This is a genomic window from Candidatus Stoquefichus massiliensis AP9 (assembly GCF_000455285.1).
Taxonomy (GTDB): Bacteria; Bacillota_I; Bacilli_A; order Erysipelotrichales; family Coprobacillaceae; genus Stoquefichus; species Stoquefichus massiliensis.
The window spans coordinates 25,277-79,946 of sequence record NZ_HG005296.1 but is presented as its reverse complement, the minus strand read 5'-3'; the positions used below and the strand labels follow the sequence as shown (position 1 = coordinate 79,946).

Here is a 54,670-nt window from a genome sequence, read left to right as displayed (position 1 = left end):
TAGTTCTGTTTTTTGACATATATAAAAAAACAAATATATGCTCATTCAACAGGGATTATAGGACAAAGTTATTTTTATAACACATCTAATTCAGATATGGGCGTGCCAACGTACAATTATAAATGGACAAAAATTGTCTTGAACACTTCCGTTTTTAATGCTCAATCTAGTTTTGATCAAAGAGGAACAATTGCACACGAATTTGGTCATTGCATGGGGTTAGCATATTCTACAGATCCAAATAGAGTAATGACTCAACTAGGTAATGGGGATAGTAGAAGAAAAGTTGCTAAAGCAACATACATAGATTTAGCTACTATTAATCATTTATATGGATAAGGAGGATGTTATATATGAGAAAAAAAACAGTAGTACCTATTATTTTAGTGGCATTTGTCTTGACATTGGTTGGATGTAATCATGAAACGACAGTTACTCAAGATATTGTAGATAAAACAGTAGCTGTGAATAGTTTTCATCCAAAAGACTATTCAAATAAAATTGAAATATCTTCGACATTAGATTTTGCAAAAATCTATCAAAATGTAGATGAACTATATGAAGATTCTCAAAATGTTGTCTATGGAAAAGTTAAAGAAATTGCATATATTGACGATTCTGGAGCAGCAATAACGAGTTATAAATTTTTAATAGAAAAATCATATAAAGGTTCTTTGAAAGAAAATGATATGATTTCTGTCTTGGCAGTTGGTGGATATGTTCGTCTAGAAAAGTTTATAGAAGTTTTTGGTGATGGAAAGTTTGAGGATTATTCTGAGTCAAAGCGTAATCAAACGGTTATAGAAGAGAATGTTATGGGTGCACCTTTACCTCAAGAAAATGAAAAATATCTGTTATTTTTATCTGATCCGATTAAAGATGAATCACCATTACCTGATGGTGCATATTCTGAAATAGGTGCTTTTATGGGAAGATATTATGATAAAGAAAATGCACGAAATGGAAATACATTAAGCAGATATGTACCTAAAGATGAACTAGATTTTTATGGTGGAGGAAATGAAAATTATTCTTTATCTGAATTTGAAAATATTTTACAAAAGAAATAGGAACTCATTGAGTTCCTATTTGACGTGTGTCACGCATGGTATAAGACTAGGTGGTGAAAGTCCATTGTGTGGATTTCATACTACCAACCGCTAGCTAAAGACAAGGTATTCATCGTAAGGTGTGAACGGAAGGAAGTCGGAGGTGGTGTAAAGATAGTGGGTACATGGGATGAAAGTATTATGTCTTACCGTGGGAGACTTTGGGGACATGATGAAAATGTAATATGGTGTAAAAGTTTATCCTAGGGAGTCAGCAGAAGTCATAGTAGTGATGATGATAACTGTAATGGTTATCTAGCGAAGGAAAGAACATAGGGATGTGAACTGGAAATGGAAGATAGTAAGGACAAACTATAGAAATCTACAAAGATTAGGAATAAATAAATACAAAGAATGGGAATGAGCAAATACAAGAAAAAGCTACTGGTATATAGCCAATAGCTTCATACTCTCCAGAACACTAACCAACGACAGATTGATTATAAGTGCGCTAGACTATTACAACTCTATAAACTTATGAAACGCCGTGTAGAAAACCCTACGCACGGTGTTGTAAAAGAGGCGAAAGATTTTCATTCTTAGCCTCTATTCAATTACCAAATAATAATTTGAACTTTAAAAGATGGAGGTGTATCTTGAATATTGATTTCACCATTTAATGATTCTACAATTTCTTGAATACTTCTTATACCTATACCATAGCCATCATGTTTTGTTGATAAATAATAATCTTTTTGAGATGGCTGATAGAGTATAGGATTTTCTATATAAAGAATAAAATGATCGTCTTTTAAATGAGATTGAATTGTTATTGTGGGAGAAGTTTCTAATGAAGCACATGCTTCAATAGCATTCTCTAAGAGATTACCTAATATTGAACCAAGCATCCAATCAGGTATATTGAGTTGATTAGGTAATGCAATTGTATAATCTAAAGTCATATTCTTTTGTTGAGCAATTGTATCATAATATGTTAATACTGCATTAAATACATGATTATTACAATATTCATGAAGTGTATAATTTTGTGATTGTTGAATCAGTTGCTGAATATAAGATGAGAGATGTTCATAATTTTGTTTATTAAGATCATCTTGAATAATAATTAAATGATGTCGGTAATCATGTCTTAACTGCTTTGTATGACGAATATTTTCTTGAATATCCTGATAATGAGTATGCAGGAGTGTAAATTGTTTTTGCATAAAATAGAGATGATTATCAAGGAGTGTTTTATCATGAACTTGTTGAAAACTTTCTTTTATATAGATATAAGAGAGTGTTATCAGTATATAGATCATAGCTATTTCTACTTGATATAATGTACATACGGGTTCATATAGTGGAAAAAGGACATTCGCAAATAAGGCAGTAGAAAATACACAAATATGACTTAACCAAAGTTTCTCTGTATAAGTATGACAATCAATAAATGCAAAAGCCGTTACTATTATCCAACCCATTAAAAAGCATTTATATCCATCAATAATAAAAGAATAGATATTCATAAATATTTGATTTTGATAAAAGAAATATGGACAAATCATAACACCTAAAACAAATAATAAAGTGATAATCATAAATATGTGTTTAATCTTTTGATTAAAATGACATAAATGACAATGAATCTGAATAAGACATCCAATCATTATAAAATAACATATATCTTCTATCCGATAACTCATGAAAGAAAAACCAAAAAGATGATAGAGAGGATAGGCAAGATAAAGACCAGAACATAAAGCAAAACCACTTAATAAAAAATACATATAACGATTCTCATGATTCTGAAAAGAAAGTATAAATGTCAGTAAACTGACTACCAATGCAATAGTACAAATCATATAACGAAACATTTGTCTTGTATTCAATATATGCATTATATCATCTTGTAATCCAAATAAGAAAGGATAAACAATCCCACTATAATAATGCTCCTCATCAGCAACCTGAATCGTTATATCAATACTTTCACTTGCCTGAAACATAATCACTCCAGAATGAACATGACCATGATAAGGTTCTAATTGACCAGTTTTCCATAATAAATCATGATTAATATAAATAGAACTCGCACTATAAATCTCAGGAACTTCCATTGCATAATATTGTTTTTCTTTTGGCAGCATTACTTTTAAATGATATGTTGCCTTTCCATGAGGAAGATCTTGAGTAAAACCTAAATCACGATATTCACCAATATAAATAATCTTATCAGATTTTATTTGTGAAATATCATTTGGATCAATGAATTTTTGTTCATAGATTTCCCATCCATAAGTTAACATATTTGTAGATTGAAAATTATGAGATAAATCTAAAACACCATCAACTCCTACTGGGGAATCAAAAGTATATTTATTATCAAATTGATATTGAAAAAAGAAAAGAAGAATAGCTGCTGTTATTGAAGTAACAATAATCAATATTTTATTTCTTTTCATAAGATTTCCTCTTTTTTATTGTCCAAAATCCAAAAAGAATACCTAATGTAAAAAAAATATAGAGTGGAACATTAAGTGATGGTTGAATTTTAACATCTTTTCCAGAAACAGTTTTTTGTGCTGTTTCTTTTTGTACAGAAGTTACTTTTTGATTGACAATAGATTTTTTATCGTAGGATTTTTGTTTATGATTGGTTAAGGAAGTTATTCTTTTTTGAACTGTGGAAGGAAGAGTTAATAAAGAAGATTTAGTAAAGTGATCTTGAGAAATACTCTCAGTATTCTCTATATTAAGATGATCTATAGAAGGAAGTTTTTCATTAGGTAAAATAGGTTCAGTAGAATCATCAGGCAACTTACCAGGTAAAAATGATTCAAGAGAATCATTGTCAGGTAATTTATCATCAGGAGCAATAGTTCCATGAGAGTCATCATCTGGTTTTTCATCAGGAATAACAACCTCGACATAGTTCTCGCGTTTTCCTCCATTACGATCCCCGTTTAGTTCATTTCTAACTTGTAATTCACCATTTTTTTCATAAATACGCGATATGAGTGAGTAATGTTCATAAGAAGGATGATCATATGATATTTGAATACGGTAAGCTTTATTTGTATTTAATAAGTCATCAAGATGAGAAATTACTAGTCGATCAGAAGTGACTTCAACAGAAGAATGTTGTGTTATATTATACCATGTTTCATCCAAAGAATACTGTGCATTTTCACAAGCCCATACATTGATAAGAGACACATCAAGATGATGCAATTTGGTACCTAAATCATCTTGATATGAAAAGGTTATTTGAGAAGGCGTTATTGTTTCAGAAATTAAACCAAGCTGGTATTGATTTATAACACGAATTCCTTGTTTTAAAGAACGTAGATTTTGATAACGTTCAGGATGAGGAATTGATCCTGTAAGGAAGTATATACCAGGTGTTGTTAAATCAATTGAAGAGGTATTCCAAATCATTGGTTCTTGAATGATTTCATTTGTTATAGTTATTATTGTGACTTCTTTTGGAAGATTAAGTTCACTGGATTCACCAATTATATAGGTAATAGGATTAAATGCACTGATATCTTTAATTTCTATAAGTTCATCAGCATAAGAAGAATGAATAGGAATAAAAGAAAAAATAAATAATAAGGAAATTAATTTTTTCATAAGTCTTTCTCCAATAAATAATGTAAATATGTTTCTTTGAATTTTTTTGCATAAGTTCTACCAATGGTTAATTGTGTACCATTTTTTAATTCAATTGTTTGTCCTTTAAAAGCCTGTATAAACTTTAAATGAATAGCATAACTCTTATGGATTCTTATGATATGTTTATCATTAATAAGTTCTAATAACTTATTTAAAGTTATATAGATAGGATATTCTTTTAATGCATGTAAAGTTGTCATATTATGTAAAACCTCAATATACTGAATATCATGAACATAAACCTTTTCCATTGAAGGAAGCGTAATATATCTAAATGATTGCATCAAATAATCCTTGCATCGATCTAAAGCTATACATAATTGATCATATTGAATAGGTTTCACAAGGTAGTGGTGACAACCAATGTTATAACTATCAGGATAATGCTCAGTAGATACTGTAATAAAAATAATAGCACAATCTATATTTTCATTTCTTAACTTCTTTGCGATATCAATACCTGATAAAGGCATATAAATATCCAATAAAACAATCTGAAATGATTTTACATGAATATCATTCATAAAATCAGAACCATTATCATATTCAATAATTTCAAAATCTAGTTGATGTTCAACTTGATATTGTTTCACTTGTGAAACAATATCTTTTCTATCTTCTTGTTGGTCATCCACAACCGCTAAAACCATAAAATCACCACCTATCAAAATTATAACATAATTAATCAAATAAATGACGTTGTTTATCCTAAAAAATTGTTGTTCATCCTAAGCACATTGGTTTGTAACTTTGTGTTTGATAGAATATAAATAAGATGAATGGAGGCAAGGAAAATGAAAAACATATTCAAACAAATACTTGTTATAATAATAACAATGGTAATAAGTATATCAACTATCAATATAATACCTGTCAATGCGGATGGTATCGATGTTGAAATCAATGCTACCAACTTTCCAGATGAAGCGTTCAGAACATGGCTTCAACAGAAAAGCTACGGTGTAGACGGGAAGATTACACAGGCAGAGATTGTGAAAATCAAAACAATACGTGTGATGAATAAGTCTAACATTCAAGATTTAACAGGGATTGAACACTTTACGGCTCTGACTGAATTGAATTGCCCTAACACAGGGATAACGAGTTTGGATGTCAGCAAGAATACGGCTCTGACCACCTTGTATTGCAATGACACAGGGATAACGAGTTTGGATGTCAGTAAGAATACTGCTCTGACTAAATTGGATTGCTCTAACACAGAGATAATGAGCTTGGATGTCAGCAACAATACGTCTCTGACTTCCTTGTCTTGCTATAAGACAGGGATAACGAGCTTGGATGTCAGCAAGAATACGGTTCTGACTTACTTGCATTGCACTAACACAGGGATAGGGATCTTGGATGTCAGCAAGAATACGGTTCTGAGTTCCTTGCATTGCTATAACACAGGGATAACGAGCCTGGATGTCAGCAAGAATACGGCTCTGACTACCTTGTATTGCAGTAGCACACCACTTGCCTATCTGAATATAGGTCAAAACAACAATTTAACTACAGTGGACGCAAGTAGTCTTAAAACTGTGGAATTAGAAATGACAGAAGATACCTTTAACATGACAGAGAAATTTGCCGGTATTGATAAAAGTAAGATTACCGTTACAAGTGGTGCAGATTATGACAGTACAACTGGTGTTATGAGTCATTACAAAGCAGGAACACCGATTACTTATATCTATGACTGTGGTACATCATCTGGTGGGACAAACCAGGAAATCAGTGTAACCTTAAACCTTACGGACACAAGAACAGACAGTACCATTTCCATTACAGACGATTTAAGCAAGACCTATGACAAAACCGCTGTCAGTGCTACCCCAACCGTCAGCAAGACAGGAAGCACAGGGGATGTCAGCTATAAGTGGGAGCGTAAAAAGAATGCTTCTGAATGGGAAACGATTGCTTCTGCCCCAACGGACGCAGGAACATACCGTGTCACAGCCACAGTAGCGTCAGACAGTAATTACAAAGGCGCAACTTCTCAACCAAAGGAATTTACCATTTCACAGGCAAGTAGTAGAATTACCATTACTGTCGATTTAAGTAAGCCCTATGATAAAACCCCTGTAGGAGGTTTTCCAGCTTATACTAATATCGGAAGTACAGGAGCAGTTACCTACAGGTGGGAGCGTAAAAAGAATGCTTCTGAATGGGAAACGATTTCTTCTGCCCCAACGGACGCAGGAACATACCAAGTGACAGCTACAGTAGCGTCAGACAGCAATTACAAAGGTGCGACTTCCGACCCAAAGGAATTTACTATTTCACAGGCAGACAATAGCTGGACAGATAATTTAGCTATCACTGGTTGGACATACGGTGCAACTGCCAATGAGCCTACAGCTACCGCCACATTTGGCAGTGTGTCTTATATCTACAGTGACAAAGAAGATGGTACATATACAGATACCGTACCGACCAACGCAGGGACATGGTATGTAAAAGCGAAGGTGGAAGAAACGGATAATTACAAGGCATTAACAAGTGATGCTGTTTCCTTTGAGATTACAAAAGCACAAGCTCCTGCTATTGTCCTGCCGGACAATCTAAGCGGTGTGTATGATGCCAAGCTGTCTACGGTAGATTTACCGACTGGCTGGACATGGGTTGATGGAAATCAAATACTTAAAGTACATAATTCTGGCTATAAGGCAAGACTTGAAGTAGATGACAGTAATTATAATTATACAATCATGGATGGGTATCATAGTGAAAATCATTATGTTGAAAAAACATTGAGTGTTACAGTAGCTCAGGCTACTAATAGTTGGATAGATGAACCTGTTATTAATGACTGGATTTATGGCGAAACTGCAAATACACCAACAGCAACTGCTCAATATGGTGAAGTTAAATATGCTTATAGTGATTCTGAGAATGGAATATTTACTGATACTACTCCAACTAATGCAGGCACTTGGTATATCAAGGTAAGTGTATCAGCAACTGATGATTATACTGGATTGAATCAAATTGTAGAGTTTAAGATTAAACAGGCAGAGAATAGTTGGATAAATAATCTTACTATTGCTGACTGGACTTATGGAAATACTGTAAATGATCCAACATCAGATGCTAAATTTGGAACATCTACTTATACATATAGTGATTCTGAAAGTGGAATATTCATAAGTACTGTTCCAAGAGATGCAGGAACTTGGTATGTTAAAGCAAGCGTTGCTGAAACAAATAATTATAAAGGTCTTGAGGCAGTGAAGAAATTTAGAATTAATAAAGCAACTGCACCTGCTATTTCATTACCTAGTGGTTTAAATGGAGTGTATGGAAATAAGCTTGCTACTGTGGTATTACCAGATGAATGGATATGGGTTGATGGAAATCAAACACTTAAAGTCCATAATTCTGGCTATAAGGCACGACTTCGAGTAGATGATCGTAATTATAATTACACAATCATGGACGGTTATAATAGTAAAGAGCATTATGTTGAAAAAACATTGAGTGTTACAGTAGCTCAGGCTACTAATGGTTGGATAGATGAACCTGTTATTAATGACTGGATTTATGGCGAAACTGCAAATACACCAACAGCAACTGCTCAATATGGTGAAGTTAAATATACATATAGTGATTCTGAAAGTGGAACATTTATTGATTCTGTTCCAACAAATACAGGAACTTGGTATGTCAAAGCAAGTATTTCAGCAACTGATGATTATACTGGATTGAATCAAATTGTAGAGTTTAAGATTAAACAGGCAGAGAATAGTTGGATAGATGCACCTATTATTAATGATTGGACTTATGGAGAAACTGCAAATACACCAACAGCAACTGCTCAATATGGTGAAGTTAAATATGCTTACAGTGATTCTAGGGAAGGAAGGTTTACTGATACTGTTCCAACAAATGCAGGTACTTGGTATGTTAAAGCAAGCGTTGCTGAGACAAATAATTATAAAGGTCTCGAGGCAGTAAAGGAATTTAGAATTAATAAAGCAACTGCACCTGCTATTTCATTACCTAGTGGTTTAAATGGAGTGTATGGAAATAAGCTTGCTACTGTGGTATTACCAGATGAATGGATATGGGTTGATGGAAATCAAACACTTAAAGTCCATAATTCTGGCTATAAGGCACGACTTCGAGTAGATGATCGTAATTATAATTACACAATCATGGACGGTTATAATAGTAAAGAGCATTATGTTGAAAAAACATTGAGTGTTACAGTAGCTCAGGCTACTAATGGTTGGATAGATGAACCTGTTATTAATGATTGGATTTATGGCGAAACTGCAAATACACCAACAGCAAGCGCTCAATATGGTGAAGTTAAATATACATATAGTGATTCTGAAAGTGGAACATTTATTGATTCTGTTCCAACAAATGCAGGAACTTGGTATGTCAAAGCAAGTATTTCAGAAACTGATGATTATACTGGTTTAAATAAAGTAATTAAGTTTGAAATTAATAAGGCAACACCAGATTATACAATACCACAGGATTTAAAGGCAACTTATGGAGATAGTTTAAAAGATGTTACAGTGCCTAAGGGATTTAGCTGGAATGATGAGACATTAAGTGTTGGAAATGTAGGAGTCAATACTTTTACAGCAATTTATACACCTAATGATGATAATTATAAAACTATTACGAATATATTTGTGAATGTTACAGTTAGTAAAGCAAGTAATGAACAAACAAAGCCATTATCATTAGATAATTGGACATTTGGGGATACACCTTCATTAGCATCTGTAGGATTTAAATATGGACAGCCGAGATTAATGTACAGCCATAAAATAAATGGAACATATGTAGAAGATGTTCCAACAAGAGCAGGAGCATATTATGTAAAGGCTGTTGTTGATGGTACTGATAATTATAGTGGTGTTGAGACAACTCCTGTTGTATTTGTTATTGAACAAAGAAATGTTGAAGAGAATAGTCAGTTCAAGATACCTGATATTAATAGTGATAGCAATCTTAATCATTTAACACTTAAAGATGGGGAGAAGGTTTTGGTAGAAGGAACAGACTATGATATTAAAAAAGTACAAAATGGAGATAAAGTAACTGTGACAATTCAGTTTAAAGGAAATTATAACGGTATAGTTACTAAGAATTATACTGTAGAGAATGATTCTTCTCATAATCAAGTAAATCAGTCATCTGATGCAAATAAGGAGACTGATGTTAAAACTGATGATAAATCAATGATGGGAGTATGGTCTATATTCATGATTATATCTATGGGATTTGTTATATGTTTAAAAAAGAGAAAAGATTAGATATATAGAATAAGTACTGATCAAATGAAAAAAGAGAACTATTTCATAATATGAGTTTACTCAATTATCAAAATAGTTTTCTTTTTTCTATGAAGGACAGACGATTAACTCTTCTGATATGTTATCATAAGTCATATATTTTTTGATTGTTGCTAAAAATAAATTGGATGTCATTCTTTAATCTTATTATTTGTATCGAAAACAGGAAATGAATGATGTTATATGCATAATTGACTTCCTGTTTTTATGTATAGTTCATTTAGTTCTATTAAAAATATAAGTTATGCAATAATTTTTAAAACATCTTCTTCTGTTTGTATGTCAGATAATGAATCAGTTAATAATTCTAACTGTTTATCTTCACTTTTTTCAATCTGCTCCTCAGTCTTTTCAGATAAGATTATTCGTTTTTTAACAATTTTATTAATGTTTTTGTTATTCCACGATCTTTCTCAATCTTCTGACTTTCTGCTCTAAATTCTCTCATTGCTGTACACATACTTATTTCCTCCTTTTCTTCTTTTTCTATGTAGCCAATCAGTTCTTTCGCTCTTATGATTGTTAAAACGACTATTGATTCTTCCTTGCTTAATAATATATCTGCTATACTGTCTATATCCTTATCCCAGGCATAGAATCTCTGCAGTGCCATGACAATCTTCTGATTGCTTGTGCATCTTAGTTTTGCATAATCCATTTCCTTCATATCCATAATGTTCCCATTCCAGTCATTCACCTTATCATTGATCACTTTAGGAATATACATGCGATCCTTAAGCGTTCTTGGCTTTATCCAGTAGCTTTCACCAGTATAGATGATAATCGTTACAACTGGTATAAAATGCAGATATTATCTTTTATTAACATCAAATAAGTTGAACTGCTGATTGTAGGTTGCATGATCATAGGTGAGGACACGCTTGCACATGGAATCGTCAATTCTCTGCTGATGTTCAATCGCAATGAGAACAGATATTCTATCAATCTCAGTCAGCATGATGTTGTCTCTTCTTCTTTCAACAGACTCGATGACATTTCTGTCATGGAGAACTGTTGAGCCGTCACTGTCCCACTGATGAAGCATATCCGGCTTAATGATTTCTTTGCCGTTAAAAAGGACAAGATTGGCAAAATCAGCAAATACTTCAGGCTTCTTATAGATTTTTATAGTTAGAGAAACAAAACATATTTATGAGGTATATCCTAAGGGTATTATACAATTATTGCTTAAAGAAAACAATTATCAATGATAAAAATACCCTTCTATTATATATATACGCAAAAAATTTCCATTTTTCTTCTTTTATTTGAAAAAAATAAATTTTCTTGCATTTCGCTAAAATATGAAAATATATCTAATATATTGTTAAGAATTTTGCTTATCTATGTTTAAATATAAATAGTTAGCAATTATTTCTTACATAGAACATATATGTTATATGTATGTTTTATAAGATTCTTTAAATATATGATATAATAGAAACATGTGAATTAAGAGGTGAATAGTCATGCGTGAAATAGATTGCTTGATTCAAGATATACAAAGGTTACAATATGATGATATTGATGAAATGTATAAAAAGTGTTTGCGGTTAAAGGAAATAGCATTAGAACAAGGGGATGATTATACATTATGTTTAGCGAGTAACTATATGATTGATTATTATTATTCATGTAAGACACAACAGGAGACTGTTAAGTTAGCCAATGAAGTGTTAGCAATGAATATAGAAAAAGGTTATCCTGATTTATTAATGCAGGTTTATAATTTATATGCTATAGCGATTTGTAATAATGATTATTCATTAGCAACAGGATATTATTTAAAAGGATTGAAGATTGCTGAAGAATTAAATGATTATTTAATGATAGCAAAGTTTAATTGTAACCTTGGTGATGTTTTTGTTCATTTAGAAAGGCCAGATTTAGCTGAACCCTATTTTTTGAAATCATTTCAACAATTACAAAATTTTTCATGTGATTCTATTGAGTATAAAGGAATACGTTTTGTGTTATGTTATTTAATGATTACTTATTGTGAAAAGGGAGAATTACAGAAAGCTGTATCATTAATGAAAGATAATCAATTTATATTTGAAAATCAAAAAGATGATCCCTTAAATCAATTATGGATAGCTTTAAAAGCAGTGATTTGTTATGAATATGACCAAAAGGATTTAGCTTTAGAATATATAGATAGTCTTTTAAACCATAATATTCATGGTTTTAGAGCAAATGAAGTGATTGATCTTATTTATCATATGTTATTAAAGATTACATTTGAAATAAAAGATAAAGAACGTATATTACGTATTTATCATTTATTAGAAAAAAATGATTTTGGTAAAACTGGAATAAGATTTCAAATAGAAATGTTAGAAATGAGAATCCAATATTGCCAAATATTTCAGATAGATGATAAACTTCCTGATTTATACGCACAATATTATTGTTTAATGCAACAAAATAAAAAAGAAAATACTGATTTTTGTTTAAATAGTGTTTTATATAAAATAGAATTATTTAAAGAAAAAGAAGAAAAGAAAGATATAGCCAAATTAGCACAACTTGATGAATTAACAAGAATATATAATCGTAGATATTTTCATTATAAATATAGTGAAGTTAAAAATAAATGTCATTTATTAGGAGTTATTATATTTGATTTAGATCATTTTAAACAGCATAATGATCAATTAGGACATTTAAATGGTGATATGATATTAAGAGATTTTGCAAAAACATTACAACAGGATAATGAAAATATCATTGGTTGTCGATTTGGTGGAGATGAGTTTATATGTATTTGCATAGATTGTGATGAAAAAGCAATTATTAGTTTTATTGAAAAAGTTTATAGTTCATTTGAAACATTAGATCATCAAGGAATTACTATTTCATGTGGTTATTATAATACATTTAATCAATGTTTATCTAAAGAAGTATTGATAGACAATGCAGATTATTATTTATATTTTGTGAAAAAGAATGGGAAAAATGGCTATTATGGATATTCAATACAATAAAGAGACGAAATTCAATGAGTCTTTTTATTTTTACTTTTATAGAGTTTTGTAAAAAATATCGAATGATTATGAAAGTTAGTAAATTAAAATAAATGTTTGTATTATGTACAAGCCAAATACATTTGTCTTTTTATTGGATTAAGATAGTTGTTGTATAAGTGTTGATAGATAGGGAGGAAAGATATATGAATCAAACATTACAACAATTAAAATCAAGATTAAGTACAAAGAAAACTGGAATCATGGCAATACTTGATCCTGATTCGAAAGAATACCAGGGAGTCTTAAATGAGTTTTTACCAAAAATTCAACAAATGTTAAATGATGCAAAGAAGGATCTAAGAGATATTTCTCAAAATGCAGATTTAGTAAAAAAAGAAATGCAAAGTATGTATAAAGTCATAAAATGTCAAGAGAAAGAAATCAAAGAATATAATGATAAAATAAAAGAATATGAAAAAATCATTAAAATGGCTAACGTAGATTTAAATCAGAATATTCAAGCAAAAGATCAATATGATAAAGATATGAAAACAATGGAATTAAACTGGTGTATACCTTTTGCAGGTTTCTTTATTATGATAAATGATAAAAAATCTGGTAAATATGATAGATATATTGCAGAAAGAAATCATATTCAATATGTCATAAATGAGATAGAAAATAAAATAAGTACAAATAAAGATCAATTGTCTAATATATCAGATTTATCTATTCATCTTATTCAGAAATATGACATCAATATGAAAAAATTAAATCAGCATAGAAAAAAGGTTTCTAATAGTATTAATCAGGTATTATATCTTTCTATATTGGAGGAAAGATTAAATATGTTAAGAATTAATGGAAATACGGCTTCGCATGTTCTTGAATTATTAGATAAAGAACCAGATATGATTCATTTTGATGATGATATTTATATGGATATTATAAAAGCGTATTATGAACATCCTGATTCATTTAAAGATTATATAATAAAAGGAGAAAAGGAATTCTTGTAAACTGTCATGGAAACGACAGTTTTTTTAATAAGAAAAAATGAAAAAGAAATGGGTAATAATGTAGAATTTTGTCTTTTTGCTTTAAATAAAGTTATAAAATTTAATCAATGAATACTCTGAAATGGTAAAGGGAGGTGTGTATTTGTATTTTATACAAGCAAACACATCCTTCCTTTTTTATTTGATTAATATAGGGCTTAGGAGGTGAGAATACTTCGTTAATGAGTCATCAAACATCAAAATAAAGGAGGAAAGAAAGATGAAAGTGAACGATTTTATTGCTAAAGCAAAAGAGATTGAAAAGATGAAAACAAAGTATCAGTTAGGTAAGTTTATGAATTCTAAGACAAGTGATGGAACTTATTTAGTTGATTGCAGCGGATTAGTAAAAGGTATTTTATGGGGTTATCCTGAGAAGGGGAAATATGGAAATAATGATATTCCAGATATTAATGCAAATACAATGATTAAAAAGTGTTCTCAGGTAACAACTGATTTTAAAAAATTAAAACCAGGATGGCTTGTATGGATGGAAGGTCATATTGGTATTTATGTTGGTGATGGTGTTGTGATTGAATCATCACCTAAATGGAAGGGCTGTGTTCAAAAGTCTTACCCTAGGGGTTGTGCAGTCGCTAATACAAAGAAATTAAATGAAAGGACATGGACTCAGTGTGGATGTTTTGATAAATACATAAAATACTAGGAGGTTAAGTGATGAAATATGAAATAACAGAGAGTCAAATTCAATGGAATGATGGTATTAAAAAGTATGAAGTCAAATATGATGGCTTACCTGATAAAACAATTCCTTTGGTAGTTGAAGCAAAAGAAAGCTTATTACAGGAAATAGAGTTAGATGATATGCTTATGAATTTAAATAACTCTACAGATTTATTGTATATTGCATTTTGTGCTTTAAATGGTAAAGACATGCAAGGAGATCTTGATGGTTTACAGGCTTCATTGCTGAAATTATGTGGTAAGAGTAAAGCAACAATGACAACATTTAAAGATCAGTCGAAAGAAATTACAAGACAAATTTTAGATAGCTATAAATGGATGAAAAAAGGAATGACTTCTCAGGCGTTGGTTGTCTTTGATTCAACAGCACAATATGCTGCACAAATGGCAAAAACATCAAAGGAATTATCAAATGAGTTTGATCATTTAGCTGAAGAAACGGTCATTGTACTTAAAAAAGTCGAAACAGAACATGCATCTGAAACAAAGCATAAGGCAGAACTTGAAGAAGAGTTAGTCAAGATGAATGCTGAAAAAGCGAAAACAGAATCATTAGCAAAGAGTTTAACAGAAGAAGTAGAAACAATAAATGTTGAATATAATCAAGAAAAAGAAGCACTTAAAGCGGCTGAAAGTAGAGAATTAACAATGGGTATTGTTTCTGCTATTACAGGTGCTTTATCATTAGGAATTTCTGCTGGTATTAGTGCAGCTACAAAAAACAATCATGTCGATACAAGTCAAGAAGAATTAGCAAAAATAGAAAAAGAAAAAGCAGAAAAAGAAAAGAAAAAAGAAGAAACAACAAAACAAAAAGAAGAAGCAAAGAAAAAAATAGATGAAATTAATGATCAAATCAAAACATTAAAAAATAAAAAAGAAGCAAAAGAAACACAGTTAACAGAAAAAAAAGAACTTCTTTCAAAAGAAACAAATGAAGAATTAAAAGAAAAACAACAAAAAGATATTGAAACATTAGAAAAAGAAATAGAAAACATTACAAAACAAATTCAAGAACAAGAAAAACAAATTGAAGAACAAAATACAAAAGTCACTCAATATGAATCAGTATTAACAGGTATAGCTGCATCATTACAATCACTCACAGAAAGTATGAAGGAAGCCAAAAATGCAGCTCGTAGTGCTAGCGAAGCACATGCTAATAAAGTTAATAGTTTATTAGATAAGAAACTTCAATTAGAAAAACAAAAAAGAGAATCATTAGCTGATATAGAAAAATTTGCTATTCTGGTGCAATTAAATAAAGACAAAGTTATTACAACAGATACAGCTATAGAAATGCTTTTAACAGCAATCAGATGTTTAAAGAAAGTTTCAGCATCATTATTAACAGCAGCATTATTCTGGGAATCACTAAGTCAATATTGTGAAAAATTATCACAATCAACAATTTCAAAACTCATTGAAAGTGTTTCACAACTTTCAAAAGAAGAACGTATAGAATTTTTTACAGATTCAGATTTTATTGCCGTTATTGTGAGATATGCAACCCAATGGGCAGCAATGTATTATGTCAGTGATGATTATTTAACACAAGCTAATATTGCTTATAATAAAGCTCATGATAATTTTGAAAAAATGCCTGATGCAAAAGAAGCAGTGCGAATAGCCCAAGAAAAATCAAAGATTGTATTGTCTAATATTCAAAAACAAATGCGCGATTCAGATGCCACAGTTATAGAAATAGAAAAACAAAAAAAGATAGTACAGGAAAACAAAAATGAATCAGTTCTATAATGCATTCGTAAAACAGTTATTATTTCAGAAAAATGTTCATGGTCAGGATGTAAAACATGAATTCTTAGAAAAAGTTAAACAAATGTTAGACAATGCTAAGAAAGAAATGAAAGATGTTTCTTTAGATGCAATATCTTTTAAAAACAAAATGAATGATATCTATGTGAATATTGAATTAAGAAGAAAAGAGGCTGATGTTCTGCAAAAGTTCATCAATGACATGCATACAAAAATAAGGGATTGTGAAAATGAAATTGAGAAAATGAAAATAAGAGAATTAGATTTATTAGAAAACATGAGTATGGATAAAAAGGAAAGATCTCAATTAAAGAGTTTAGCGATTCAAAGAGATTTTTTAAATTCTGATTTAGAAAATGCTAAACAAAAAAGATTGGATGCAGATCAAAAATTATCAATTATGCATGCATATATTCATGAATATACACAAAATTTTAAAGAACAACATCAAGTAATTTCGAATTGTGTGAACAAACTGTTGTATCTTATGATTTTAGAAAAAAGATTGGAATTATCAATTATAGATGAAAATAATGTATCAAAGGTATTTGATGTCATAGATAAACAACCCCATGTCATTTGTTTTGATGATGATATTTATATGGATATTATTATTAAATATAATGAATATCCTAATTTATTGAAAGATTACATTGCTAAAGCAGAAAGTTTCTTTTAAAACTGTCACTTTGTGACAGTTTTCATCATATTATTCATTCTTTTGAAGAAAAGAGAGGATTTACAATGATTATAAAAATATTAACAAGTACAAAAATGAAAAGAGATATTATAACTATTCAATGTCATCCTAAAAATAAGAATCTTGCTAGACATATGTGTCATTTTTTAAAACAAAAATATGGAACATTGAAAGTCTTTGATGATGAACACAATTACTATCATATGTTTATATGGGATATATGTTATATAGATGAATTAAGAAGAACAATATCTGTTTATACAGATAAAGATGTCTATTATATTACGAAATCATTAAAACAATTGATGGTGAATTTATCAAAAAAGAAATTTATCCAAGTTAGTGCACATACAATTGTCAATACATTACATATTGATCATTATTATATTAGTACAGATAGTCGAAGAATTATAGTTTTGGATAATGGCTGCGAGATTGTTGTTAATAGGCATTATAAAGATATTATAGATCGTTATATATTTGTAAAAGATGATGAGTAAATGTAAGAAGAACAGTGCTTTCACAAATAAAAAAGGGGATTGATATAATGATGGTAGAAATCGATTTCTAATATAAGAGGAGGAAAGAAATAGTGGATAAAGAAGGAACGCAATCTAAAAATCAAGCATTGTATGGAGCAAAGAGTTTAGAATATGTATTAATTCAATTAGGGATGGAAAAAGAGAAAGATGAGAAGGTCATGGAATGGGCTGCAGAGATGAGTTTGAATGATGGATTAGAATGTAATATTGTTGCATTAACTAATAAATTAACAAATAAAATGAATAAACATTTTTCAGATCAATATAGTGTGAAGTTATATACGGATTTAGATGATACAAAGATGTATAAAGAGTTGGTTGATTTAACTTTACAAAAGACTGAACCTAGTAAAATGAAAAAAAAGATAGATCAACTTAATAAGTTAAATGTTATTCATGAGAAATGTTCATTAGATCATTTAAAAGAAGGAGATATTGGTATTGGTGTATTTGTTAATGCATTAACATTAACACTAAGACAAATATTGAATCCATTAGAATATTTATTTCATTATAAAAATCAAGGAAAATTGAGTCAAGTCAATCATTATATGATGATAAAAAAGGAAAAACATGGCATTTATGTTTATGATCCTCATTGTCATGATTATAAATCTTATCAATTATCAAATAATCAAGTAACAACTGATGAGTGTTATTTATTTAGTGGAATAGCAGTCATTGTTTCTAAAGAAGGTGTATAAGTATGGAAGAAAGAGGAAGAAAGGGAACATTAAAAGATGATTTTATACAAGACGGGCCAACTTGTGGTGTTTACAGTTTGGCTTATGCATTAGACAAGTTAGGATTTAAAGATAAGATAGATCACAATGTTCTTAGTGAATGGGCCAAGCTCGTTGCTTTTGAAGGTCATATCGATGCAGGGTGTAATCCCATTGCATTAACAAGCCTTGCACTTAAGATAACTTCTGGAATATTTGCTGTTCAATTTTATGCAGATATTAAAAGTTTAATTGCATGTGCAGCATCGGAGACTAAACTAGTAACATCTTTAACTGCTTTAGATGAAGTGGCTAATGAATGTTTAGGTGCTCATTATACAAAAGCAGATTATGATTATCATAATCTCCATGATGGTGAAGTGGGTATAGGAATATTTGCAGTAGAGTCATCTTCCAAAAAATGTGTTAAGGTAGCATTTTTAGACCAATTCAAGACGGATCCGGCAAGATTACACTATATGATGATTCAAAAACTAGGAACAGAATACTATGTGTATGATTCTAATGTTGGTCCAAATAATCCTATAGCAATAGAAAATGGAAAAGTATCATCTACTTCTCCATATACTTATAGTGGACTCGCAATTGTTTTATCAAGAAGAGGGGGAAAATAAAGAGATGAAAATTAATGAATTATTTATACAAAAAGGACCTACAAGTGGTGTTTATAGTTTTGCTTATGCATTGAAGAAGTTAGGAATTATTGATTGCATATCACATGAAGAGTTGAAAACATGGGCTGAAGATGTCTCTTTTGTTGATGGAGATGGACATTATGGTATTAAAAATGGGTGTGATCCTGTTTTATTAACAAAAATGATTCTTGATTTGATGAAGAAAAAATATACTGATCAGTTAAAATCAGTTCAATTATATTTTAATATAGATCAATGTTTAGAAGCATGTAAAGCAAGTAATGCACAACTTTCCGATGATGAAAAAGAAAGAGTTAGTATTTTGTTAAAAAAATTACAGGCAGAAATGAATATGTTTGTTGGTGAAAATTATGTTAAAGCGAATTATAATCTTGAAGATTTAAATGATAAGAAAGTTTGTATTGGGTTATATATGAGTTTTGATCATCGTAAAGTAGATTCAATGAGTTTATTCTTAAGACAGCTTCTTAAAAATCCAGCACAATTCCAATATATGATGTGTTTTAAAGAAAATAATGTAGTGAATTTCTATGATCCAGTATGGGGTTATAATAACTTAGAAGAACATTCTGGAAAGTTATTTCAATATACAGGGATTGCGATTGTATTAGAAAGACAATAAGATGAAAGATAAAAATATGATAAAGTCAATGTTTATCTTTAGTTCCAAGTATAATGAATTACAACACCTTCAATATATCTATGAACAGATTAAAGATAAAGATTTTGCAGAAAGAGTATTATATCATCAAAAATGGTATATCTATAAAGCAAATAGAAGTAAATTTTACTACTATGTTATAAGCTTTTTAAATATATTAATTCCTTTGATTACTTCACTCTTACATGCATTAGATTTAAACAGTAAGAATATTCAATCATTATTAATTGTCTTACCTTTGGTTGTCAGTTTCTTAGGAAGTATGCTTATCCTATTCAGATTCTTTGATATATGGACGACATCTCGAAAGACGGCTACTCAAATTAATATATTTCTAGATAAATATCTTGATGATCAAAAAAATCCACTTTTTGAATCACATAAGAAAAAATTACATAATGAATTTGAGGCAATTATTAATAAAGAAAGCAAACAATGGCAACAAAATCTGAACAAGGCAAACAATCAAGAGAAAAACGAAGATGTGGTAAAATAACCACATCTTCACTATATAAAACAAGGTCAGAATCATTTAAATTCTGACCTTTTCATTCATTATTTCTTAGAACTATATATTCTATGAAACGAATTATAGCATAAATATGTGCTTTTTCAAACCCTTTTGTTTAAAATTGAGTGTTTTCATAGAATTATGAAATATGAATGATATCTACTTCATCACTTACTTTATTTTATAACAAATAATTCTTGATGTGAACTTTAAAAACATAATTTATAGTTCATTAATTATATTTTAATAGATTTATAAAATGTGATTTAGCGGTCTTTACCATGACATATGAATAGCCAAATTGTTAAAGAAATAGATTATGTCATGTTTATACATCTATCAAGAAGATTTGATGATGATAATAATGGATATAGTCTTGATTATGTGCTGACTCATGAAACATCATTATCTAAATATTTAAAGCAGTATGGAATAACATTTCAATATGATGATTATATAAAGATGTATATTCATGATAAAGAAGTTGTTATTGAAGATGATTATTCTGGTAGAAATTTAAAACAAAGATTAGGATATACATTTAAAGATTATGCATTGAGTGGATTTGCCTTTTGTGAGAATATGACAAATAATGAGTATTATGAAATTGCAATTGGTGGACCTGAATTCTTTGGATATCTATATCCTTATTTTGATGATGATACAATGATTGATCAGTTTATCAATAAGAGCATATTCTATCAGTTTATTTATTTAGTTCCTATTGATGAAGTAGAATTTGATGGTTATGAAGAATTAGATAATAAAGATAAACAATATCATATGATTATCAAAACATTACAAAGACTTTATTTCTATAAATATGAACCTGATTTTGTTAATGAAATGAGTGTTATTATTAAATCAAAAAATAATATATCTGAAAAATATCTTATCAATAAAACTATGTTATAAAGGGCACTAAGTAAACCAACTTAGTGTCCTTTTTGCTTATTATGTTTTATATAAAAATCATATTAAAAGGTAAGTATTAAGAGCATTTACTTTTTTGAAAAGAGAGTCAGAACTTTTCAAAATTATTGATGTGTATGTCATGATAATGAATGTATAAATATATTGTGATAGATATCAGTATTAAACATGTTTTGACAAAATCATTCATATACAAATGTATTGATTCATAGTATAATTATTTTAGAAATCTAGGAAACGGACAAGAGGTGATGACAGTGAATTATTTAAATACGGGAAATTCTAGTATTGAATTTAAGCAGACAATTGATAATCCCAATTATGTTGATAAATCAATGTTAATCAATGGCATATCTCATAACATTAGAATAAGAGATAATAAATATATATGTATTACAAGACCTAGGCGATTTGGAAAAACAATCAATGCGAATATGTTAGCAGCTTATTATACAAAAGGATATGATAGTCATGAATTGTTTGATGATTTAAAGGTTGCTAAGACAGAAAATTATGAAAAGCATATGAATAAGTATAATGTGATTTATATTGATTTTAGTATCTTACCCGATCCATGTGATAGCTATCAACAATATATTTCATGGATTAAAAGTGCTTTAATTAATGATTTACAGGTAATGTATTATATTGATCATATTGATAATGCACCAATAAGTCATACTTTAATCCAGACAAATGATTCTTTCATCTTTGTTTTAGATGAATGGGATTCTATCTTTTATAAAGACTTTATGAGTGAAAAAGATAAGATGAACTATCTTCAATTCTTGAAAGGTTTATTAAAAGATCAGGCCTATGTTGATTTGGTCTATATGACAGGAGTTCTACCAATTGCTAAATATTCGAGTGGTTCTGAATTAAATATGTTTGATGAATTCAATTTTATGAATGATAATATCTATGATCAATATTTTGGATTTACAGAGGAAGAAGTAAAAAAACTTTGTCAAATACATTCAAAACCAACTTATGAAGAATTGCAGTACTGGTATAATGGATATTATTTAAGTAATGGAAATCATTTGTTTAATCCACGTTCAGTTAATAAGGCACTCATGAGAGGCATATGTCAGAATTATTGGACAGAAACAGGACCAATGAATGAAATTGCAGATTGCATTGAACATAATGTGGATGAAGTGAGAGAAGATATAGTCAATCTTGTTGCTGGTAATGCAATAGAAGTTCAGTTAGATGGTTATAGTGTTACACAATTACAATTAGATACACGAGATGAAATCTTATCAGCTATGGTTGTGTTTGGCTTCTTATCATATTATGATGGCTATTTGACAATTCCTAACTATGAATTGATGCAAAAGTATAACCGAGTGCTATCAAGAGAAAGTATGGGAGGAGTTAAGAAGATTGTTGATCAGTCTAAAGCGATGCTAGAGGCAACAATCAATCAGGACGAGGAAAAGGTTGCAGAGATATTAGAATCAGTCCATGATCAAGAAATTCCCTTCTTAAACTATAATGATGAAAATAGTTTATCTTGTGTTATTACACTATGTTACCTGTATGCAAGAAATGATTATGATATCACAAGAGAAGACAGAAGTGGAAAGGGTTATGTAGATTATTTATTCATACCAAAGAAAAAGCATAAACCAGCCATAGTATTAGAATTAAAATACAATAAAAGTGTAAAAGAAGCACTTGAACAGATTAAAAAAAAGAACTATATTGATAAAGTGAAAGATTATCAGGAAATCTTATTAGTAGGTATCAATTATGATGGGAAAAAGCACCATGAATGTATGATTGAAAAGATGACGAAGTAGGAAGTCTATTTCCTGCTTTTTCTTTATATTTAAAAATGATATAATGAGGGTACTTGAAAGGAGAGATATGATGCGTTTAGAAGAATTAATTAATAAAAATTATAATCATTTAAATGATAATGATTTATATATTTGGCAGTATATCTCTGCTCATCGTAAAGAATGTGAAAAGTTATCTATAGATGATTTAGCTTCTCGCTGTCATGTTTCTAGAACAACTATCATGCGTTTTGCACAAAGGTTAGGACTGAAAGGATATACTGAATTAAAAGTTTATTTAAGAATAGATAATCAAAAATATCAACAAAAGCAAACGGGTTTAGATTTAGTCTATCATACATATCGTAAATATATGGATACAATCAAAGAAAAAGATTTAACAAGGGTTATTGAACTTATCGCTCAATCTGAAAATGCATATGTTTATGGAACTGGAAGCATTCAAAATAATGTTGCTTCTGAAATCAAGAGATCTTTTTTAGAAGTAGGGAAGTTATTCTTTGCGATTAGATCTATGAATGAAACATATGCATTTGAAAGTATGATGACAAGTCATGATGTGATTATTATGATTTCTTATTCAGGAGAAAATAAAGAATTATTGGAGTTTGCGAAAAAATTAAAAACAAAAAGTGTTCCTATTATAGCAATTACAGCAACTAAAGATAATACATTATCACATATTGCGACTGAATCATTTTATGTTGATGTACCTAATATTTTAAATCCAATTGGTCCTCGTCATGAAGGATTGGTTAATTATTTTATTTTGATTGATTTTATTCTTGTGAAATATATCGATTATCATGAAAGGAAGTTAAGTAATGACATTAGAAGAACTCGTGAATTCTCATTATGAGCAGTTAAATGAAAATGATCTTTATATCTGGCAGTATATTTATCATCATAAACGTGAATGTCAAAAAATGTCTATTCAGGAACTTGCAAAAACGTGTAATGTTTCTCATACCAGTATTATTCGTTTCACTAAAAAGATAGGATTAGATGGTTATAGTGAATTAAAGGTTTACTTGAAATGGAGTCTAAATAAGCAATTTGATTTCGATAGTCAGATTATGCATAAGGTTACCAATGAATTAAAAGATACATTGGATATGATGGAAAATAAAGATCTTGACCATGTTCTTAAATTAATTGATGAATCAAGAAGAATATATATTTACAGTACTGGTGAAGTGCAATACCATGCTGCACAAGAATTTAATCGTGAATTTGCTTATCGTCATAAGATTATGCATGTGATCGAGGGAAGAACAGAATTAGATACAGTTTTGAATAATGCTTCACGAGATGATTTGTTTATTTTGATTTCATTATCTGGTGACAATGAAATGATTGTTATGCTTTCAAAAGTGTTAAAAAGAATGAAAATAAAGACAGTTGGAATCGGGATTGATAATAAAAATCTTTTATCTCAAAATGTTAATGAATACATTGGTTTTAAAACAAGTTATTTTCATACTGGTTTTCAAGATAAGAGTTATTGTTGTACAGGTCACTTCTTTTTAATTGTCAATATGTTATTTTTACGTTATTTGGAGTATTGTTCATTAAAGAGTGAAGAGATAATGGAATATATATGATATTTTTGTTATAATACTACTATATACAAGGAGGAATTATAAAAATGAAAAAAGTTGTAAAAACAGATAAGGCACCAGGTGCAATTGGTCCATATAGTCAAGGTGTTGATTTAGGAAACATTATTTTCTTTTCAGGGCAAATCCCATTAAATCCAAAAACTGGTGAAATGCCTGAAGGAATTGAAGCACAAACAAGACAATCATTAGAAAATGTTAAAGGTTTGTTAGAAAGTCAAGGACTTAGTTTTGCAGATGTTGTGAAAACAACAGTATTTTTAGACAATATGGATGACTTTGCAACAGTGAATGGTATTTATGCAGAATATTTTGTAGAGCCATATCCTGCGAGAAGTGCAGTAGAAGTTGCAAAACTTCCTAAAGGTGCACTTATTGAAGTCGAAGTTATTGTATCTAAGTCATAATGTTATTGTATTAGTTGAACGTTATGATGTTTATTTAAGGGTGTACTATGCTGATGGACATAGTGAAATAATCATTGAGAATATTCAAAGTTATATCATCAAAAATAAAGGTAAAATAGGCTATAAAAAGCCTATTTTAATCAATAGTCAATGGTTATATCCAACAATTAATCAAAAAAATGGTTATTGTTGTTGGATAGATTTGGAACAATTAGATGATTATAATGAATATTATATGAATCTACTTAAACAAAAATTAATTTATAAAAAAGCAGTTGCTATGTATCTTAAGCATAAAGAAAATAGTATGTTAAAAGATGGTTGAATTTCAACCATCTTTTAAAGTACGATTAATGCAAACAATCCCATTGCTAAACAATATACAGAAAAATAATTCATTTTATGTTTATTTAAAATACTAAATAATAATTGTAATGCTAAATAAGTCACAATACCACTAATTATAAAAGCAATCAAATATGGTAACCAAAGTGTAGACAAAGCAGGGGTTGCAAAATCTTTTATTTTAAGAATAATTGCCCCTAAACTTACTGGCATAAACATAAAGAAAGAAAAATCTCTTGCTGTCTTTTGCTCTAATCCACCTAACATACCACCTGTAATGGTTGAACCACTACGAGAAATACCTGGTAATAGAGCAACTAATTGAAAACATCCCATACGTAAAGCATCCCATAAGTTTAATTTTCTTTTTGTTCTTTTTCCTTTATAGCCATATTTATGAATAAGCATTAAAAAGACAGCAGTTATGAGTAGCGTACACCCAACTAGTTTGACATTAGAAAAAGCTTCTTCAATATAATCATTCAATAAAACACCACCAATGGCTGCAGGGATAGTTGCCACTATCAACAACATACAATAGCGAAAATCAGGTAGTACAGCATCTCTTTTCTCAGCTTTAAAAATATAGCTAAAGAAAGAAACAAACAGTCTTGCGATATCTTTACGGTAGTAAAACATAATCGCTAATAATGATCCAGTATTAACAAGAACTTCAAAAGTAATATCAGTTTTAGGAAAATTCCACCCAAAGTGTTCAAAGATATTTTTAAATATAACCAAATGTCCACTACTTGAAATAGGAATAGGTTCACTAAAGCCCTGTATTGCTCCTAAAATTCCATAAACAAGAATATTCTGTAATAACTCCATAAGATAACTCCTCTCATATTAATGCTTATAAAAGATATCATTTCTTAAAACTATTATATACGAAATTTATGAAAAAACCTAGAAAGATTTATATTTAATCATTTTTAAGGAATACTAAACATAAAATAGAAAACAGGGGGTTAAATATGTTTTTAGTTAATTTTGTATATGATGATGAGGAGTTACTTGAACCCTATGAATGGCAAGATGATGATTGTTATGAAGAGTTTTATTATTTACCAATTTATCGTGTGACTTTAGAACAATTACATGATTTTATTTATGCACAAATGTCTTTATCAAATAAAGAGGATAGTTGCTTTATAGTGGGTGATGGACATTATAGTGTTGTTATTGAGATAAAGGATCAAAGAATATCACGGAGAGGAACTGTATCTTATGTACAAAGAGATATGATTAATCATATTGTGATGTCATTAGGGTTTACTTATTTTGATTATCGTATTATAGAGGAAGCGTATGAAAAGGAGTTTGGTTTAACAAGAGAAGAGAGAATGAAGAAAATTTGTATAGAAGAAGTGATTGATGAAATATTTGTTGTTCACTATGAGTTGTTTTTAGAATTATGTGATCAATTAAATATTAAAGAAGAAGGACCTAGTGAACAATATTTAGCATTAAAACATAAAATTGATAAAGGCTATTCTTCATTGCATGAACTCTTATATAAAGAGTTAATTCAAAAAAGATAAGATATATAGAAATGAATTATATTCTATGTTATGATGTGAACAAAGAGGTGAATCATCATGGGGATCTGGATGCCATAACACTAAGCAGGACTTAAGTGTTATAAGTCCTGCTAATCAACAATTAAGATTAGGAGGACAAGAAAATGTCATATTTTCAATATCATAACAAATCAATATATTATCAAATTTTAGGCAGTGGACAGCCACTTATGTTTTTACATGGAGATACAGCATCATCAAAAATGTTTGAATTACTATTACCACTCTATCAGGATGATTTTCAAATGATTATGATAGATTTTCTAGGCAATGGCCAATCTGAAAGGGTTGAGCAATTTCCAATAGAATTATGGTATGATCAGGCATTGCAAACCATTGCATTAATAGAACATTTGGATTATCAAAATGTTCATTTAATTGGAACAAGTGGTGGTGCATGGTCAGCAATGAATGCTGCTTTAGAAAGACCAGATTTATTTGGAGCAGTGATTGCAGATAGTTTTGATGGAAGAAAGTTACATGATTATTTTTCTGAGGAATTAATACATGAACGTCAATTTGCAGTGAATGATCCTTTGGCTTGTCAATTTTATCAATGGTGTCAAGGAGATGATTGGCGTGATGTTGTTGAAGCGAACACACAATCATTATTGCAATTGGCTAAACTGCAAAAGCCGTTGTTTCATAAAAAACTGAGTTGCTTTAAAAATTCGTTATTGTTAACTGGAAGTTTTGAAGATAAAATGCTTAGATCTGATTTATATGAAGAATATCAGAAAATGATAAAAATCGTTGGACATGGTCAAATCTACATGTTCAAAATAGGAGAGCATCCTGCATTGTTATCACAAGCAGAGGAATTTGCTATGGTTGTTAAAAACTTTATCAAGTAAGAAAAAAGAAGATTTCATTGAAATCTTCTTATCTTTTTTTAATAGTAATACCAATTTTTCTTTCAACTTTAGCCAATTTCTTTCTAGCAATAGGTCTTGCTTTATTAGCACCTGCTTCTAAAATATCATCTAAATAACTTCCTGTTGTGATTTCTTTATAACGTGCTTGTATTTTTTCAAGTTCAGTACCTACAACTTCGGCAAGATCAGTTTTAAATTCACCATATCCTTTTCCATCATATTGTTTTACTAAATCATCAATAGAACGATTAGAAAGAATAGAATAGATTTCTAGTAAGTTAGATATACCTGGTTTGTTTTCTGGATCATAGTGAATATGTGCATCGCTATCAGTAACAGCGGATTTGATTTTCTTTTTAGAAATATTGATATCATCTAAAATATAAATCGTTCCTTTTCCAGCTTCATCAGACTTAGACATTTTCTTTGTTGGATTCTGTAAATCCATGATTCTTCCACCAACCTTAGCTATTAATGGTTCAGGTAGTTTAAATGTTTCGCTATAACGAGAATTGAATTTTTCAGCAATATCTCTACATAACTCAACATGCTGTCTTTGATCTTCTCCAACTGGCACATAGTCAGGATCATACATTAAGATATCAGCATTCATTAACGAAGGATAATTAAATATACCAGCTCCAATAACCTCGTTTTTAGCAACTTTATCTTTATATTGAGTCATACGTGATAATTCACCCATTGTTACCATACACCCTAAATACCAACCAAGTTGAGCATGTTCTAAAACATCAGATTGTAAAAATAAAGTCACTTTTTCTGGATCTAATCCAGCTGCAATATATAAAGCAATTAAATCTTTTGTGTTTTTTCTTAATTCAGCTGGTTCCTGATAAATGGTCATAGAATGAAGATTCGCAATAAAGATAAACATTTCATATTCATCCTGATAAGAAACAAAAGGTTTAATAGCTCCAATATAGTTTCCTAAAGTCACACGACCAGTTGGTTTAATTCCACTTAACATTCTTTTCATATCAATTTCCTCCTTAAATATAAAAACGCCCTCTAAAAGGACGTTATAAACGCGGTACCACCTTTATTCATATCATTTGATATGCTCTTTCATCTTAACGCGATTAACGATAAATGACTCATGCCATCTATAACTCCAGAATCCCAATTCATCTATAATAATGACTTGTTTCCATCAACCACAAGTTTTCTATCTGCATCTGTTATAAACTACTTCATTCCTTCTTTGTCTTAATGACATTATAGAATTGTTTCTATCAAAAATCAATAGAATATCAAAAAAGAATTTCATAAATGTAGAAAATGATGTATAATAGTAAGGCAAGGAGATGATGTTATGATTAGAATATATACCGCACCAAGCTGTGCCTCATGCCGAAAGGTCAAAGCCTGGCTAAAAGACCATCAAATTCCTTATGTAGAAAAGAATATTTTTTCAACATTATTAAGAGAAGCAGAATTAAGAGAACTTCTTGAAAGAAGTGAGAATGGTACTGATGATATTATTTCTAAAAGATCCAAGATCATTAAAGAAAATAAGGTTGATATTGACGATATGTCAGTGAATCAGTTGATTCATTTTATACAAGAAAATCCATCTATATTGAAAAGACCTATTATTATAGATGAAAGAAGATTTCAAGTTGGTTATAATGCAGAAGAAATTAGAGCTTTTATTCCTCGTGAATTAAGAAGACTTCAAGAATGTGATAATAGTGACTTCTGTCCACAATTTACTGATATAAAGAAAGAATATTATAAAGATCAAACAAAGGAATGCCCTGAAAAGTGTGATTAAGTCGTTAAAAGTGAAAATTTATTGTTTTACTCAATGGAGCTATATATGATAAGTTAATGTCATAATGGCTTTTTTTGTTAGAATAAATGTCCAGTCTCTAAACTTGTAGGTGTGAGTAGGAATTCGACTTCAATTCGATTGAGAAATTAAAGAATCTAGGATATAGTAAAAGAGGATATTGGAAAATAAATAAAAAGGTTAATAATCAATAGAAATGTTAGACAAAGAAATCATTCATACTATATGAAAATTGAACTATGGTGATAGTATAGGTAACACTTATATATCACTGTCGTTCTTTTTTTATGAGAGTATCATTTTAGAATGAAAAGTTCTTGACCTGATTTTCTTTTGTTTGTATATTCTATTAGGAAATAAATGTTAAAATTTAATAATTATTTCCTAATAGTTAGGAAATAAAGATAACAGAGAATAATAAAGAAAATTGTTATAATGAGTAGGAAAGTGAGGTATATATATGCTCAACAAAAGACAGGAACGCATTATATCTATCTTTTATGAGAATAAAGAATGGATTACAGGTAAGGAACTTGCAAGACTTATGAGTGTTTCAGATAGGACTATACGTTCAGATATTGATGCCATTAATAAACATTTTAAAGAGGAGTTGATTTTGTCTAATATTCGAACAGGTTATTTTCTTGATTTAGATAAATATAATCAAATCTATGTGGATGCTCAAGTTGATATTCCTCAAACACCAGCTCAAAGATGTACATATTTAATCCAACAATTGTTAATTCATGAAGATGGTGTGAATTTAACATTTTTACAAGAAGATATCTTTGTAAGTGGTTATTCGATTGAAAATGATATAAAGAAAGTCCGTAAGACATTAGAAAGATATCCTCATCTTAAACTTGTTCGTTCTAAGAATTATATCTATTTAAAAGGTGATGAAATAGAAAAAAGAAAATTATATAAAGAGTTATTATCTAATGAAACACAAGGTAATTTCTTGAATTTAAATAAATTAGCAATGTTTTATAAAGATTTTGATTTAATCAATGCGACAGATATACTTGTTGATGTATTAAAAGAAAATCAATATATCATTAAAGATACAATGTTTCCTATGCTCATTTTACATATTGGTATTAGTATTGAAAGAATGCTAAATTGTCGTTTTTATACAACAGAAAGAAAAAATGAAAAATTATTAAAGAGTATTGAATACAAAATTGCTAAAGAATATTTTGAAAGATTGAAACAAGATATTCCTATAGAAATTCATGAAGATGAAACATGTTTATTAGCTTTGCTATTTTCTAATAAGAGTGGACAATATCAACCTGATTATTTAGAAATAGAAGAGACTCATATTGATATGGATCAATTACTAGAAGAAGTCGTCACACCAATAGAAAAGAAATTACATGTACAATTTCATGAAGATGATGATTTTATGGCAGGGTTAAAGATGCATTTACAAGGACTTATAGATAGATATAAACATCATGTTAATGCTGATAATCTTTTTATTCATGATATTAAAAGAAATTATCCATTAGTCTTTGAGATGGGTGTCTCAGTAGGAAAAGCTTTAGAAGAAAGATTAAATATACAAATTAATGAATCAGAAATGGGTTTTATTGCATTACATTTTGGAGCAGCTTATGAAAGATTAAATAGAAATAGTAAATTTAAGGCAGTCATGATTATTCCTTATGATCAAAACTTTTCATCTTTAGGTCAAAAAAAGATTGAATCAACATTTGGAGAAAGACTTGAAATAGTAGAAACTTTGTCATTATTTGAAGAAGCCAAAGTCTTAGCTTTAAATCCCGATCTTTTAATCACAACAACACCTCTTTCTCATGAATTAGATATCTTAACAATTCAAGTTAGTATGTTTATTAATAATGAAGATGAATCAATGATTTTTCAGGCTTTATCAAAATTAGAAAAGAAAAGATTTCAAATTGTTTTTAATCAGAAGATTACACAATTAATAGATCCTAAATATTTTTATATGGATTTAGATAAAAAAACTTCACATGATGTTATTGAATATTTATGTGATCAGCTTTATGAAGGTGGAGTCGTCAATAAGTTTTTTAAAAAAGGTGTTCTCAAAAGAGAGGATATGTCGCCAACATCATTTGCTTATTCATTTGCAACACCACACTCATTTGGAGACTATGTGAATACACCAACATTATCTGTTGCAATCCTTAAAAATCCTATTGATTGGGGTTCATTTAAAGTGAAATTAGTGATATTGCTTGCAATCAATGAAGAAGATCATGATATTTTAAAAATGTTCTTTGATTGGTTGAGTCAAGCTATTGGTGAAGCTGGACATTTTTCAGATTTATTGGAATCAAAAAATTATAATGAATTTATTTGTAAAATCACAAAGGAGAAAACGCATGAAAAAACCTACAATTAATTATGCAGCATTAAATAATACAAGAATCATAGAATCAAATCCGACAACAGTAAATAACTTTAAACGCTTATTTGCTTATGTGATTGACTGGTACGCAGCAAGTATGCTGGCAGGAATTCCTGTTGTTTTCATTTATTCAATCTTTTTTCAAGATTTAGAAATTACTCAAAATATTACTTTATTACCTATGCCTTATAGTATTTTAGCAGGAATACTTGCGATTACTGTTTATCTTGCTTATTTTATCATTGTTCCACTCAAGATCTATCCAGGACAAACTTTTGCTAAAAAGATTATGAATATTAAAGTTGTAAAAAATGATGACAATGATGTTGATCTTAAAACTTTACTGAAACGTGAAGTCATTGGCGTTATGATTGTTGAAGGATATATTGCAGCAAGTTCTAGTTATTTTCATCAGATCATTAATATTTTGGTTGGTAAAGATTTGAATCATATTTATGTTTATCTATTTGGTATTATCACAGCGGTTTCTATGTTGTGGGCATGTGCATCACCACAAAGAAAGATGTTTCATGATTATATTGCAAAAACAAAATTAGTTATAACAGGAGAAGATTAAATATTTCCTATATGTTAGGAAAACTTTTTAGAAAAATAAGATATTGTTGATTGTTATAATGTAGACAGATTTGAAAAGGAGGAAAAAATATGTTTAACAAATTAGAAAGCGTATTAATGCCAATTGCTGATAAACTTGGTAAAAATAGAGTGTTAATCGCTATTCGTGATGGTTTCTTAATCACGACTCCATTATTGATTGTTGGATCAATCTTCTTGTTAATTGCTAACTTCCCAATTCCAGGCTGGGAAGATATGATGACAAGTGTATTTGGAGAAAACTGGGGAACTTGGTTTACAAATGTTTCAAGAGCAACATTTAATATGACTGGTCTACTGACTTGCGTTGGGACTGGTTATGCATTTGCAAGAGAATTAAAAGGAGATAAAATTCAAGGAGCAGTTGTTTCGTTAGTTGCTTTTGTTATTCTGACAAACACAAGAATTGGATCAATTCCAGGTGTCAGCTTGCTAAAAGGTAGTGATGCTGCTGAAAACGGAATTGATGGATTAGCATTTAGATATATTGGTGCTGATGGAATTTTTATGGGACTTGTGTGTGCTCTTATTTCTGTTTTAATCTTTACATGGGTTTATAAAAAGGGATGGACGATTAAGATGCCTAAAGGGGTACCTCCAGCAGTATGTGATTCATTTGCTGCATTAATACCAAGTGCATTCGTTATGACAATATTCTTCTTAGTACGTATTTTATTTGGTTTGACTTCGTTTGGAACAGCACATCAATTTGTATTGGAAATCTTACAAATACCACTTAAAGGATTAGGAGATACATTAGCTGCAAATGCTATTTATTCATTTGCATGTACATTCTTATGGTTTTTTGGTATTAATGGACCTGCAGTAGCAAACTCTGTATATTTTATTGGAAATGTCTTAACAATTGAACAACAAGTTGCATTTGAAGCAGGAAAAGCATTACCACATATCTTTACAAATCCATTCTCTAATTTCTTCTGTAATTTTGGAGGTGGAGGTTCTACTCTATCTTTGGTTATTGTGATGTTAGGATTTTGTAAATCTCAGCGTATTAAACAATTAGGAAAATTAAGTATTGTTCCAGGAATATTTGGTATCAATGAACCTATTATCTTTGGTTTACCAATTGTTTTAAATCCAATTATTGCTATACCATTTATCTTAGTACCAATGATGAACTTAGTTTTATCTTACTTAGCAACACTTTGGGAAATCATTCCAAGAACAACAGGAGTGAATCTACCATGGACAACGCCAATTGGTTTCTCTGGATGGTTATCAACAGGTTCGCCAATTGCTGCAATCTGGCAAATCTTCTTATTAGTCTTAGGCTGTCTTGTTTATTTCCCATTTATTAAGGCGTTAGATAAACAATATTTAAAAGAGGAATTAGAAGCAGAAGATGAGGATGATGAAGATATTTCATTTGATGATTTAGATCTTTCTGATTTATAATGACGGACATTTTGTCCGTTTTTCTATTTTCTTTTTATCATAAATACTGTTTTATTGAGGTGGAACTGTAAACATATCAATGGATTTATGATTGACTTAAGTTAAGAGTCAGTATGATATATTTCATGAATTAATTATTGTAAAATGATAATTTTTGGCGTTTCTTGAGGTTGCTAATTGTGATATAATGATGACATGAAAATTAATAAATATTTTTCTTATGTATCAAGAGAACTGTCGAAAAGGAGATTTCTTATGCTTAAAAAAGGTGATCTTATAAGAGTGATTGCGCCATCAATGAGTGCTGTACAATTAGGCGATTCAATGATTCTAGCAAGAGAAAAGTTAGAATCTTTAGGTTTTTTTGTGGATTATGGAAAACATTTTTATGAAAGCAATGAATTTCTAACAACCAGTATTCAAAATAGAAAAGAAGATTTAGAAAATGCATTTTTAGATTCTCATGTAAAAGTGATAATAACTGCAACAGGTGGTTTCCAAGTGAATCAAATTCTACCTTATCTTGATTATCATCTTATCAAAGAAAATCCTACAATTCTTTGTGGATATTCAGATATAACTGCTCTCCTCAATGCAATATATACAAAAACAGGAATGATAACATATTTAGGTTTGCATTATTCAAGTTTTGCTATGCAAAAGGGGTTTGAATATTCTTTAGAATCATTTCAAAAGGTTCTGATGGAAAATGACTGTACACTTAAAGCTTCAAAAGAATGGTCAGATGAAGCGTGGTATTTGGATCAAAATCATCGCCATTTTTATAAAAATAATGGCTGGAAAGTCTATCATGGAAAAAATGTTGAAGGGATTCTTATTGGAGGTAATTTAAATACATTTCAGCTTTTACAAGGAACAGAATATATGCCATCATTAGAAAATAAAATTATTTTAATTGAAGAGGATTGTGAAGTTGCAAAAGAATATAGTTTATTTGAATTTGATAGAAACTTAGAATCTTTAACACAATGTATAGGCTTTGATAAAGTGAAAGCATTATTAATAGGGAGAATGCAAAAAGGAAGTTTCATTACAGATGATAAATTATTAAAAATTTTAGAGTCTAAACAAGTTTTAAAACATATACCAATTATGTATAATATGGATTTTGGTCATACAACACCAATGATGACTTTACCAATTGGTGGAAGAGTTCAGGTTGATATGGAAAACAAACAACTCAGAATTCTTTCCTAGTGTTAGGAAAAGAATTTGAAATATAAAAAAAGAAATTGATTTATAATAAAGGAGAATAAGGAACGATGAAGAAGATATATTTATTATGTAGTCAGGGAATGTCAACAAGTATGCTGGCAAGTATGATGCAGGAATGTGCCAATAGGCATCAATTACCCATTGAGATTGTCGCTTATCCTCATGGAAAACTGCCAAGTGTGATAGAAAAGCAATCATTGCCTGATGCTATTCTTCTAGGGCCTCAAGTCAAATATTTGTTAGAAGAGACAAGACAGAGATTTAAAGATTTAAAGATTCCTATTATGATGATTTCACAAGAGGATTATGGAATGTTAAATAGTGATAAAGTCTTGAAGCAAGCTCTTTTAGCAATGAAAGAAAACAAGGAGAAGAAAGATGAAGGTATTGATGATATTTGATCAAACTCAAGCTGGTTTAGGCGGAAAAGAGAGTGCAGATTTAGCATTAGGTGGTAAAATGATAGCAATGGGATCTTGTAATATGTTTGAAAAACAGGTGAAAGATGCTGGTGGGAAAATTATTGGAACTTTATACTGTGGGAATGGAACATTTATGAATGATCCGGAAACTGTTTCTAAAAAGTTTGCAGCCATGGCGAAAAAGATTCAACCGGATGTTGTCATTTGTGGACCATGTTTCAATTATGGAGAATATGGTATCATGGCAGCTAAGACAGCATTAACAATTCAGGAACATACAAATATTCCAGCCTTTGCCATCATGTCACAAGAATGTGAAACAGCTATTGCTGATTATAAAGATAAGGTATATATTTTAAAAATGCCTAAAAAGGGTGGAACTGGTTTAAATCAGGCTCTATCGAATATGGTCACTCTCGCAAAACGATTAGTGAATAAAGAAGATGTGAGTGCGTTTGTAAAAGAACATGGTTATTAAAATCATGTTCTTTTTTTCCGTTTAATAGGAAAGAAACTTACATATGTGAGTAGCTATTTGGATTTATAATAGAGTATGAAAGGCAGGTATGTTATGGATAGTTTAAAATTAATGGAAGAAATGACACAAGTTGTAGGTATTGCAGGTGATGAAAGACGAGTATCTTTATTATTGAAATCTTATTTAGAGCCTTATTGTGATGAAATTGTTTATGATCACTTAGGAAGTCTTTTTGCAGTGAAAAAGAGTAAAAAAGAAAATGCACAAAGAGTTATGGTATGTGGTCATATGGATGAAGTCGGTTTAATGATTACAGAAATCACCAAAAATGGTTTATTGAAGTTTATCAAAATTGGTGGAATAGATAATCAGGTTTTATTATCTAGTCGTGTACGTGTATTGAAACAGGATGGAAATGAAGTTATTGGTATTATTGGCTGTTCATTAAAGGATATTGAGGCATGTGATGAAAAGAAGATGTTGATAGATATTGGCGCATCAGGACAAGAGGAAGTTGAAAACATGGGAATACATGTAGGAGATAGTGCTGTTCTTGATGGTTCTTTTACAATTTTCAATGAAAATCGTATTGTATCTAAAGCATGGGACAATCGTTATGGCTGTATCATGGCAATTGAAGTATTAAAGGCATTAAAAGATATTGAATTGGATTATGATTTGTATATTGGGGCAACTGTACAGGAAGAAGTAGGAATGCGTGGAGCAACGACAGCAACTGGTCTTATTCATCCTGATATGGGGATTGTGATGGATTGTTCATTTGCTGATGACTATCAAGGAAAAGACAATGAAATTGGTCAATTAGGAAAGGGAATTTTAATTCGTTATTATGATAAAGGGATGATGCCTAATCGTGCATTATTAAATTATCTTGTTGAAATTTGTCAGAAAAATGATATAGACTATCAATATTTCTATAATATGGGACAAACTGATTCAGCATGGATTCATAAATTATTTGCAGGATGTCCAACTTTGAGTACATGTATTTGTGCTAGAGGTGTTCATACTGGAAATTCTATGATTGATTTAAGAGATTATAATAGTGCTCAAAAAGCGATCATTCAAGTATTGACTTCACTTGATGAAAAGCAAATTCAAGCATTTAAAGAAGAAAATAGATAAGAGGCTATGATATGTTAAAGGAACCCTATGGAAAAATGAATCTTGATATGATTAAAGAAATGAGTGAGGCTCATGGAATATCAGGATGTGAAAAAGAAGTCAGTAGAATTATGAAAAAATACATGAAACCTATATGTGATGAAATCACATATGATAACTTAGGATCTATTATTGGTGTTAAAAAAGGTCATCATGGACCTAAGATTATGATTGCAGGTCATATGGATGAAGTTGGTTTCATGGTGAGAGAAATAGATGAAAATGGATTTATTAGACTTTTGCCTGTTGGTGGTTGGTGGGGACATGTTCTACCTTCACAAACATTCTATATTACAACAGCAAGTGGAAAAAGATATCATGGTGTGATTGGTAGTAGTGCACCACATGGACTCAAAAAAGAAGTCAAAGAAAAAGTTATCAAACCAATAGATTTATTCTTAGACTTAGGTGTTGATAACAGACAAGAAGTATTGGATTTAGGAATTCAAATTGGTGATATGATTACACCAGATACTCAGTTTGAAATCATGAATAATCCTAATTATTTAATGGGTAAAGCTTGGGATGATCGTTTATGTGCAGCAGCAGCTATTGAGGTTTTAGAACGTATATCCCATGATGATATAGAAGCTGATGTCTATGCTGTCGGAACTGTTCAGGAAGAAGTTGGATTAAGAGGAGCAAGAACTGCTGCCAATATGATTCATCCTGATGTTGCTATTGCTTTAGACGTGACAACAGCTATGGATACACCTGTAGATCAAGGACAAATAAAACTTGGTAAGGGAGTTGTCTTAAGTATTATGGATGCTGGAATCATTGGACATAAAGCGCTATTAAAAGAGATGGAGTCTATTTGTAAAGATCTTCATTTAGATATCAATTATGATATGATGACAGTAGGAGGAACAGATGCAGATAATATTCATAAAGCATATGATGGGGTTATTTGTATGACCTTAAGTATTCCTACACGTTATATGCATTCTCATCGCTTAATCATTCATCGTAAAGATTATGTACAAACTGTTGAAGCTATTGCTGAGTTATGTAGAAGATTAGACTGGAATAAATATAAACAATTCAATCATGGAATCGGATAAAGCACTTTGATGTGCTTTTTTCTATATATTCAATATAATAAAAGACAACCACATAAAAACAATATTAAAAAAACTGTAAAAATACAGTTTTTGTTTGTATGAGAAAGGGAGGTTCTCATCTATCATATTAGTTATCATTATAAGTTGATGATAACAGCGAGTTTATTCATTTGAATATCATGTTCGTATGATTCTAATCATTTCATGAATTGTAACATTTGCTGATAAATGGATTCTAAAGATTGAATCCAGAAATCTTTTTTTGTTAAATCAATACCAGCAATCATAGCAGTTTCTTCAACAGTATGTGTTGTAGAAGCTTTGAGTAGTTCTTGATAATCTTTAAAGAATGTATGATCATTTTGATATATAGCATATAAACCTCTAGCAAATAAAGCGCCAAATGTATAAGGAAAGTTATAATATGCTATATCTGGAATATAGTAATGAACTTTTGTTATCCAACGATATGGATGTAACCACTTTGCATCCATTCCCTTTCCAAATGCTTTTTTTAATGCATCAATCATGAGTTTATTTAAATCTTCAGCAAATAAGAAATTTTTTTCAATATTTTCAAAAACTGATTTTTCAAAAGTATATCTTGCATAAATATCACAAACAACTTGACATAATGCTGATAATTGAATATCTAAAATTAACATTTGATTCTTTTGATCAGCTTTTTGATAAAAAGAATGATAAATAATATTTTCATTAAACATTGAGGCAGTTTCAGCTAAAGGCATACAATACTCACGGTTTAAAGGACGATGATGTTCAATCATATGACCATGATAGGCATGTCCTAATTCGTGGGCAACAGTCACAACATCACTCAGTGTTGAATTGTAGTTTGTCATTAAACGACTTTCTTGAATCCAAGCAAGATTTTCACAAAAAGCACCACCTTGTTTGCCTTTGCGACTTGGATAATCAATCCATTTCTCATCAAAAGCTCTTTTTGTCATTTGGTATAAAGAATTATCAATGTCTTTAAAACAATGAAGAATGATATCTTCACATTCATCAATGGTAAAATGATATTGACATTCATCAATCGTTGCATAAATATCATACCAAGGCATTCCATTTTCATGTCCCAATTTTTTGGCTTTGTTATATAGGTATTCTTGAAATATTGGTAGATAGTCTTCAACTGAAGATATCATAGCATCTAATGTTTCTTTTTTCATACCACTCTCTTTTAACATCTTATCTAAAGGATCCTGATATCCTCTTAAACGAGATATATAAAGCTGTTGCTTTTTGATATTGTTCATAGCAAAACTTAATGGTTCCGCAATTTGCTGATAACACTCCATTTCTTTTAAGAATGCTTCTTTTCTGATATTTTGTGATGGATCATGGCATAAGTTTTTGATTTGCGTGAGTGTCATATCTTGACCTAAACATTCAAGATGTGCACATGATGTTAAATGATAATACATATCACTCATTGATTTTAATGTTGAGGGATACAAGGCAGAAAGAATATCTTCTTGTAAAGAGTTGAGAGTATGTTTTTGTTTATCTTTCAATCCTTTTAAATAATATTGATATTCTAAAAGGAATGGATCTGCTGATTGTATATTGAGTGATCCTAAATGATTCTCGATTTTGATAATAAAAGAAGAATATGAAGATTGTAAATCTGATATTTTTTGAAGTTCTCTTATTGCCTCTTTATTTGTAGAATCCATTGTTTGAATAAGTAAAGAATACATCTTTAAACGATAACTATAATCATATTCTTTTTCTAATAGTTTTAATCCTTCTTTTATGGATGATTCGTTATCATTCATTGTTTTTATATATTGAGAGAATTGTGTTGATAACTTTATATATAGAGAGAAATCTTTTTGATATTGAGGATCTTGATATCCTTTATATAATGCATCTAATGACCATTGATAATTCATATGTTATACCTCCTTTGTTCTATTGATAAGTATAAAGGAAATAACAAAAAGATATTTGAAATGTTTTTCCTAGTTATTAGGAAATCTTATAAGTATATTTTTCCTAAGTGCTAGGAAAAACAGTTAAAAGAATAAAAGAGAAAAGAAGAGTACAATAGTATTGTGATTGATAAGGGGTGAAGAAGATGGACGAATCAATTAAGAAATGTTTCTTGATTATTTCAATAGTTGGTGAAGCAAAAGCTTACTATATGAAATCTATTCAAGAAGCAAGAAAAAATGATTTTGAAAAAGCAAATCAGTCTATTTGTAAAGGCGATGATAAGTTTGCTCAAGTTTATGATATTCAAAATCAATTGACCAAAGAAGAAGTAAACTGGATTTTAAATGATTATCATCTTTTACTTATTCATGCACAAGATCAAGTGATGTCTGTTGAACAGTTTAAAGTTCTTGCTGAAGAGATGAATGCCTGTTATCAAAGAATTTTTGGTCTTGAAACAAAAATATTAGAGGAGGAATAAAGAATGAAAAAGATTTATTTATTTTGTAGTAATGGAATGTCAACAAGTTTATTAGCCCAAAATATGCAGGATGTAGCAAATGCACATCATTTACCATTTGAAGTCAAGGCGTTTCCAATTGGAACATTAGGAGAAATTATTGAATCTAAAAATCCTGATTGCATTTTACTTGGACCTCAAGTAAAATATTTATTACAGGATACAATTGATCGATATGGTCAAAATGGAAAACCAATTGCGGTGATTGATTCTGCTGATTATGGATTAATGGATGGTGAAAAGGTTTTAAAAACAGCAATTAAAGAAATGAAGAAAGCAAAAAAATAAAACTGGGATATTCTCAGTTTTGTTTGTTAAAGGAGGTAAAATGTATGTGGGGTATTATTGCGACATGGCGTATGGCAGCTGAGGGAATTAGTGAAGCAAGTGAAATTTTAGCAAATCATGGAGATGCTGGTGATGCTATTGAAACAGCTATTAAGGCAGTAGAAGATTTTGAGTATTATAAATCAGTAGGTTATGGTGGACTTCCTAATGAAGAAATGGAAGTTGAATTAGATGCGGCTTTTATGGATGGAGATACTTTTGATATGGGTGCTGTAGCAGCGATTAAAGATTTTGCTAATCCGATTTCCATTGCAAGACGTTTATCTCAAGAAAAAGTAAATAGTATGTTAGTTGCTGAAGGGGCAGAGAAGTTTGCTCATAAAGAAGGCTTTGAAAGAAAGAACATGCTTACAGAACGTGCAAAAATTCACTTTAAAAATCGTATGAAAGAAGTCCGTGAACAGGAAATCAAACCCTATTCTGGTCATGATACAGTCGGTATGGTATGTTTAGATGAATTTGGAAAAATGACTTCAGCAACATCAACGAGTGGTTTATTTATGAAGAAAAAAGGGCGTGTTGGAGACTCACCAATTGTAGGTTCTGGATTCTATGTTGATTCTCAAGTTGGTGGAGCAAGTGCAACAGGGTTAGGTGAAGATTTAATGAAAGGTTGTATTTCTTATGAAATTGTTAGATTGATGAAAGAGGGAATGCACCCACAAGCGGCTTGTGAAAAAGCTGTCTGTGATTTGGATAGAGAATTAAAACAAAGACGAGGAAAAGCTGGAGATCTTTCTTTAATAGCAATGAATCATAAAGGTGAATGGGGTGTTGCGACAAATATTGAAGGTTTCTCTTTTGCAGTGGCAACGGCTTTACAAGAGCCAACTGTTTACTTAACAAAAATGATCGATGGGAAATGTGTGCATGAGGTTGCGAGCCAGGAATGGCTTGATCAGTATATGAAAACGAGAATGGCACCATTGGAAGAGAAGTAATATGGAAACATTAATAACAAATCAAATAGATCAATTATCTATTCAAATGATTGAAGATATTAAGAAAATTGTTCGTATGCCTAGTGTGAAAGGTGAAAAAGAAAAACATGCACCTTTTGGTAAAGATATAGCACGAACTCTTGATGAAGTATTGAAACTTGCACAGGAATTAGGCTTTCATACAGAAAATTTAGATCATTATATTGGTTGGGCTCAATATGGTGAAGGTGATGATTATATTGGGATTATTGGTCATTTAGATGTTGTACCAGTTGGCGAAGGATGGAAACAACCACCGTTTAGTGGCTATGAAAAAGATGGGTTTATCTATTCTCGAGGTATTTTAGATAATAAGGGACCACTATTGAGTTGTTTATATGCTTTATATGCGTTAAAATTATTACAGATAGAGTTAAAGAGACCAGTACGCATTATTTTTGGTTGTGATGAAGAATCTGGATTTGAAGATTTAGAATATTATTTAAAACATCAAAAGCCACCAATTATGGGGTGGACACCTGATTGTAAGTATCCTGTTGTTTATGGAGAACGCGGTAGAGCAGTTATAGAGATTTCAACTGATGAAAAAAATATTAATGATTTCTTTACATTTGTGAATACTTATTTTATGAATGCCAAGCCTAATGGTGAAAGACTAGGTGTTGATGACTATGATGAAGAATTTGGTATGAATGAGATGCGTAATTATGAATTGAAGCATAATCATCATCGTCTCATATTCTCAGTAACTTTCTCTTATCCAGCAAGTGCCTGTCTTGATGATATGCTGAAGACTATTCAAGAGAAAGCAGGAGACTTCAAGGTTGAATGTGTTCATCATTATCTCCCTGTTCGATTTGAAAAAGATTGTCCAATGGTAAAGGCTTTGCAAATTGCTTATGAAACAATTACTAATATGGATGGAACTCCAGTGACGACAACAGGTGGAACTTATGCAAAACTTATGCCCAATATTGTACCATTTGGACCAAGTTTTCCAGGACAAAAAGGCATTGGTCATCAACCTAATGAATGGATGAAGATTGATGATATTGTAGCAAATGCCAAAATATATGCACTTGGAATCTATTATCTTGCAAATTTATAGGAGGTTGAGTTTATGGAAAAAACTGTAGAAATTTGTTGTGGTAGTTATGAAGATGCTTTAAATGCTTATCGTGGTGGAGCGTCACGTATTGAGTTGAACAGTGCATTGCATTTAGGAGGTTTAACACCAAGTTTAGCAACACTTGTTTTAACAAAGAAAGATACTGATTTAAAAGTTATTGCAATGGTACGCCCACGTGGGGCGGGTTTTCATTATACAGATGATGAGTTTAGAGTTATGAAACATGATGCTGTGATGTTGTTAGAACATGGTGCTGATGGAATTGCTTTTGGATGTTTAGATGAATCAGGACATATTGATCGAAAACGAACAGGGCAGATGATTTCTATTATTAAAGATTTTCAAGGTGAAGTTGTTTTTCATCGTGCTTTTGACTGTGTTGAAGATCCGATTGAAGCCATTGAAACATTGATAGAATTAGGTGTTGATCGTGTTTTAACAAGTGGACTTGAAACAAAAGCAACCGATGGTATTGAAATCATTAAACAATTACAAAAAGATTATGGAAATCGTATAGAAATTCTTGCAGGTAGTGGTATAAATGCAAGTAATGCAAAAGAAATAATGGAAAAAACAGGAATATCACAGGTTCATAGTTCATGTAAAGATTGGATGATGGATCCTACAACAGCTTTACATCATGTGAGTTTTGCATATGTTGATAAGCCTCATATTATGGATTATGAAATTGTAAGTGCTGATTTAGTAAGGAAGTTAATAGAAAGTTTATGATGAGAAGACTAAGAAAAAATAAACAGATAAGATTATTGATTACACTCATCTGTGTGATTATTGCTGCTTTTATGCAGGCTTATGTGATTAAGGTATTTATTGAACCAGCTGATTTATTATCTAGTGGTTTTACTGGGGTTGCTATTTTGATTAATAAAATCACCTCATTAGCAGGATTTCAATTTTCTGTATCACTTGGAATGATTCTTTTGAATATTCCAGTTGCTATATTATGCTATAAGAGTATTAGTCCAAAGTTTACGTTCTTTTCATTATTAGAAGTCTTTTTAGCCAGTTTGTTTTTACGATTTATTGATTTTCCACCTTTATTTGATGATATTTTATTAAATATCGCTTTTGGTGGTTTTGCATATGGTTTATTAACTGTGCTAGCATTAAAAGGAAATGCTTCGACTGGTGGAACGGATTTTATAGCTTTATACGTATCGAATCGTAAAGGACGTTCTATTTGGGAATATGTCTTTGTATTTAATACTTTGATTTTAGTGATATTTGGGTATATGTTTGGCTGGGAACATGCAGGGTATTCTATCTTATTTCAATTCATCTCAACGAGAACAATAGATTCATTCTATCATCGTTATGAACGTATGACCTTACAAATCACAACAACTCATTCTAAACGTGTTATAGATGCATATGTTGCGAATTATCGTCATGGTATTTCTTGTGTAGATGCAATGGGTGGATATAGTCAAAAACCAATGAATTTATTACATACTGTTGTTTCTAGTTATGAAGTTCAGGATATTGTTGATTTAATTCGTGATGTAGATCCAAAAGCTATTATTAATGTTGTGAAAACTGAAAATTTCTTTGGTGGGTTTTATCAGGCACCTATCGATTAAAAGAGTCTTAGATTGCATCTAAGACTCTTTTAATTTTACTGTCACAATTCGTTGTATAATGAAGCTGATACGGTTTGATAATATCTAAGAATTTCTGATATCCTTCCTGCTCATTAAAAACTTCAAATTCTAATTCATAATCTACTTGATTAAGATAAGTATTCATATCTAATGACAACATACCTTCTAATAAGGGAATATCATAACGATGTGTTGTGAGTGAAAATTGTTGCTGTAACTCCTGGATGGGAATATTTTCTTGTCTAAGAATATCAGTAATCTCATTATGAAGGCTTCTCATATTGTAAAAGTCTTCTTTTTGCTGAGGAGTTAAAATAATATTGGTTTCTAAACGATGATTATGAAGAGGTCTTTTTAATGTCATTTCGTATTGATTATTTTTTGTTCTGATACGTAACATATATTTTTTTTGCTGTAAAAGAGGATGCGTAAAATAATCATTGATTTGAATATAATCATGTTTAATTTGTTCATGATAATCGCTTAAAATCTGATAAAAGATATCTTCTGTTATTAATATTTTATATTCTATTTCTATTTGTTCCATATTGATCACCAATCTTATTTTATCTTTTATTGAATTATATTTCAATTATTATATAATAAAGAAAAGTGGGGTAGGAAAATGAAAAGATATACAACTGTTTGTAAACCAGATCAATGTTCAAAAACATTAGAACAAAAAATAAAAAATGAACTTGATACTTTTATGACTTATGATGAAGAATATCCAGAACTTGTCATTAGTGTTGGAGGGGATGGAACAGTCCTTTATAGTGTCCATAAATATATTCATCAATTAGATAAAGTTTCATTTATTGGTATTCATAGTGGTACATTAGGCTTTTTAACAGATTATCAAAAAGATGAATATATGGAATTGGTTGCGGATATTCGTCATGATGAATTTAAAACATATAATCGCTGTTTGTTAGAAGTGAAAACACATAATCAGACATATATGGCTTTGAATGAAGTGAGATTAGAAAACAATCGACGTTCTCAAGTGTTAGGGGTTTATATTAATGGTGATTTTTTTGAAACATTTAGAGGAAATGGATTATGCGTATCAACAGCATCAGGTTCAACGGCATATAATAAATCACTAGGTGGGGCAGTTATTAATTCAGGTGCTGGTTTAATGCAGTTAAGTGAAATTGCTGGTATTCATCATAATGCTTATCGTTCTTTAGGTTCACCTTTGATTTTGGATTGGACTCATATTATTCATTTAGAATCAGAGAATTTTGATGGAGCAATTCTGGGTATAGATACAAAGGTTGTTGATTTATCAGGAGCTGGCTCTGTTGATATTTCTTTAGCAAAACAGCGAGCAAGATTTATTCAATATAAGCGTGTGGCTTATATTGAAAGATTAAAGAGAGCATATTTAAGCGAATGAAAAGACAATGGATTGTAGAAAAAAAAGATCATCAATCAAGGATTGATGATTTTGCATATCGACATGGTATCAGTCGAAAAGGACTCAAAGATATCAAAATGAAAGGCGATATTCTTGTGAATGATAGACATTGTACTGTTAGATATTTATTACAGGCTGGAGAAGTGGTTACTTTTGTTTATCCAGATGAAAATAATAGTATGGAACCAGTTAATATCCCCCTACATATAGTTTATGAAGACGATTATCTATTAGTTATTAATAAACCTAAAGGATTACCATCAATCCCAACAAAAGCTCATCCACGTTATACCTTAGCTAATGCATTAACTTATTATTATCAGCAAATTCATCTTTCTTCTACAGTTCATCTTGTAAATAGATTAGACAAAGAAACGTCTGGACTATTAATTGTTGCAAAATATCGTGAGATTCATGATTTGATGATGAAAGATTTCAAACATATTTATCGCCAATATCAGGCACATGTTGAAGGTTATGTTGAACAAGGAACAATTCGTCTGCCAATTTATTGTGAAGGACAAGGCATAACAAGAACCATAGATGAACGTGGTAAACCATCTTGTACACATTATCGTTGTTTATCATATGATGGACAGACATCACTTGCACAATTTGTGTTAGAAACTGGACGAACTCATCAAATTCGAGTTCATATGGCAGCAATTGGTCATCCCTTAGTTGGTGACGAACTATATGGTCATAAAAAAGGTGCTTTTGATTTGGAAAGTGTTATGATTGCTTTTCAACATCCCGTGACAAAACAATTGAAAGTTATAAAAAAAGGGAATGACTAAGTTCCCTTTAAAGTATAAGTCTATTTTTAACAATATTATTTTGACTACTCATATTTATAAACATTCCAATGGCAATCATATATGATAATAATGATGAGCCACCATAAGAAATAAAAGGAAGTGTAATACCAGTAATTGGTAGGAGACCTAAAATCATTCCCATATTCCATAATTGCTGAAATATCAGCATACCAAAAATACCCATTGTAAAGTACTTGTCATGATCATTTGTTGAATCAAAACCAATTTTTAGGATAACAAGATCTAAACCTACAATTGCTAATACCGTTAATAATCCACCAATATAACCATAATCAGTTAAAATAACAGCAAATATAAAATCCGTTTGCGCTTCTGGAAAAGCCTTGATAACTGCTTGAAATCCATGACCAAACCAGCCTGCTGTCCCATAGGATAACAATGAATAAAACAATTGGAATCCTTGATTACCAACAGTTCCTTCAGGGTCTACCCAGCCATAAAAACGATCCAATTTATGTCCACTAATAATTTTTGCAAAAATATCAGGCTGATACATAAATAAATAAGTTCCAACTGCAATAACAATACCAACTATAATGATTCCTACAGTAAACCATTGTCCGCGTAATCCACTAGAAAACAAAACAAAGACAACGCCTACAAGAATAATGAGAACGACTCCTGAGTCATTTTGTAAATAAACAAGTAAGGCTGGTGGTAAAACCACGGCCATGCATTTTAAAATATATTTGAGTTCTGTTTCAAAAGTTCTTACTAAGTAATAATCATTATATTCCTTAGTAATTCTCGCGAGTGCAATAACGATCGCAATCTTCATAAATTCTGAAGGCTGTAAACTAAAGAATGGTAAATTGAACCACGAAGTCGCCCCTCCAGCAGTATTAACAAAAGGAATGATATGATGTCCATACCAAATGCGTGTATAAATAAAATGTTCAATGGCTAAAATAACAAGTAGGATCATTAATACACCATAGATAATCCAAATTTTATCATAAATCTGTTCATTTCCAACTTTATATATAATAAAAATCACGATGAGTGATGCAATATAAAATACACCTTGCTTTAACCATAGAGTAGCTGGATTCCCAACTTTATTTGATATTAAAGGAGCAGCATTTAAAATTGCAAAACAACTAATGGCTGCTAATATACAAACAATTGGAATTAATGGTTGTTTTTGACATAATTTTTTTATTTTTTCCACTTCGTTGCTCCTTTCTTTTTTTGTCATCTTATAGTATACTATAAAAAAGAAATACTTCAATCAAAAAAGGATGTGAATATATGGAATTTGAATATGTTTTAATATTTATTGGGATTGCTTTGGCGATTATTTTACTTTATTATGGCTTTACGCGTTTTATTAAAAACAAAGATTTAAAACAGGATGTTGTTTCTACAATAGATGTTTCTGCTCTTATCAAAGCGTTAGGTGGAAAAGAGAATATTGTTGATGTGAAAAGTTCACCATCTAAGTTAACTGTGATTTTAAAATCACATACTGGATTGGATATAGAAATGATTCAGTCAATGGGTGCAAGTGGTATTGTAGAAGGAAAAGAAAATCTTTCAATGATATTTGGAAAACAGTCAGCTTTAATAGCTGAGGATTTAAAAAGAATCTTATAGCAGAGCAATCTGCTTCTTTTTTTTGGACTTTGTGAAAAAATTATGGAGCACTTTTGTAGACGAATGAAGGGATATTTGTTATAGTGAAGTTGTCACAAAGAAAATACTCATAAAGAAGCGTTCTGAGGGCTTAAAATGGCTGAAAATTCATCAAAAAATTTGATATTTTTCATTGTGCATAAGTAGTAAGAGTGCTATAATGGGTGAGGAATTTAATTTCAAGGAGGAAACAAAAAACATGTTAGAAAAAGAACAATGGAAAGGTTTCAAAGGTAGAATTTGGAAAGAAGAAGTAAACACTCGTGACTTTATTCAAAACAACTATAAACCTTACGATGGTGATGCTTCATTCTTGGCTGGACCTACTGAAGCAACAAATAAATTATGGGGAAAATTACAAGAGTTACAAAAAGAAGAACGTGCTAAAGGTGGAGTTCTTGATATGGAAACTCATATTGTTTCAGGATTAACAGCTTATGGTCCTGGATACATTGATGAATCTTTAAAAGATTTAGAAAAAGTTGTTGGGTTACAAACTGATAAACCATTAAAGAGAGCATTTATGCCTTTTGGTGGAATTAAAATGGCTGAACAAGCTTGTGAAACTTATGGATATACTCCAGATCCTCAGTTACATAAAATTTTTACTGAGTATCATAAAACTCATAATCAAGGTGTTTTTGATGTTTATACACCTGATATTAGAAAAGCTCGTCGTAATAAGGTTATCACTGGTTTACCTGATACTTATGGACGTGGACGTATCGTTGGTGACTACCGTCGTGTAGCATTATATGGTATTAATTTCTTAGTAGAAGAAAAAATGAAAGATTTAGAAAACTGTGGTAGTGGATCTATGACAGAAGATATTATTCGTAAACGTGAAGAATTAGCTGATCAAATCAAGGCTTTAAAAGCAATGAAAGAAATGGCTGCAGTTTATGGATATGATATTTCTGAACCTGCTAAAGATGCTAGAGAAGCAACACAATGGTTATACTTTGGATATTTAGCAGCTATCAAGACTCAAAATGGTGCTGCAATGTCAGTTGGACGTGTTTCAACATTCTTAGATATTTATATTGATAGAGATATTGAAGCAGGAACTTTAACAGAAGCGGAAGCACAAGAATTAATTGACCATTTCGTTATGAAATGTAGAATGGTTAAATTCGCAAGAATTCCTTCATATAATCAATTATTCTCTGGTGACCCAGTATGGGCTACACTTGAAGTAGCTGGTCTTGGAACTGATGGACGTTCAATGGTAACTAAGAACGATTTCCGTTTCTTACACACATTAGAAAACATGGGACCTTCTCCAGAACCTAACTTAACTGTATTATATACAGAAGCATTACCTGAAAACTTCAAAAAATATGCAGCTAAAATCTCAGTAGATACTAGCTCAATCCAATATGAAAATGATGATGTTATGAGACCTGTATGGGGAGATGACTATTCAATTTGTTGTTGTGTATCTGCAACTCAAACTGGAAAAGAAATGCAATTCTTTGGTGCACGTGCTAACTTAGCAAAATGTTTAACATATGCTATTAATGGTGGTGTTGATGAAAAGACTAAAGATCAAGTTGCTCCTAAATACCGTCCAATCATGTCTGAATATTTAGATTATGATGAAGTTATGCAAGCTTATGATCAAATGATGGAATGGTTAGCTGACTTATATGTTAATACATTAAACTTAATCCAATATATGCATGATAAATATTACTATGAAGCTGCTGAAATGGCTTTAATTGATACTGAAGTAAGACGTACTTTCGCGACTGGTATTGCTGGATTCTCACATGTTGTTGACTCTATTAGTGCTATTAAATATGCAAAAGTAAAAACTATCCGTGATGAAGATGGATTAGTTGTAGACTACGAAACTGAAGGAGATTTCCCTCGTTATGGTAATGATGATGATCGTGCTGATGATATTGCAGTATGGTTATTACAAACATTCTTAACTAAACTAAGAAAACATCATACTTATCGTAACAGTGAACCAACAACTTCTATCTTAACAATTACTTCTAACGTTGTTTATGGTAAAGCAACTGGATCATTACCTGATGGTCGTAAAGCTGGTGAACCTTTAGCTCCAGGTGGAAACCCATCTTATGGTGCTGAACAAAATGGTTTATTAGCTTCATTAAACTCTGTTGCTAAGCTTCCTTATGAATGGGCATTAGATGGTATTTCAAATACACAAACAATCAATCCTGATGCATTAGGACATGATGAAGATGAAAGAGTTCATAACTTAGTGACTGTATTAGATGGTTACTTTAAACAAGGTGCTCATCACTTAAATGTAAACGTATTTGGAAAAGAAAAATTATATGATGCTATGGAACATCCAGAAAAAGAAGAATATGCAAACTTTACAATTCGTGTATCTGGATATGCAGTTAAATTCATTGACTTAACTAGAGAACAACAATTAGATGTTATCGCTAGAACTTGTCATGATCATATGTAATTAAAGAACTTAATAAAAAATAAACAGCCTCTTCTTAGAGGCTGTTTTCATAGGAGACATTATGGAAAATGTAAAAGGAAGAATTCATTCTATTGAGAGTTTTGGATCAGTTGATGGACCTGGGGTGAGATATATTTACTTCTTACATGGTTGTCCTTTAAGATGCCAATTCTGCCATAATCCTGATACATGGGGATCTCAAAAATATCAGGAACTAACTGCTCAACAGGCATTAGATCAAGCTATGAAATATCGCAGTTACTGGGGTCAAAAAGGTGGTTTAACAATTAGTGGTGGAGAACCATTATTACAAATGGATTTTCTTATTGAATTATTCAAACTTGCTAAAAAAGAAGGTGTTCACACTTGCATTGATACAAGTGGTGGCTGTTTTACAAGAAAAGAACCATTCTTTTCTCAGTTTGAAGAATTAATGAAATATACTGATTTACTACTTGTCGATATCAAAGAAATCAATAAGGAAAGACATCAGATTTTAACTGGTAAAACAAATGAAAATATTCTTGATATGGCAAGATACTTATCAGATATTCAAAAACCGATTTGGATTAGACATGTTCTTGTACCTGAAAGAAGTGATTATGATGAAGATTTGAAATCTCTAGATGAATTCATTAAAACATTAAATAATGTAGAAAGGGTAGAAATACTACCTTATCATACATTAGGAACATTTAAATGGAAAGAATTGGGTATAGATTATCCATTAGAAGGAATCAATCCTCCTACAAAAGAACGTCTAGAAAATGCGAATCAGCTTCTTCATACTCAAGAATATCAAAATTATAAAGATTAAACAGATGGTAACATCTGTTTTTCTTTTCAGCAGATATAAAAACTGTTAAACTATAGATAGGTGATGAAAATGAAGAAAATAATCTATTTTATATTGATATGTTTATTTTTAAGTGGCTGTACCTCACAGCCACTTTCAAAGAATGATAAGCTTAAATTGATTGTAGCAAGTGATTTACACTATTTCTTAAAAGACTATTATCAGGATTGTGAGTGGTTTGAGGAATCTATGCTTTATGGTGACGGGAAAATGGTTACATATGCTGATGAAATTTTAGATGTATTTATCAGTGATATTAAAAAAGAAAAACCTGATTTGGTTATTTTAACGGGTGATTTAAGTTTTAATGGTGAAAAGGGAAGTCATCAAGGTTTGGCAAATAGACTTAAAGAAATCACAGATGCTGGAATAAATGTTGCTGTTATACCAGGTAATCATGATGTTGATAATATTTTTGCAAAAGGTTATGGAAAAGATGATTATATGGATGTGGAAAAAACAAATGCTGATGATTTTTTATCAATCTATCATGATATGGGTTATAATTTAGCGATAGAAAGACATAGTGAATCATTGAGTTATCGTCTTGATCTCAATCAGCAATTTAGTTTATTGATGATGGATTCTACTGCTCATCAATTAACAGGACAAGAATTAGATGTAGGTGGATTTTTTACTGATTCTACAATGAAGTGGTTAGGTGAACAGTTAGAGAATATAAAATCACAGAACAAAACACCATTAATGGCTTTGCATCATAACTTAACTGATCATAATGATTTGCTTAATAAAAATTATACGATTAAAGATCATCAAAAAATAGCCGATCTTTTACAATCATATCAAGTTCCATTTGTTTTAAGTGGACATATTCATTGTCAGAATATTAAGAAAATTAATGATATTTATGACATTGCTTCATCTTCATTATTAGATGCTCCATTACAGTATGGTATAATTGAATTAGATACTCAAGGTATGAGTTATCAAACGCAATCATTAAAGATATCTAAAGATGCTGATGAGTATTTTGAGCAAGTGACAAAAAATCGTTTTATAGAAAGACTAGAGTCAATCACAGATCAAAATACAAAAGAAAGTGTGTTAGATGTTATTGCAAGAGCTAATCGTTATTATTTTGCAGGAACGATTAGTGAGCATAAAGATGAGATTATGAAGATGCCTGGATATGCAATAATTAATAAAGAAGATAAACTGAAGTTCTCACAGGAATATCTTGCAAGCATGTTAATTGAGGAAGTCACTTCGCAAAAGTTATCTATAAAGTTTTCATAATATACTGTTTTTATTTAGCTATAAACGTGATAAAATAAAGATGAGGTAGTTAAGGAAGGAGATAAAGGAATGAAATTAGGAGCAATTGAAGCAGGGGGAACAAAATTTGTTGTCGCTATTGGTGATGAATTTGGAAATATTGTAGAAAGAGATGCATTTCCTACAACAACACCAGAAGAAACTGTAAAAAACATTTTTAAATTTTTTGATGGAAAAGATATTGAAGCATTAGGATTAGGATGTTTTGGACCTATTGATCCAGATTTGAATAGTCCAACATATGGATATATTACAACAACACCTAAAACAGGATGGACAAATTATAATATTGTTGGTGCAATTGCTGCACATTATCCTGGATTACCTATTGGATTTGATACTGACGTTAATGGTGCGGCTTTAGGGGAAGCTTATTTTGGAGCTGCCAAAGGATTAGATAGTGCCCTATATTTAACAATTGGTACTGGTATTGGTGGAGGTGCCATTGTTGAAGGTCATCTTGTTCATGGTTTGTTACATCCAGAAATGGGTCATATGATGTTAACAGTGAGAGAAGATGATCCTTATACAGGGAAATGCCCATACCATGGAACTTGTTTTGAAGGGCTGGCTGCTGGACCTGCTATTGAAGCAAGATGGGGTGTCAAAGGTAGTGAATTAGGTGTTGATCATCCTGCATGGGATTTAGAGGCATGGTACATTGCACAGGCATTGGCTATTTATATTTTGACAATTTCACCTAAGAAGATTATTTTAGGTGGTGGTGTCATGCATCAAAAACAATTATTCCCAATGATTCATAAATATCTTCAAGAAAGATTAAATGGATATGTTCAAAAAGATGAAATCACAACTGATAAGATAAAAGATTATATTGTTTATCCAGGACTTGGGGATAATGCTGGAGTTTGTGGAGCATTAGCTCTTGCAAAACTTGCGAAAGATAGATAAGGGAGCAATCCCTTTTTCTTTGTATAAAAATAGTTATTTCCAAGGAAATAATGACAAATATCAGTTATAATGTAGAAAAATAGTGATTCGCAACCAATAGTTTCGTTGTTTCAACCTTCAAATGGTAGTCGCAACCACTATAAACTCACTATAATAAAGGTGCTTAGGG

Annotated in this window: 53 protein-coding genes and 1 other annotated feature; of the genes, 43 read left to right on the top strand and 10 right to left on the bottom strand. The window is 30.5% G+C overall.

Annotation, left to right across the window (positions count from 1 at the left end; translation table 11 throughout):
• Positions 1-138: 138 nt before the first annotated feature.
• Positions 139-339, top strand: a complete 201-nt coding sequence (locus BN350_RS19660) for a matrixin family metalloprotease (protein WP_187117154.1) — start codon at positions 139-141, stop codon at positions 337-339.
• Between the two features lie 14 nt (positions 340-353).
• Positions 354-1,070 carry a hypothetical protein gene (locus BN350_RS16735; RefSeq protein WP_028044621.1) on the top strand — a complete coding sequence of 239 codons (717 nt, stop codon included), beginning with the start codon at positions 354-356 and terminating at the stop codon, positions 1,068-1,070.
• A 593-nt stretch (positions 1,071-1,663) separates the two neighbouring features.
• Here the strand turns inward: BN350_RS16735 and BN350_RS21510 are convergent.
• The 3 genes from BN350_RS21510 to BN350_RS20085 are packed head-to-tail and all read right to left on the bottom strand — an operon-like array spanning position 1,664 to position 5,377.
• Positions 1,664-3,514: a sensor histidine kinase gene (locus BN350_RS21510; RefSeq protein WP_049945607.1), complete on the bottom strand. Its 1,851-nt coding sequence runs from the start codon at positions 3,512-3,514 to the stop codon at positions 1,664-1,666.
• Entirely contained in the window at positions 3,501-4,685 is a 1,185-nt protein-coding gene (locus BN350_RS16720) for an Ig-like domain-containing protein (RefSeq protein ID WP_028044619.1), read from the bottom strand. The genes BN350_RS21510 and BN350_RS16720 overlap by 14 nt, the downstream gene beginning before the upstream one ends.
• Positions 4,682-5,377: a LytR/AlgR family response regulator transcription factor gene (locus BN350_RS20085; RefSeq protein WP_049945606.1), complete on the bottom strand. Its 696-nt coding sequence runs from the start codon at positions 5,375-5,377 to the stop codon at positions 4,682-4,684. Before BN350_RS20085 ends, BN350_RS16720 begins: the two co-directional genes overlap by 4 nt.
• Before the next feature lie 144 nt (positions 5,378-5,521).
• On the opposite strand from BN350_RS20085, the gene BN350_RS20080 reads away from it, so the two are divergent.
• Positions 5,522-10,003, top strand: coding sequence for an MBG domain-containing protein (locus tag BN350_RS20080; protein ID WP_049945605.1), 4,482 nt, complete (start codon positions 5,522-5,524; stop codon positions 10,001-10,003).
• 400 nt (positions 10,004-10,403) lie between these two features.
• On the opposite strand, the gene BN350_RS16705 is transcribed toward BN350_RS20080, so the two are convergent.
• Both BN350_RS16705 and BN350_RS20725 read right to left on the bottom strand, forming a co-directional pair.
• Complete coding sequence (locus tag BN350_RS16705) at positions 10,404-10,715, bottom strand: hypothetical protein (protein ID WP_044600424.1); 312 nt, start codon at positions 10,713-10,715, stop codon at positions 10,404-10,406.
• A gap of 138 nt (positions 10,716-10,853) precedes the next feature.
• Positions 10,854-11,000, bottom strand: coding sequence for a hypothetical protein (locus BN350_RS20725; protein ID WP_155849111.1), 147 nt, complete (start codon positions 10,998-11,000; stop codon positions 10,854-10,856).
• Between the two features lie 511 nt (positions 11,001-11,511).
• Here BN350_RS20725 and BN350_RS16700 point away from each other — a divergent pair.
• The 16 genes from BN350_RS16700 to BN350_RS16625 all read left to right on the top strand — a co-directional run bounded on the left by BN350_RS16700 (position 11,512) and on the right by BN350_RS16625 (position 25,455).
• The gene (locus BN350_RS16700; protein ID WP_028044616.1) at positions 11,512-13,029 is read left to right on the top strand and encodes a GGDEF domain-containing protein; all 1,518 of its coding nucleotides are present in this window, start codon (positions 11,512-11,514) and stop codon (positions 13,027-13,029) included.
• A gap of 185 nt (positions 13,030-13,214) precedes the next feature.
• The gene (locus BN350_RS16695) at positions 13,215-14,030 is read left to right on the top strand and encodes a hypothetical protein (RefSeq protein WP_028044615.1); all 816 of its coding nucleotides are present in this window, start codon (positions 13,215-13,217) and stop codon (positions 14,028-14,030) included.
• 259 nt (positions 14,031-14,289) lie between these two features.
• A complete protein-coding gene (locus tag BN350_RS19645; protein ID WP_044600431.1) occupies positions 14,290-14,736 on the top strand; it encodes an NlpC/P60 family protein in 447 nt (148 codons plus the stop codon).
• 11 nt (positions 14,737-14,747) lie between these two features.
• The gene (locus BN350_RS20720; protein ID WP_044600423.1) at positions 14,748-16,532 is read left to right on the top strand and encodes a coiled-coil domain-containing protein; all 1,785 of its coding nucleotides are present in this window, start codon (positions 14,748-14,750) and stop codon (positions 16,530-16,532) included.
• Positions 16,516-17,229 (top strand): hypothetical protein, encoded by a 714-nt coding sequence (locus BN350_RS16680; RefSeq protein ID WP_028044614.1) that lies wholly within the window; start codon positions 16,516-16,518, stop codon positions 17,227-17,229. Before BN350_RS20720 ends, BN350_RS16680 begins: the two co-directional genes overlap by 17 nt.
• Before the next feature lie 65 nt (positions 17,230-17,294).
• The gene (locus BN350_RS16675; protein ID WP_028044613.1) at positions 17,295-17,750 is read left to right on the top strand and encodes a LytTR family DNA-binding domain-containing protein; all 456 of its coding nucleotides are present in this window, start codon (positions 17,295-17,297) and stop codon (positions 17,748-17,750) included.
• A 92-nt stretch (positions 17,751-17,842) separates the two neighbouring features.
• A complete protein-coding gene (locus tag BN350_RS16670; protein WP_028044612.1) occupies positions 17,843-18,496 on the top strand; it encodes a hypothetical protein in 654 nt (217 codons plus the stop codon).
• A 2-nt stretch (positions 18,497-18,498) separates the two neighbouring features.
• Positions 18,499-19,149: a hypothetical protein gene (locus BN350_RS16665; RefSeq protein WP_028044611.1), complete on the top strand. Its 651-nt coding sequence runs from the start codon at positions 18,499-18,501 to the stop codon at positions 19,147-19,149.
• Between the two features lie 4 nt (positions 19,150-19,153).
• Positions 19,154-19,813: a hypothetical protein gene (locus BN350_RS16660; RefSeq protein WP_028044610.1), complete on the top strand. Its 660-nt coding sequence runs from the start codon at positions 19,154-19,156 to the stop codon at positions 19,811-19,813.
• A gap of 1 nt (position 19,814) precedes the next feature.
• Complete coding sequence (locus tag BN350_RS16655) at positions 19,815-20,348, top strand: SLATT domain-containing protein (protein WP_028044609.1); 534 nt, start codon at positions 19,815-19,817, stop codon at positions 20,346-20,348.
• A gap of 303 nt (positions 20,349-20,651) precedes the next feature.
• Entirely contained in the window at positions 20,652-21,278 is a 627-nt protein-coding gene (locus BN350_RS19635; protein ID WP_049945604.1) for a hypothetical protein, read from the top strand.
• 275 nt (positions 21,279-21,553) lie between these two features.
• Positions 21,554-23,104 carry an AAA family ATPase gene (locus BN350_RS16645; RefSeq protein WP_049945603.1) on the top strand — a complete coding sequence of 517 codons (1,551 nt, stop codon included), beginning with the start codon at positions 21,554-21,556 and terminating at the stop codon, positions 23,102-23,104.
• Between the two features lie 70 nt (positions 23,105-23,174).
• Complete coding sequence (locus tag BN350_RS16640; RefSeq protein ID WP_028044607.1) at positions 23,175-23,963, top strand: MurR/RpiR family transcriptional regulator; 789 nt, start codon at positions 23,175-23,177, stop codon at positions 23,961-23,963.
• Positions 23,929-24,708, top strand: coding sequence for a MurR/RpiR family transcriptional regulator (locus tag BN350_RS16635; protein ID WP_028044606.1), 780 nt, complete (start codon positions 23,929-23,931; stop codon positions 24,706-24,708). The genes BN350_RS16640 and BN350_RS16635 overlap by 35 nt, the downstream gene beginning before the upstream one ends.
• A 44-nt stretch (positions 24,709-24,752) precedes the next feature.
• The gene (locus tag BN350_RS16630; protein ID WP_028044605.1) at positions 24,753-25,130 is read left to right on the top strand and encodes a RidA family protein; all 378 of its coding nucleotides are present in this window, start codon (positions 24,753-24,755) and stop codon (positions 25,128-25,130) included.
• On the top strand, positions 25,099-25,455 hold the full coding sequence (locus tag BN350_RS16625) for a hypothetical protein (protein ID WP_028044604.1): 357 nt from the start codon (positions 25,099-25,101) through the stop codon (positions 25,453-25,455). The genes BN350_RS16630 and BN350_RS16625 overlap by 32 nt, the downstream gene beginning before the upstream one ends.
• A 14-nt stretch (positions 25,456-25,469) precedes the next feature.
• Here BN350_RS16625 and BN350_RS16620 read toward each other — a convergent pair whose 3' ends face one another.
• Complete coding sequence (locus tag BN350_RS16620) at positions 25,470-26,306, bottom strand: undecaprenyl-diphosphate phosphatase (RefSeq protein WP_028044603.1); 837 nt, start codon at positions 26,304-26,306, stop codon at positions 25,470-25,472.
• Positions 26,307-26,452: 146 nt separating this feature from the next.
• On the opposite strand from BN350_RS16620, the gene BN350_RS16615 reads away from it, so the two are divergent.
• Together BN350_RS16615 and BN350_RS16610 are read left to right on the top strand one after the other, a co-directional pair.
• Positions 26,453-27,019, top strand: coding sequence for a hypothetical protein (locus tag BN350_RS16615; protein ID WP_028044602.1), 567 nt, complete (start codon positions 26,453-26,455; stop codon positions 27,017-27,019).
• Between the two features lie 143 nt (positions 27,020-27,162).
• Entirely contained in the window at positions 27,163-27,912 is a 750-nt protein-coding gene (locus BN350_RS16610) for an alpha/beta fold hydrolase (protein WP_028044601.1), read from the top strand.
• Positions 27,913-27,940: 28 nt separating this feature from the next.
• Here BN350_RS16610 and trpS read toward each other — a convergent pair whose 3' ends face one another.
• The gene (trpS, locus tag BN350_RS16605; RefSeq protein ID WP_028044600.1) at positions 27,941-28,930 is read right to left on the bottom strand and encodes a tryptophan--tRNA ligase; all 990 of its coding nucleotides are present in this window, start codon (positions 28,928-28,930) and stop codon (positions 27,941-27,943) included.
• A 33-nt stretch (positions 28,931-28,963) separates the two neighbouring features.
• Positions 28,964-29,165 (bottom strand) — a binding site (T-box leader).
• 101 nt (positions 29,166-29,266) lie between these two features.
• On the opposite strand from trpS, the gene spx reads away from it, so the two are divergent.
• From spx to BN350_RS16560, 9 genes are all read left to right on the top strand, one after another.
• Positions 29,267-29,728: a transcriptional regulator Spx gene (gene spx / locus BN350_RS16600; protein ID WP_028044599.1), complete on the top strand. Its 462-nt coding sequence runs from the start codon at positions 29,267-29,269 to the stop codon at positions 29,726-29,728.
• A gap of 478 nt (positions 29,729-30,206) precedes the next feature.
• On the top strand, positions 30,207-32,141 hold the full coding sequence (locus BN350_RS16595; protein WP_028044598.1) for a BglG family transcription antiterminator: 1,935 nt from the start codon (positions 30,207-30,209) through the stop codon (positions 32,139-32,141).
• A complete protein-coding gene (locus BN350_RS16590; RefSeq protein ID WP_028044597.1) occupies positions 32,122-32,724 on the top strand; it encodes an RDD family protein in 603 nt (200 codons plus the stop codon). Before BN350_RS16595 ends, BN350_RS16590 begins: the two co-directional genes overlap by 20 nt.
• An 89-nt stretch (positions 32,725-32,813) precedes the next feature.
• On the top strand, positions 32,814-34,178 hold the full coding sequence (locus tag BN350_RS16585; RefSeq protein ID WP_028044596.1) for a PTS sugar transporter subunit IIC: 1,365 nt from the start codon (positions 32,814-32,816) through the stop codon (positions 34,176-34,178).
• A gap of 255 nt (positions 34,179-34,433) precedes the next feature.
• Positions 34,434-35,396, top strand: a complete 963-nt coding sequence (locus BN350_RS16580) for a S66 family peptidase (protein WP_028044595.1) — start codon at positions 34,434-34,436, stop codon at positions 35,394-35,396.
• Between the two features lie 65 nt (positions 35,397-35,461).
• A complete protein-coding gene (locus BN350_RS16575) occupies positions 35,462-35,815 on the top strand; it encodes a PTS sugar transporter subunit IIB (protein WP_028044594.1) in 354 nt (117 codons plus the stop codon).
• Positions 35,793-36,314 carry a GrdB-related putative oxidoreductase gene (locus BN350_RS16570; protein WP_028044593.1) on the top strand — a complete coding sequence of 174 codons (522 nt, stop codon included), beginning with the start codon at positions 35,793-35,795 and terminating at the stop codon, positions 36,312-36,314. The genes BN350_RS16575 and BN350_RS16570 overlap by 23 nt, the downstream gene beginning before the upstream one ends.
• 93 nt (positions 36,315-36,407) lie before the next feature.
• Positions 36,408-37,460 carry a M42 family metallopeptidase gene (locus tag BN350_RS16565; protein WP_028044592.1) on the top strand — a complete coding sequence of 351 codons (1,053 nt, stop codon included), beginning with the start codon at positions 36,408-36,410 and terminating at the stop codon, positions 37,458-37,460.
• A gap of 11 nt (positions 37,461-37,471) precedes the next feature.
• Positions 37,472-38,563 (top strand): M42 family metallopeptidase, encoded by a 1,092-nt coding sequence (locus BN350_RS16560; protein ID WP_028044591.1) that lies wholly within the window; start codon positions 37,472-37,474, stop codon positions 38,561-38,563.
• Between the two features lie 197 nt (positions 38,564-38,760).
• Here BN350_RS16560 and BN350_RS16555 read toward each other — a convergent pair whose 3' ends face one another.
• Complete coding sequence (locus tag BN350_RS16555) at positions 38,761-40,485, bottom strand: M3 family oligoendopeptidase (protein WP_028044590.1); 1,725 nt, start codon at positions 40,483-40,485, stop codon at positions 38,761-38,763.
• Positions 40,486-40,670: 185 nt separating this feature from the next.
• Here BN350_RS16555 and BN350_RS16550 point away from each other — a divergent pair, with 185 nt between their 5' ends.
• The 6 genes from BN350_RS16550 to BN350_RS16525 are packed head-to-tail and all read left to right on the top strand — an operon-like array spanning position 40,671 to position 45,067.
• Positions 40,671-41,009 carry a PTS sugar transporter subunit IIA gene (locus BN350_RS16550; protein WP_028044589.1) on the top strand — a complete coding sequence of 113 codons (339 nt, stop codon included), beginning with the start codon at positions 40,671-40,673 and terminating at the stop codon, positions 41,007-41,009.
• 3 nt (positions 41,010-41,012) lie between these two features.
• The gene (locus BN350_RS16545) at positions 41,013-41,336 is read left to right on the top strand and encodes a PTS sugar transporter subunit IIB (protein ID WP_028044588.1); all 324 of its coding nucleotides are present in this window, start codon (positions 41,013-41,015) and stop codon (positions 41,334-41,336) included.
• Between the two features lie 44 nt (positions 41,337-41,380).
• Entirely contained in the window at positions 41,381-42,337 is a 957-nt protein-coding gene (locus BN350_RS16540; protein ID WP_028044587.1) for a glycosylasparaginase, read from the top strand.
• A 1-nt stretch (position 42,338) separates the two neighbouring features.
• Positions 42,339-43,445, top strand: a complete 1,107-nt coding sequence (locus BN350_RS16535; RefSeq protein WP_028044586.1) for a Sapep family Mn(2+)-dependent dipeptidase — start codon at positions 42,339-42,341, stop codon at positions 43,443-43,445.
• Between the two features lie 12 nt (positions 43,446-43,457).
• Positions 43,458-44,198, top strand: a complete 741-nt coding sequence (locus tag BN350_RS16530) for a copper homeostasis protein CutC (protein WP_028044585.1) — start codon at positions 43,458-43,460, stop codon at positions 44,196-44,198.
• Entirely contained in the window at positions 44,195-45,067 is an 873-nt protein-coding gene (locus tag BN350_RS16525; protein ID WP_028044584.1) for a YitT family protein, read from the top strand. Before BN350_RS16530 ends, BN350_RS16525 begins: the two co-directional genes overlap by 4 nt.
• Before the next feature lie 7 nt (positions 45,068-45,074).
• Here the strand turns inward: BN350_RS16525 and BN350_RS16520 are convergent, their stop codons facing one another.
• Entirely contained in the window at positions 45,075-45,635 is a 561-nt protein-coding gene (locus tag BN350_RS16520; protein ID WP_044600422.1) for a CYTH domain-containing protein, read from the bottom strand.
• Positions 45,636-45,713: 78 nt separating this feature from the next.
• Here BN350_RS16520 and BN350_RS16515 point away from each other — a divergent pair, with 78 nt between their 5' ends.
• Together BN350_RS16515 and BN350_RS16510 are read left to right on the top strand one after the other, a co-directional pair.
• Positions 45,714-46,490, top strand: coding sequence for an NAD kinase (locus BN350_RS16515; protein ID WP_028044582.1), 777 nt, complete (start codon positions 45,714-45,716; stop codon positions 46,488-46,490).
• Complete coding sequence (locus BN350_RS16510) at positions 46,487-47,308, top strand: RluA family pseudouridine synthase (protein WP_028044581.1); 822 nt, start codon at positions 46,487-46,489, stop codon at positions 47,306-47,308. Before BN350_RS16515 ends, BN350_RS16510 begins: the two co-directional genes overlap by 4 nt.
• Before the next feature lie 7 nt (positions 47,309-47,315).
• Here BN350_RS16510 and BN350_RS16505 read toward each other — a convergent pair whose 3' ends face one another.
• Positions 47,316-48,521: an FtsW/RodA/SpoVE family cell cycle protein gene (locus BN350_RS16505; protein WP_028044580.1), complete on the bottom strand. Its 1,206-nt coding sequence runs from the start codon at positions 48,519-48,521 to the stop codon at positions 47,316-47,318.
• 80 nt (positions 48,522-48,601) lie between these two features.
• Between BN350_RS16505 and BN350_RS16500 the strand changes: the two genes are divergently transcribed.
• From BN350_RS16500 to BN350_RS16480, 5 genes are all read left to right on the top strand, one after another.
• Complete coding sequence (locus BN350_RS16500) at positions 48,602-48,946, top strand: PTS sugar transporter subunit IIB (protein WP_028044579.1); 345 nt, start codon at positions 48,602-48,604, stop codon at positions 48,944-48,946.
• 238 nt (positions 48,947-49,184) lie between these two features.
• Complete coding sequence (pflB, locus tag BN350_RS16495; RefSeq protein WP_028044578.1) at positions 49,185-51,437, top strand: formate C-acetyltransferase; 2,253 nt, start codon at positions 49,185-49,187, stop codon at positions 51,435-51,437.
• A 61-nt stretch (positions 51,438-51,498) separates the two neighbouring features.
• Positions 51,499-52,254 carry a pyruvate formate-lyase-activating protein gene (pflA, locus tag BN350_RS16490; protein ID WP_028044577.1) on the top strand — a complete coding sequence of 252 codons (756 nt, stop codon included), beginning with the start codon at positions 51,499-51,501 and terminating at the stop codon, positions 52,252-52,254.
• 69 nt (positions 52,255-52,323) lie between these two features.
• On the top strand, positions 52,324-53,550 hold the full coding sequence (locus tag BN350_RS16485) for a metallophosphoesterase (protein ID WP_028044576.1): 1,227 nt from the start codon (positions 52,324-52,326) through the stop codon (positions 53,548-53,550).
• Positions 53,551-53,619: 69 nt separating this feature from the next.
• Positions 53,620-54,501, top strand: coding sequence for an ROK family protein (locus BN350_RS16480; protein WP_028044575.1), 882 nt, complete (start codon positions 53,620-53,622; stop codon positions 54,499-54,501).
• Positions 54,502-54,670 lie beyond the last annotated feature (169 nt).

Coding starts and splice junctions, on each gene's coding strand:
- BN350_RS20725 (WP_155849111.1), bottom strand. CDS start 11,000: ATGCTGACTGAGATTGATAGAATATCTGTTCTCATTGCGATTGAACAT.
- BN350_RS16545 (WP_028044588.1), top strand. CDS start 41,013: ATGAAAAAGATTTATTTATTTTGTAGTAATGGAATGTCAACAAGTTTA.
- BN350_RS16555 (WP_028044590.1), bottom strand. CDS start 40,485: ATGAATTATCAATGGTCATTAGATGCATTATATAAAGGATATCAAGAT.
- BN350_RS16560 (WP_028044591.1), top strand. CDS start 37,472: ATGTTAAAGGAACCCTATGGAAAAATGAATCTTGATATGATTAAAGAA.
- BN350_RS16675 (WP_028044613.1), top strand. CDS start 17,295: ATGATTATAAAAATATTAACAAGTACAAAAATGAAAAGAGATATTATA.
- BN350_RS16540 (WP_028044587.1), top strand. CDS start 41,381: ATGTGGGGTATTATTGCGACATGGCGTATGGCAGCTGAGGGAATTAGT.
- BN350_RS16550 (WP_028044589.1), top strand. CDS start 40,671: ATGGACGAATCAATTAAGAAATGTTTCTTGATTATTTCAATAGTTGGT.
- trpS (WP_028044600.1), bottom strand. CDS start 28,930: ATGAAAAGAATGTTAAGTGGAATTAAACCAACTGGTCGTGTGACTTTA.
- BN350_RS16580 (WP_028044595.1), top strand. CDS start 34,434: ATGCTTAAAAAAGGTGATCTTATAAGAGTGATTGCGCCATCAATGAGT.
- BN350_RS16480 (WP_028044575.1), top strand. CDS start 53,620: ATGAAATTAGGAGCAATTGAAGCAGGGGGAACAAAATTTGTTGTCGCT.
- BN350_RS16510 (WP_028044581.1), top strand. CDS start 46,487: ATGAAAAGACAATGGATTGTAGAAAAAAAAGATCATCAATCAAGGATT.
- BN350_RS16485 (WP_028044576.1), top strand. CDS start 52,324: ATGAAGAAAATAATCTATTTTATATTGATATGTTTATTTTTAAGTGGC.
- spx (WP_028044599.1), top strand. CDS start 29,267: ATGATTAGAATATATACCGCACCAAGCTGTGCCTCATGCCGAAAGGTC.
- BN350_RS16635 (WP_028044606.1), top strand. CDS start 23,929: ATGACATTAGAAGAACTCGTGAATTCTCATTATGAGCAGTTAAATGAA.
- BN350_RS16520 (WP_044600422.1), bottom strand. CDS start 45,635: ATGGAACAAATAGAAATAGAATATAAAATATTAATAACAGAAGATATC.
- BN350_RS16585 (WP_028044596.1), top strand. CDS start 32,814: ATGTTTAACAAATTAGAAAGCGTATTAATGCCAATTGCTGATAAACTT.
- BN350_RS16615 (WP_028044602.1), top strand. CDS start 26,453: ATGTTTTTAGTTAATTTTGTATATGATGATGAGGAGTTACTTGAACCC.
- BN350_RS16700 (WP_028044616.1), top strand. CDS start 11,512: ATGCGTGAAATAGATTGCTTGATTCAAGATATACAAAGGTTACAATAT.
- BN350_RS16720 (WP_028044619.1), bottom strand. CDS start 4,685: ATGAAAAAATTAATTTCCTTATTATTTATTTTTTCTTTTATTCCTATT.
- BN350_RS16705 (WP_044600424.1), bottom strand. CDS start 10,715: ATGGATATGAAGGAAATGGATTATGCAAAACTAAGATGCACAAGCAAT.
- BN350_RS16590 (WP_028044597.1), top strand. CDS start 32,122: ATGAAAAAACCTACAATTAATTATGCAGCATTAAATAATACAAGAATC.
- BN350_RS16735 (WP_028044621.1), top strand. CDS start 354: ATGAGAAAAAAAACAGTAGTACCTATTATTTTAGTGGCATTTGTCTTG.
- BN350_RS16535 (WP_028044586.1), top strand. CDS start 42,339: ATGGAAACATTAATAACAAATCAAATAGATCAATTATCTATTCAAATG.
- BN350_RS16515 (WP_028044582.1), top strand. CDS start 45,714: ATGAAAAGATATACAACTGTTTGTAAACCAGATCAATGTTCAAAAACA.
- BN350_RS16695 (WP_028044615.1), top strand. CDS start 13,215: ATGAATCAAACATTACAACAATTAAAATCAAGATTAAGTACAAAGAAA.
- BN350_RS16680 (WP_028044614.1), top strand. CDS start 16,516: ATGAATCAGTTCTATAATGCATTCGTAAAACAGTTATTATTTCAGAAA.
- BN350_RS20080 (WP_049945605.1), top strand. CDS start 5,522: ATGAAAAACATATTCAAACAAATACTTGTTATAATAATAACAATGGTA.
- pflA (WP_028044577.1), top strand. CDS start 51,499: ATGGAAAATGTAAAAGGAAGAATTCATTCTATTGAGAGTTTTGGATCA.
- BN350_RS16665 (WP_028044611.1), top strand. CDS start 18,499: ATGGAAGAAAGAGGAAGAAAGGGAACATTAAAAGATGATTTTATACAA.
- BN350_RS16525 (WP_028044584.1), top strand. CDS start 44,195: ATGATGAGAAGACTAAGAAAAAATAAACAGATAAGATTATTGATTACA.
- BN350_RS16595 (WP_028044598.1), top strand. CDS start 30,207: ATGCTCAACAAAAGACAGGAACGCATTATATCTATCTTTTATGAGAAT.
- BN350_RS16500 (WP_028044579.1), top strand. CDS start 48,602: ATGGAATTTGAATATGTTTTAATATTTATTGGGATTGCTTTGGCGATT.
- BN350_RS16575 (WP_028044594.1), top strand. CDS start 35,462: ATGAAGAAGATATATTTATTATGTAGTCAGGGAATGTCAACAAGTATG.
- BN350_RS16610 (WP_028044601.1), top strand. CDS start 27,163: ATGTCATATTTTCAATATCATAACAAATCAATATATTATCAAATTTTA.
- BN350_RS16620 (WP_028044603.1), bottom strand. CDS start 26,306: ATGGAGTTATTACAGAATATTCTTGTTTATGGAATTTTAGGAGCAATA.
- BN350_RS16640 (WP_028044607.1), top strand. CDS start 23,175: ATGCGTTTAGAAGAATTAATTAATAAAAATTATAATCATTTAAATGAT.
- BN350_RS16655 (WP_028044609.1), top strand. CDS start 19,815: ATGAAAGATAAAAATATGATAAAGTCAATGTTTATCTTTAGTTCCAAG.
- BN350_RS20720 (WP_044600423.1), top strand. CDS start 14,748: ATGAAATATGAAATAACAGAGAGTCAAATTCAATGGAATGATGGTATT.
- BN350_RS16570 (WP_028044593.1), top strand. CDS start 35,793: ATGAAGGTATTGATGATATTTGATCAAACTCAAGCTGGTTTAGGCGGA.
- BN350_RS19635 (WP_049945604.1), top strand. CDS start 20,652: ATGAATAGCCAAATTGTTAAAGAAATAGATTATGTCATGTTTATACAT.
- BN350_RS19645 (WP_044600431.1), top strand. CDS start 14,290: ATGAAAGTGAACGATTTTATTGCTAAAGCAAAAGAGATTGAAAAGATG.
- BN350_RS16565 (WP_028044592.1), top strand. CDS start 36,408: ATGGATAGTTTAAAATTAATGGAAGAAATGACACAAGTTGTAGGTATT.
- BN350_RS16630 (WP_028044605.1), top strand. CDS start 24,753: ATGAAAAAAGTTGTAAAAACAGATAAGGCACCAGGTGCAATTGGTCCA.
- BN350_RS20085 (WP_049945606.1), bottom strand. CDS start 5,377: ATGGTTTTAGCGGTTGTGGATGACCAACAAGAAGATAGAAAAGATATT.
- pflB (WP_028044578.1), top strand. CDS start 49,185: ATGTTAGAAAAAGAACAATGGAAAGGTTTCAAAGGTAGAATTTGGAAA.
- BN350_RS16660 (WP_028044610.1), top strand. CDS start 19,154: ATGAAAATTAATGAATTATTTATACAAAAAGGACCTACAAGTGGTGTT.
- BN350_RS21510 (WP_049945607.1), bottom strand. CDS start 3,514: ATGAAAAGAAATAAAATATTGATTATTGTTACTTCAATAACAGCAGCT.
- BN350_RS16530 (WP_028044585.1), top strand. CDS start 43,458: ATGGAAAAAACTGTAGAAATTTGTTGTGGTAGTTATGAAGATGCTTTA.